Here is a 54925-nt window from a genome sequence, read left to right as displayed (position 1 = left end):
TCACCTTCGGCTTCGACACCGCCCTGACCATCGCCACCGACGCCATCGACCGGCTGCACTCGACCGCCGAATCCCACCAACGCGTCATGATCGTCGAAGTCATGGGCCGCCACGCCGGCTGGATCGCCCTGAACTCCGGCCTGGCCTCCGGCGCCCACACCGTCCTCATCCCCGAAGTCCCCTTCGACGTCGACGAACTGTGCACCATGATCAAACGCCGCTTCCAACGCGGCCACGCCAGCTTCATCGTCGTCGTCGCCGAAGGCGCCAAACCCGCCGAGGGCACCATGGAACTGCGCCTGGGCGGCACCGACGAGTTCGGGCACGAACGCTTCACCGGCGTCGCCCACCAACTCGGCGTCGAGATCGAAAAGCGGATCAACAAGGAGGTCCGCACCACCGTCCTCGGCCACGTCCAACGCGGCGGCACCCCCACCCCCGCCGACCGCGTCCTCGCCACCCGCTTCGGCGTCAACGCCGCCGACGCCGCCCACGCCGGCGCAGTCGGACAGATGGTCGCCCTCCACGGCACCCAGATCACCCTCGTCCCCCTCGCCGACGCCGTGAAACAACTCAAACGCGTCCCCCGCGAGCGCTACGACGACGCCGCCACCTTCTTCGGCTGACCGATGCGCCGGTGCCCCGGCGGATCAACCCACGGTCTTCAGGGCGCTCGCCACCGCGGCGTTGACGGCGACCACGAGCGGCACGTCGAACTGCGGCTGCAGCCGCAGGGCCGACGCGGACAGCGGCCCGCCGCCCATGATCACCGCGCGGGCCCCGTCCGCGTCCACCGACTGCCGTACGGCGTCGCGGAGGGCCGCATCCAGCGCATCCGCGGACCGCACGAGTTCGGTCGCGTCGCCGGGGGTCACGCGCACGCCCCGGTACTGGTCCGCGAGGCCGAGGGACGCGGCCTTCTCGCGGAAGGACTCCACCAGCGCGGGGTCCGACGTGACGGTCGCGATGCCGAAGGCCCGGCCGCCCTGTGCCGCCTCACGGAAAGCCTCCGTGCCGATGCCGAACACCGGCACGGACACCGCGGCGTCCAGTTCCGCCAGACCGGGGTCACTGAACGCCGCGACGACGATCGCGGCGACGCCCGGATCCTTCGCGGCCTCGACGCCGCGGTCGCGCACGCCCCGCGCGGCGGTCGCCATGTCCTGCGGCGTGGTCAGCAGCGCAGGGGCGCCGTCATTCGTGATCCCCACGATCTTCGCGGCGCCGCGGGCGCGGGCGGTCGCGAGCTCCACCATCGAATCCGTCGCGCTCGCGCTGGAGTTCGGGTTGATCACCACGATGGTCTTCAGCGGCGCTGCGGCGCTGGACGAGCTCGCCGCCGCCTCCTCGCCCCCGGTCCCGCACCCCACGACCGCCAGGCCCGCCGCCAGCATCGTCGCCGTGAGTACACCGCCGCGCACCACCATGCCGCACCTCTTTCCGCCGGGCCCCCGCCGACTAGGACTTCCGTTCAGCGGAATTTACACTCCATGTTGTGAGACTCGTGTCGATACGGCGATCACCGCTGTGATCGCACATCCGACAGCACGTGCGCGCCACGGCCCGGGCGGACCGTGGCGACGGAGGGCGCGGGGTGACCGGCACCGGCGACCCGCTCCGGCAGCGCCTCCGCGATACGCCGGGCCGCGGCCGCGGGCGCGAGCGCGATGACGGTGCCGCCGAAGCCGCCGCCCGTCATCCGGGCGCCGTACGCGCCGAGCGCGACCGCCGTGTCGGCGATGAGATCGATGGCGGGAACGGTGATCGCGAAGTCGTCGCGCATCGACGCCTGCGAGGCGTTCATGAGCGCGCCGAACTCCCGGTGATCGGCGCGGCGCAGCGCGGCGGCGGCGTCGAGCACGCGGCGGTTCTCGGTGAGCACGTGCCGGGCGCGGCGCCGGGTCTCCCCGTCCGCCAGTGCTTCCCAGGCGTCGTCCGGTGCATCGCGCAGGGCCGCCACGCCGAGCTGTGCGGCTGCGGCCTCACACACCTCGCGCCGGCGCCGGTACTCCCCCGCCGCGTGCTGGTGCGGGGTGCGCGAGTCGATGGCGATCAGCACGTCCTCTCCGAGGCGCAGCGGAACGGGATCGACCGCCAGCGTGCGGAAGTCGAGTAGCAGCGCCGTGTCCTCCGCGCCGTACAGACTGCTCATCTGGTCGAGGAGCCCCGTCGGTGCACCGACGTAGTCGTTCTCGGCGCGCTGCGCCAGCCGCGCGAGCAGGGTGCGATCTACTCCGCGGGGCGCCAGGGCCAGGAGCACCGCGCACTCCAGCGCCGCGGACGAGGAGAGACCCGCTCCCACCGGCACATCCGAGGTCAGGCGGAGCGCCCCGGCGGGCACGGCGAAGCCCTGCTCGCGCAGTGCCCACACGCACCCCGCGACGTACGCGGCCCAGCCGCGCACCTCTCCCGGGGCGGTGTCGAGGGGGATCGTTGCTGTCCCGTCCTCCTGGGACGAGGACACCTCGATCACGGAACCTCCGGCGACGGTGTCGAACTCGGCGGTGGTACCCACCTGCAGGGCGATGGGCAGCGCGAAGCCGTCGTTGTAGTCGGTGTGCTCCCCGATGAGGTTCACCCGTCCCGGGGCGTAGGCGCGCACGGTCATCCGATCACCTTCCGCAACTCGCCGGCGATGGCCTCGGGCGTCTTGTCGGTGACGAAGGCGTCGCGTCCGGACTCCGACCCCGCGAGGTACTTCAGCTTGTCGGCGCTGCGGCGGATGGAGAAGAGCTCCGCGTGCAGGTACCCCTCGGCGGCGCCGGTGCGGTACTGGTGCCACGATGCGATGTAAGGCAGCGGGGCGTCGTAGAGCGCGTCGAAGGCCCGCAGCAGCACCAGGTAGACCGCAGCCAGGTCGTCGGCCTCGGCGTCGGTGAGCTCGGACAGGTTGTGCACATGTCGATTCGGGTAGACGTGCGCCTCGACCGGCCACTTGGCCGCGTACGGCACGAAGGCGGTCACGTGCTCGGTGCGCACGAGGATCCGCCTGCCGTCGGCGATCTCGTCGGCGAGCACGGCGTCGAACAGGTCGCCGCCGTGGTCCGCGCGGTACTGCGCGGCGGTCCGCAGGAGCGCGGCGGTGCGGCGGGTGCGGTAGGGGTAACCGTAGATCTGGCCGTGCGGGTGTGGAAGGGTCACCCCGATCTCCTCGCCGCGGTTCTCGAAGCAGTACACCTCCTCGATATCGTCGCGCGCCAGCAACTCCGCGGTGCGGTGGCTCCACGCGTCGACCACCAGCCGGGCGTGCCGCTGCGACAGACGGGCGAAGGATCCGTCGTGGTCGCTCGCGAAGCAGACGACCTCGCACCGGCCGAGGCCGGGACTCTCCCTGCGCAGCCCGTCCGCGTCGTCGGCGGGCGCGGGGACGTACCCCGCGGGCGTCGCGAGGGAGGGGAACCGGTTCTCGAAGACCACGACCTCGTAGTCCTCGGCGGCGATCTCGCTCGAGAGCCCCGACGGATCCGGGCACAGCGGGCACATCGTCCGCGGCGGCTTGTAGGTCCGCTCCTGCCGGGCCGGGGCGATGATCACGTTGTCACCCGTCGTGGGGTCGCGACGCACGGTGGTCACGGGCACCGTCGGCCGCGGGGGCAGGTCCCGGTGGTCCACACCGAGGGCGGGTGGACCGTCGGAGGAGAAGAACAGGATCTCGCGACCGTCGGCGAGACGGGACGCGGTGGGAGCCGCGATCTCGCGGGTCATGAGACGCCTCCCGCCGCAATGGTGAGCGGGACGGCCGCGGACAGGGCCTCCCGGGCGGTGCGGCCCAGGCCGTCGTCCGCGATCAGCGCGTCCACGTCGACGAACCGGGCGAACAGGTGCGCGCCGATCTCGCCGTACTTCGTGTGATCGGCGAGCAGGACCGTGGACCGGGTGCTGCCGATGAGCCGCCGGTTCGTCTCGGCCTCACCGATGTTGGGCGAGGTGAAGCCCGCGGACGGGTCGATGCCGTGGCAGCCCAGGAAGGCCAGATCGCAGCGCACCCGCTCGAGCATCGCGTTCGCCACGGGTCCCACCAGGGCGTCCGACGGGGTGCGCTGCCCACCGGTCAACTGCACGTCCGCGGCGCCGGTCGGATCGGCGCCGGTGTCATCGGGATCGGTCAGCACGTGGAAGATCGAGATCGAGTTCGTCACCACGGCGACGCGGCGGCCCCGCAGCAGGCGGGCGAGCTCCAGGGTGGTGGTGCCGGCGCCAACCGCCACCGTCATCCCGTCGTCGACGAGCCCCGCGGCCGCGGCGGCGATGGCGCGTTTCTCCGCGGTGTCGCGCACGGCCTTCTGCGCGGACCGCGGCTCGACGCCCCGCCCGGTTCCGGCGCCCGGGAGGACGGCCCCGCCGTGCACCTTGGCGAGCTCGCCGGCGTCGGCGAGCCGGTCGAGATCGCGACGGATGGTCATCTCGGAGACACCGAGCTCGGCCGCGAGATCGATCACCCGGACGGAGCCGTGGGCGGTCGCCGCCTCGAGGATGATGCGGCGCCGGTCAGCTGCCAGCACGCTTGACGCCCATCACGGCCCACGTCTCGAAAGCGACGGCGACGAGCACGAGGGCGCCGCCCACCCAGAGGTTGCCGGCGCTGCCCGCCGCCATGTCGACGCGGTCGGGGGTGTGCTCGAATTCGCGAGCGCCCAGTTCCGCGAACGACGGCACGAGGCCTGCGACCAGCAGGAGGACGCCGTAGATCCCGAGCAGCGCGGCGATGACGGTGCGAATGTCGGACAGGAGCGCCAGCGTCGTGGACTTCGTCACCGGCGCGGGCGCGGTCGCGTTGTCGTTGTTCATGGTTCAGCTCCTCGTCAGTGGAAGATCACGCCGAGTACGACGGTCGTGGTGAGCACCGCCGCACCGAGGGGCACGGGGCGGGAGTACCAGGGCGAGGCGCTGTCGTCCTCGCCCCGCAGGGTGGCCTTGTCGGTGAGCGAGTAGACGTAGCCCGCCAGCTCGGACTCGGGCTTCGGTTTGGTGACGGCGGAGACCAGCACGGAGACCACGATATCGACCACGAACGCCGCGGACGCGGCGACGAAGGCCATGCCCTGGCCGGGCAGGTCGATGACGCCGGTCTTCTGCATCACGAAGACGCCGATCGCGGCCAGGGTGCCGGAGACCAGGCCGACCCAGCCCGCCGTCGGTGTCATCCGTTTCCAGAACATGCCCAGCAGGAAGGTCGCGAAGAGCGGCGCGTTGAAGAAGCCGAACAGCGTCTGCAGATAGTCCATGAGATTGGAGTAGCCCGCGGCGATCGTCGCCGTACCGATCGCGAGGAGCACCGCGGCGACGGTCGCGACCTGCCCGACCCGGATGTAGTACGCGTCCTCGCGGTCCTTGACCACGTACTGCTGCCAGAGGTCGTAGCTGAAGACGGTGTTGAACGCGGAGACGTTCGCCGCCATGCCCGCCATGAAGGAGGCGATGAGGCCGGCGACGGCCACGCCGAGCAGGCCGTTGGGCAGGATGTCGCGCATCATGAGCAGGAGCGCATCGTTGTAGGTGACACCGTCCGGTGCGCCGTTGTTCTTGAGGTTGATCATGTCGCCGATCGCCGCGGCGCAGATCATGCCGGGCACGACCACCACGAACGGGATGAACATCTTCGGGATCGCGCCGATGATGGGCGCACGCCGCGCCGCCGACATCGAATCCGACGCCATGGCGCGCTGCACCTCGACGAAGTTGGTGGTCCAGTAGCCGAAGGAGAGTACGAAGCCGAGTCCGAAGACGATGCCGACGACCGACCAGACCGGGGACTCGAACCCGCTGAGCGCCTGGCCCGGCCAGGTGTGCAGCTGGTCCGCCACGGTGGCGGTGACGCCCTTGTCGGAGCGGGTCTCGATGACCCGCTCCTTGAGGCCGCTCCAGCCGCCGACCTTGATCAGGCCGATCACGGTGAGCGGCACCAGCGCGGCGAGGATGACGAAGAACTGCAGGACCTCGTTGTAGATCGCGGCGGAGAGGCCGCCGAGCACCGTGTAGGTGAGCACCACCGCGGCCGCGACGAGCAGCGAGACCCAGTGCGGCCAGCCGAGGACCACGTTGATCACGGTGCCCAACAGGAACAGGTTGACGCCGGCGATGAGCACCTGGGCCACCGCGAAGCTCAGCGAGTTCACGAGGTGCGCACCGGTGCCGAACCGCTTGCGCATGAACTCGGGGACGCTGCGCACCTTCGAGCCGTAGTAGAACGGCATCATCACGATGCCGAGGAAGACCATCGCCGGCACGGCGCCGATCCAGTAGTAGTGGAACGTCGACATGCCGATCTGGGCGCCGGTGGCCGACATGCCCATGATCTCGACGGCGCCGAGGTTCGCGGACACGAAGGCGACACCGGTCACCCAGGCCGGGAGCCGCCTGCCCGACAGGAAGAAGTCGAGGCTGGACGAGACCTGTGTGCGGGCGAGGTACCCGATCCCCAGGACGAACACGAAATAGATCGCGACCAGCGTGTAGTCGAGCAGTCCGACGTTGAGTCGGAGTGCGTTGTCAGCGAGGAGCATCGCGCCTCCAGGGGCTCAGGGAAACGAATTCTCACGAAACTTAACAGAGTCGAACACGAAACTTGAATGATTCTGTGATCTATCGTGCGGAATCGTCCGGCTGACCCGCTCCCCGGCCACGGCTCAGGCGAAGAACCTCCTCGCGGCGATCTCCGCATCCTGGCCGGGAAGCAGAGTCGCGTCCTGCAGGTGCGCACCGAAGTAGGTGGCCTCCGGATCCCGCACGACGGGGCGCGGGTCGCCCGCGTCCGCGAGGGCCCGGCGCACCAACTCGTCGAGCGCGAAGACGTCCGGTCCCGCGATCTCGGTGTATCCGCCGACCGGGTCGGCGAGTGCCGCGCGCACGACCGCCGCGGCAACGTCGTCGGACGAGATGGGCTGGATGTTCGCGCCCGGCAGCCGCACTTCCCCGTCGACCTCCGAGGCGGCGGCGATGCCCGGCACGAACTCGAAGAACTGCGTGGCGCGGACGATCGTGTAGGGCACTTCGCCGGCCTCGATCAGCTCCTCCTGCGCGATCTTCCCGCGGAAGTAGCCGCTCTCGGCCAGTCGGTCCGTGCCCACCACCGACAGCGCGATGTAGCGCCCGACGCCGGCGGACCGGGCGGCGCTGAGCAGGTTGGTCGTGGCGGAGGTGAAGAAGGCCAGGACCGCGGCGTCCTCGAAGGACGGCGAGTTCGCGACGTCCACGACCGCGTCCGCGCCCGCGAGCGCGTCCGCCAGCCCCTCGCCGGTCACCGCGTTCACGCCCGTGCTGGGAGCGCCCGCGACGGCCTCGTGTCCGGCCGCCGTCAGTCCCGCGACCACCTTCGATCCGATCAGCCCGGTGCCGCCGATCACCACGAACTTCGCCATCTCATGTCCTCTCGGTCGGGCCCGAACCGTTCGGGCCTCCACACCAAGGACCGAACGGCGCCCCCGGTTGTGACCGTCAGGCGAAGTCCGCCAGCTTCTCGGGGTTCATCACCCACATCAATCGGGTGAAGCCGCCGTCCGCGGCGGTCGGGCACAGCAGCGCCACGGGTGCGCCGTCGTGCGTGAACACCGCCCCGGGAAGCCCGTTGACCTCGACGATCCGCACGGTGGCGTCCGCCATGAAGCGGACGGAGAACCCGGCGACGAACCGGGCGACGGCGTTGCCGCCGACGACGGGGCGACGACCGGCCCGCCGCGCGCCGCCGCCGTCGGTCTCGCTCACCACGTCGGCGACCAGCACCGCCTCCAGCCCGGCGACGTCGCCGGCGTGCGCTGCGGCGAGGAAGGCGTCGAGCAGCGTGCGGACCCGGGCGCGGGTCGCCGTCGTCCGACGCTCCCCCGCCACCTGGGTGCGGGCCCGGCTGACGAGCTTGCGCACGGCCGGCTCCCGCATCTGCAGGATCTCCGCGATCCGGGCGTACGGGTGGTCGAAGGCCTCGCGCAGCACGTACGCGGCGCGCGCCTCGGGGGAGAGACGCTGCAACACGTGCACGACGGCCAGCTCGAGCGCGGCCGCGCGCTCGGCGCCCAGCGCCGGATCGGCGGCGGTGTCCACGGGCGTGGGGAACCACTCGCCCACGTACTGCTCGCGGCGCGCCCGCGCGGACTGCGCCAGGTTCAGGGCGAGCCGCGTCACCGTCACCACGAGGAAGGCATCGGGGTCGCGCACCGCCGCGGGGTCGGCCGCGCGCCAGCGCAGCCACGCGTCCTGGACCACGTCCTCGGCGTCGGGCGCGCAGGCGAGGACGCGGTAGGCCACGCCGAACAGGCGGGGGCGCAGCGCCTCGAAGACGGCGTCGGGGTCGCGTCGGGCGGCGCCGCCGTGCTCGGTCACCGGCCGGCTACGCCAGATCGTCCTGGCGCATCAGCTGCCGCGCGGCCTCGGTCACCGAGCCCGCGAGCGACGGATAGACGGAGAAGGTCTGCGCCACGTCGTCCACGGTGAGCCCGTTCTGCACCGCGACGGTGAGGGGCAGGATCAGCTCGGAGGCGTTGGGCGCCACCACGACCCCGCCGATCACGAGGCCTGTGTTGGGGCGACAGAAGACCTTGACGAAGCCGCGCCGCAGGCCGGACATCTTGGCGCGCGGGTTGGTCGCCAACGGCAGCATCACGGTGCGTGCCTGATAGGTCCCGTCGTCGATCGCGGCCTGCGAGACGCCGACGGTGGCGATCTCCGGGCGGGTGAAGATGGCCGAGGAGACGGTCTTGAGCTTCACGGGCGAGACGCCCTCGCCCAGGGCGTGGTACATCGCGACGCGGCCCTGCATCGCCGCGACGGAGGCGAGCGGCAGCAGGCCCGTGCAGTCGCCGGCGGCGTAGATGCCGGGCACCTTGGTGCGGGAGACGCGGTCGACCGGGATGTAACCGCCCTTGTCCAGCTCGATCCCCACGTCCTCGAGCCCGATGCCCGCGGTGTTCGGGATGGAGCCGACGGTCATCAGGCAGTGCGAGCCCTCCACGGTGCGGCCGTCGGTGAGCCGGACGACGATGCCGTCGTCGGTGCGCTCGACCTTGTCGGCGTAGGCGCGCTTGACGAGGGAGACACCGCGGTCGACCAGCGCGTCCTCGAGCACGAGCGCCGCGTCCTCGTCCTCGTGCGGCAGCACGCGATCGCGCGAGCTGACCAGTGTGACCTTGATCCCGAGCTCGGTGTAGGCGTGCACGAACTCGGCGCCGGTAACGCCGGAGCCGACCACGACCAGGTGGGAGGGCAGCTCCTCGAGGTCGTACAGCTGGCGCCAGGTGACGATCCGCTCGCCGTCGGGCTTCGCGGACTCCAGCACGCGCGGCGACGCGCCGGTGGCGACGAGCACCACATCGGCCTCGAGGGTCTGCTCGCCGCCGGTCGGGGTGACGACGTTCACGACGTGCTGCGCCATGCCCGGGTTGCTCGGCGCGAGCGATGCGCTGCCGCGGATGATCCGCACGCCCTCGCCGACGAGGCGGGCCCGGATGTCGGCGGACTGGGCCGTCGCGAGGTCCTTGACGCGGGTGTTGATGCGCTCGACGTCGATCTCCACGCGCTCGAAGTGCAGCTCGATGCCCAGGTCGACGGCGCGCCGGGTCTCGGTGCGGATACCGGTCGAGGCGATGAAGGTCTTCGACGGGACGCAGTCGTACAGGACGCAGGCGCCGCCGATGCCGTCGGACTCGATCACCGTGACGTCGCCGCCGTGCGCCACCGCCACCAGTGCTGCTTCGTACCCCGCCGGACCGCCGCCGATGATCACGATGTTCGTCATGGCTGCCACGCTATCGCCCGGGGCGGCGGCGCGTGCGGGCACCGTCGGGCAGAGCCGTCCGGGCGGACGGGCGCGGTAAAGTCCACATGTGCCGATCTACGCCGCCTACGGCTCCAACATGCACCCCGACCAGATGGCCGAGCGCGCCCCGCACTCGCCGATGGCAGGTACGGGGTGGCTGCACGGGTGGCGCCTGACCTTCTCCGGCGAGGACATCGGCTGGGAGGGTGCCCTCGCTACCGTCACCGAGGACCCGTCGGACCCGGACGCCAAGGTCTTCGTGGTGCTCTACGACGTGACGCCGGACGACGAGCTCTCCCTGGACCGGTGGGAGGGCTCCGAGCTCGGCATCCACGTCAAGCTCAAGGTCCGCGTCGACCTCATCGGCGGCGGTTCCACACTGGCCTGGCTGTACGTGGTCGACGCCTTCGAGGGCGGCCTGCCCTCCGCCCGCTACCTGGGTGTCATGGCCGACGCGGCGTACATCGCCGGCGCCCCCGAGGAGTACGTCCTCGACATCCGCACCCGCGAGTCCCGCAACGTCGGCCCCGGCCCGGGCGCCTCCGCGGACGGCGCGGAGTAGCGACTCACGCCGCGTCGGGCCCGCAGGTCGTCGGTGCGGGCTCGATCGCCGTCGCCAGCCGGCGCAAAGCCCGGGCCAGCCCGGGACGCAGGCCTCGCCGTCCGGGTGCGACGGTGCGCCCCACCCGGGTCCGGTGCGCCCGGCCCAGCGCCGAACGGTCGTGCACGTCCGCCATGCGGGCGTAGACTGCTGCCGTCGGAGGATCCGCCGTCAGGTTCCAGTGCTCTCGGTATTCGCTCATATCCCGAGCACACACGAACCTCGTCGCGGGTTCCAATGAATTAGGTGGCGCCTACATGTTGACCTACCTGTTGGACGTCGGCGATCTGGCCGACGCCCGGTTCGTGGTGTCGCCGCTCAACGAGACGGCGCTCAGCCTCTTCCACCTCAACCACGTGCACGGCACGGCCTCTCACCTCACCGCCTGGAGGCGGGACGCCGACGCCCGGCGCGATCGGTACGACCGGGATCTCGTGGACGCTCTCGTCTCCCCGTCCGGCAGGCAGATCCCGGACTTCCTCACCCCGATCACCGCTCCGAGCGCGGGACGCTCGTCGTTCGAGTCCCACCTCGCGGCGGTCGCCGCCACCGATCCGGCGACGGCGCGCGACGGGCTGACCGAGCTCACCGTGGACGGGCCGCCATCGCCGGCGCTCGCGGCGCTCCTGTCACTCGACGATCCCGCCCCGGTCATCGCCGAGGCGCTCGCCGCCTACCACGATGCCGTGATCGCACCGATCTGGCCGGCGGTGCAGCGAATCCTGGAATCCGATGTGACGCATCGCGGCCGCGAGCTGGCGCAGGGCGGCCCCGCACGGCTCTTCGAGTCACTGAGCCCGCGCGTCGAGTGGACGCGGAAGGGCGAGCTCAGCGTCGACCTGGCGTGCTCGAGCATCTCCGGCCGGTTCTCCTCGGACGGACGTGGGCTGACCATGATGCCCAGCGTGTTCGTCGGTCAGATCACCGTCGCCCACGACCCCACCCGGACCTCGCCGCACATCGGCTATCCGGCGCGCGGCTCGGCGACCCTCGCGGAGTCGACTCCCCCGGTCGCCGACGATGCGTTGCGCAAACTCGTCGGAGCTGCCAAGGCGGACCTCCTCGCCGCGCTGGCGGAGCCGGCCGCGGTCGTGGACCTGGCTGCCGCGCTCTGCATCTCACCGTCGGCCGTATCGCAGAGCTTGAAGGTGCTGAGCGAGAGCGGCATCGTCGAGAACTCGCGGTACGGGCGCCGGGTCCTGTACCGGCGCACCGCGCTCGGCGACGCCCTGGTCGATCGGAAGGGGGACGGACCGCATCGACCTTGATCTGCGCGATCGGTCCTTCGTCGTCTCCGGCGCGAACAGCGGGATCGGTCTCGCCGCGGCACAGCGGCTCCTGCGCGAGGGCGCGCGCGTCTGCTGTTTCGCACGGGACCTCGATCGCCTCACCGCCGCCTTCGCGGACACGGCGACCCAGCACGATCAGCTGCTCCTCCTGGCGGGCGACGCCCGCCGACCCGAGGCCTGTTGTCCGACCGGTCCTCGTACACGAACGGCACGTCCATCGACATCTCCGGAGGCCTGGGCGCGCGCATCTGACACCGTGCTCGCAGGCGGACCGATCACCCCGTCGCGACGAGCGACATGTACATGATGGCGAGGATCACGATGACGGGCACGATCAGAACCAGGCCGAGCACTCCGAGGGTCACGTACATCCACGTCCAGCTCGAATGGGTCTGCGCAGTGAAGCCCAGCGTGCCGCTCGCGTAGGGCACCGCCGGAGGCGAGAAGTACACCGTGACGACCTGACCCGGCGCCACGGAAACAGCCATCGACGTCCACTTCGACGGCGCCGGCATGTTCTCCGACACGGAGATCGTCCGCATCCCGGGCAGGACCGGGATCAGAGCATCGTCATCGTTGACCGGATACATCCGCCCGTCCACGATGACCGTCGGAGGGACCCAACTTCGAGTGAGGGGCGAGCCGTGCCGGATCAGACGAATGGCGGTCATGGCACCACCATCGGCTCCGACGCTGAACTCGCTCTTGTAGCTCGCTTGGGCACGCCGCTAGACGGAGGCGAAGACCACGTTCGTGAAGACCTTCACGCCCATCTCGAGTGCGCGCTCGTCGAGCACGAAGTCCGGCTGGTGCAAGTCGTACTGACGGCCCTCGCCGGACCACACGCCGAGCCGCGCCATCGCGCCGGGCGCCTCCTCGAGGTACCAGGAGAAGTCCTCGCCGCCGCCGGACTGCGGGGTGTCGACGACCCCGTCGGGCGAGACGGCGCGCGCGGCCTCGGCGAGCCGGGTCGCGGCCAGGTGGTCGTTGATGACGGGCGGGACGCCCCGGGTGTAGTTCACCTCGTGCTTGATGCGCAACGGCGCGAGCAGCTCGGCGATGATCTCGCGCACGAGCGGCTCCAGCGCCTCCCAGATCTGGTGTTCGCCGGTGCGCACGGTGCCGTGCAGCGCACCGATCTGCGGGATCGCGTTCGGTGCCGAGCCGGCGTTCGCCGCACCCCACACCATGATCGTGCCGGAGCGCGGATCGACCCGGCGCGACAGGACGCCGGGCAGGCCGGTGATGACGGTGCCCATGGCGTAGATGAGATCGCTGGTCAGATGGGGCCGCGACGTGTGCCCGCCGGGCGAGTGCAGGATCACCTCGACATGGTCGGCCGCGGAGGTGATGGCACCTGACCGCACGCCGATCTTCCCGACCTCGACGCGCGGGTCGCAGTGCAGCGCGTAGATGCGCGAGACGCCTTGCATCACCTCGTCGCGCACCGCCGACAGAGCGCCCCCGGGCATGACCTCCTCGGCGGGCTGGAAGACCAGTCGCACGCCCACCGGCAGCCGGCCGGCGCGGTCCAGCTCGGCGAGCGCGAGGCCGGTGCCGAGGAGGATCGAGGTGTGCGCGTCGTGGCCGCAGGCGTGCGAAACCCCCGGCGTCAGGGACTGGAAGTCGAGCCCGGTGGCCTCGTGGATCGGGAGCGCGTCCATGTCGGCGCGGAGCGCGACGCGGTCGCCGCCGGCCGGCCCGAGGTCGCACACGAGACCGGTGGTGGACAGCTTGCGCGGGTGCAGGCCTGCGGCGGTGAGCGCCTCGTAGACGACGTTGGTGGTGCGCTGCTCGCGCCAGGAGAGTTCGGGGTGGGCGTGCAGATCGCGCCGGAACTCCCGGAGCCAGTCGCCCTTGCGCCGCAACCACTGATCGACGTACGCGGCCCTCGAGAGATCCTCGCCCGCAGTCCCGCTCGCCGTGCCCGTCACCGTCCGCCTCCATCACTACCGCGACGCGCGGCCCCGGTCAGCAGGCGCACGCGCTCGTCCTCGTCCTCCGCGACCGCAGCGAACGCTGCGGCCAGGGCCAGCGCACCGTCGCGCACGGCCCGATCGGCTGACTCACCAGCGGCGACGGCCGTGAACTCAGGCTGATGGGTCACGGCCCCGTCGGTCTCCAGGCCGATCAGCGGATGGATCGACGGTACAGCGTGGCTCACATTGCCCATGTCGGTACTCCCCAGCGGGATCGATCGCTCGAACTCCGGCGCCACCGGTTCGCGGCCGATCGCGACCGCCGCGGCGCGGTACGCGGCGGCGAGCCCGTCGTCGCTGCGCAGCTCGGTGTATGCGGGCGAGACCTCGGTGACCGCGTGGGTGCAGCCGGCCGCCAGGGCACCCGCGGCGAAGCAGTCGCCCGCACGAGCGGCGAGCCGCTCCAGCGAGCCGGCGTCGTCCGCGCGCAGGTAGTAGAGCAATTCGGCCCCCGCGGGGACCACGTTGGGGGCGGCCCCGCCGTCGCTGACGATGCCGTGCAGTTGCTGCCCCGGCTCGAGGTGCTGGCGCAGCAGGCCGAGCGCGACCTGCGCGACGGTCGCGGCGTCACCCGCGTTGCGGCCCGCCCACGGCGCCGCCGAGGCGTGCGCCTCGCGCCCCGTGTACCGGATAGCGAGATCGGCCAGGGCCAGCGTCCGCGTACGCACCACGTCGAACGGAGCGGGGTGCACCATGCCGGCGCAGGCGACACCGTCGAACGCGCCGCGGTGCAGCATGAGCACCTTGCCGCCCCCGGACTCCTCCGCCGGGGTGCCGTAGACCTCGACGGTCAGGCCCAGTTCGTCCGCGACGGAGGCGAGGGCGACGCCCGCGCCGAGCGCGGTCGCGGCGATGATGTTGTGCCCGCACGCGTGCCCGATGCCCGGCAGGGCGTCGTACTCGGCGAACACCGCCACGCGCAGCGGCCCGGTCCCCGACCGGCCCACGAAGGCGGTCTCGAGATCGGCGACGCGGCGCTCCACGGCGAAGCCGTGCCCCGCGAGGGCGTCCGTCAGCAGCGCGGCCGCGAACCGCTCCTCGAAGGCCAGTTCCGGCCGGGCATGGATCTCGTGGCTGACCGCGACCAGCTCGCCCCACACGCGGTCGACGGTGCCGGTGAGCGCCTCCAGGACGGAGGTGACGCGACCGGTCACCGTCAGCCGAACTTGACTTCGGTCGTCGGGACGGCGAGGTCCGCGATGAGCGGCGCGTGCAGATCGTTCTTGATCTTGTTGAGCGTGGGACCGTCGGCGGCCGCGTTCGCGGCGGCGAGGGCGGTCGCCGCGGGGATCAGCTCGGCCTCCGACGCGGTGGACTGCACGATGCCCGCGGCCACGGCGTCCGCGCCGCCGTAGCGGCGTCCGGTGGTCATGGCCTCGACGGCGCTCTGGTAGGGAAGGCGCGAGCGCAGCAGGGTGGCCATGCCGACGGTGAAGCCCATCTTGAGACTGACCTCGGGCAGGCAGAAGAAGCCGCGGTCGTCGCGCATCACGGCGAAGTCGCACGAGAGGGCCAGCATCGCGCCGGCGCCGAAGGCGTGGCCGTTGATCGCGGCGACGGTGGTCATCGGGAAGGTCAGCAGACGGCTGAAGACCGTGTGCACACGGTCCAGGTACGCGGGCAGCTCGCCGACGTTCGCCAGGATGTACATCACGTCGAGGCCGTTGGAGAAGAACTTGCCGGTGGCGGTGACCACCAGCGCGGCGGGGGCTCCGGCCGCCGCCGCCTCGATCTCGTCGAGGCGAGCGTGGACCGCGTCGACCCAGGCCGGGGAGAAGCGGTTCTCCGGGTTGGACTCCGAGAGCTCGACGCCCTCCTCGCCCAGGAAGAGTGTGAAGACGTCGTCGGTCCGCGTGACGTAAGGCATGCGCATCACGATAGCGGCTAGCATCTGGGGCCATGGCGCAACTGCACGCGGCACGTGACTCCGGTATCGACGATCCCTCCGCTGCGGCCAGTGAGGCGGCCGCCGCGCTGACCACCGCGACGGGCGGGGAGCCCTTCGACGTGGCGGTCGTGCTCGGCTCCGGCTGGGCGCCCGCGGCCGACGCCCTCGCGGCGCGCGGCACCGCCGTCGGGTCGATCCCGATGGCCGATCTGCCGCACTTCGCACCGCCCAGCGCCGCCGGCCACAAGGGCACCGCCTCGGCGGTCGTCGTCGGCGGCAAGCGGGTTCTGGTGCTGCTCGGCCGCACCCACGCCTACGAGGGCCACGACCTCTCCCGCGTCGTCCACCCGGTGCGCACCGCCTGCGCGGCCGGGGCGTCGACGGTGATCCTCACCAACGCGGCGGGCGGCCTGCGCGAGGGCATGTTCGTGGGCGAGCCGGTGCTGATCTCCGACCACCTCAACCTCACGGCCCGCTCGCCGCTGGTCGGCGCGCAGTTCGTGAACCTCGTCGACGCCTACTCGCCGGCGCTGCGCGCGCTGGCGCAGCAGGTCGACCCCTCGCTGAACGAGGGCGTCTACGCCGGGCTCCCCGGCCCGCACTACGAGACCCCGGCCGAGATCCGCATGCTCCGCACGCTCGGCGCCGACCTCGTCGGCATGTCCACGGTGCACGAGGCCATCGCCGCCCGCGCGGAGGACGCCGCGGTCCTCGGCATCTCCCTGGTGACCAACCTGGCCGCGGGCATCACCGGCGAGCCCCTGAACCACGAGGAGGTCCTCGAGGCGGGGCGCGCAGCGGCGGCGCGCATGGGCGGCCTGCTCGCCGACGTGATCGAGGCGATGGACGCGTGAGCGCCGAGCTCGCGGCCGAGGCCCTCGCCTGGATCGAGGGCGATCCCGACCCCGTGACCCGCGCCGAGCTGGAGGCCCTCAGTGGCCCCGAACTCGCCGAGCGCTTCGCGGCGCCGCTGTCCTTCGGCACCGCGGGGCTCCGGGGCCCGGTGCGCGGCGGACCGTCGGGCATGAACGTCGCGGTGGTGACCCGCACGACGTGGGCGCTCGGCGAGTGGCTGCAGGGCAAGTGCCTGGGCGGCGGCACCGTCGTCGTGGGGCGCGACGCGCGGCGCGGCTCCGAGGCATTCTTCGCCGCCGCGACCGAGGTGCTCACGGCCCAGGGTTTCGCCGTGGTGGCGCTGCCCGAACCCGGTCCCACGCCGTGGGTGTCGTTCGCCACCAGGGCGCTCGGCGCCGTCGCCGGCGTGCAGATCACCGCCTCGCACAATCCGCCCGCGGACAACGGTTACAAGGTCTACCTGGACGGCGGCGCCCAGTTGGTGTCCCCCGCCGACGCCGAGATCGAGAAGCTCATCGCCGGCGCGCCGGCGGCGACGGCGATCGACCGGGCGCCGGTCCCCGCCGATCCCCGCGCGACCGAGGTGGTCGCGGCGTACCTGGACCGCGTCTCCTCGCTGCGCCCGGCACCCGCCGGGGCGCTGCGGATCGCGCTGACCCCGATGCACGGCGTCGGCGGGCGGGTCGCGGTCGAAGCCCTGCGCCGCAGCGGTTTCGGGGATGTGCACGTCGTGGAGGAGCAGTTCCTCCCCGACGGGGAGTTCCCGACGGTGACCTTCCCCAACCCGGAGGAGCCGGGCGCCTCCGACCTGCTGCTCGCGCTCGCCGAGAGCGTGGACGCCGACCTGGCGATCGCGCTCGACCCCGACGCCGATCGGTGCGCGCTCGGCGCCCGGTTCCCCGACGGCTGGCGGATGCTCACGGGCGACGAATCCGGTTCATTGCTCGGCGCGCACCTGCTCGACGAGCCGCTCGCCGGACCGGCGACCACCGCCGCACCGTCGGATCCGCTGGTCGCCACCACGATCGTGAGCTCGGAGTTGCTCGGCGCCATCGCCGAGAGCCGCGGCGCCCGGTACGCGCGCACCCTGACCGGCTTCAAGAACCTCGTCCGGGCGGGCGACGGCCTCGTCTTCGCCTACGAGGAGGCCCTCGGCCTCTGCGTCGACCCGGCGACGGTGCGTGACAAGGACGGGATCTCCGCCGCAGTCGTCGCCGCCGGGTACGCCGCGGCGCTGAAAGCCCGGGGCCAGGGCCTGCCGGACGCGCTCGACGCCCTGTACCGCCGGCACGGCGTGTACCTGTCGGGTCAGTACGCGCTGCGGGTGGACGACGTCGCGCGGATCGCCGCGATCATGGAGGCGCTGCGCGACGACCCGCCCGTTGAGGTTGCAAACACCGCGGTCGGCTGTGAGGATCTTCTGACGGCACGCCCCGCGACGGACGCGCTGGTGTTCCGCGGCGACGGTGTCCGGGTCACCGTGCGGCCCTCCGGAACCGAGCCGAAGGCGAAGTTCTACCTGGAGGTGATCGAGCCCGTGACGGCCGACAGCGACACGCACGGCGCTGAGGCGCGCGCACGACAGCGGCTCACCGCGGTGACCGACACGGTGCGTAAGTGGGCGGCCTTCGGGTGACCCGCCCAGCGCGCCCGGCCGACCCCGCACGCGGTCGGGTCATCGCCGCGTCCGTGCTCGTGGGCGTGCTCATCGTGGTCGCGGCGGCCGCGGCGGCCACGGCGTACGTCAGCGGCAAGCGGCCCGCCGAGCCGGCAGCTGCGGCCGCGCCATCGCCCTCCGGTCGATCGAGTTCGTCCCCGAACGCCCCGACGTCCTCGCCGGACGGTGCCGGTACCCCCGCGCCCGCACCGTCGATCCCCGGGACGGATGCGCTGGGCTTCCTCGGCACGCAGGCGCGCTGCGCCGACGGCGACTCCGCGCGGATGATGGTGCTCACCGCCACCTCGCAGGCGGTCGTGTGCGACCGCGCGGGTGCCCTGTACTACGCCGGCTGGCGCATCGACACCGGTACCGGCACGCGCATCGAGGGCGTGTTGCCCGCGGGCCCGGGCTGGGTCGCCCGCGCCCCGGACGCGACGATCAACATCACGCCCGCCGGACTGGTGATCAGCGCTGCGAACGGCGAGTTCACCGAGCCGGCAACGGGCTTCTGGGCGGCCCCGTAGATCACCCGCCGCCCCGGATCAGGTCCAGCGGGGGCCGAACTGGCGGTCACCCGCGTCACCGAGGCCGGGCACGATGTAGGCGTTCTCGTTCAGTCCCCGGTCGACGGTGGCCGTGACGAGGCGGACGGGGTGGCCGCAGTCGGCGAGCGCCTGCACGCCCTCCGGCGCGGCGACGACGCACACCGCGGTCACGTCGGTCGCGCCGCGCTGCGCGAGCAGGCTCAGGGTCTCGACCATCGAGCCGCCGGTCGCGAGCATCGGGTCGAGGACGAAGACGGGACGTCCGGCGAGGTCGGCGGGCAGCGACTGGAAGTACGGCTCGGGGACGTGGGTCTCCTCGTTGCGTCCCATGCCGACGAAGCCCACCTGCGACTCGGGCAGCATCGCATGCGCCTGGTCGACCATGCCGAGGCCGGCACGGAGTACGGGCACCAGCAGCGGCGGCGCGGCGAGCGCGGCGCCATCGGTGTCCTCGAGCGGGGTGGTCACCGTCACGGGTGCGACGGCGGCCTCGCGCATGGCCTCGTAGACCAGCATCTGGGTGAGCTCCTTGAGCGCGGCGCGGAAGGAGGCGTTGTCGGTGGACACGGCGCGGAGCGCGGTGAGCCGGACGGCGGCCAGGGGGTGGTCGACCACGGTGATCTGCATGCGGTCAGCGTATCGGGAACCGCGCGGGGTCCTGAGGCGTCCAATCAATGAGGGGGTATTGCGATGGAACCGTTTCTGATGACGACGGGCGCGGTGACGGCGGCGGGGAGCGAACTGGGGGCTCTCGCCGCGTCGGTGGCGGGCACCGCGGGGGCGGGCGCCGTCTCGGCGGCGGCGCTGGCGCCGGTGTTCGGACTGGTCGGCGGCGACTACCTGGCCGAGCTGCTGGGCGCCGTGACCGCCGCCGACGCCGAGATGGCGCGCCTCGCCGCGTTCTACGCGTCGGCCTCCGTCGGAGCCGCGCGGACGGTGGCCGCCGCGGTCGCCACGGACGCGGGCGGCGCAGGGGCGCTGCTCGGGCTTGCGGGTGCGCCGTGAGCGGCATCGTCGCGGCCCTGGCGGCGCCACTGCGGGCCCTGCTCGACACGTTCGGCACGGGCGACCTCTCCGTCGCCGGCGTCGACCGGGCGATCCGGGCCGTCGAGGCCGAACTCGCGCGGGTCAGCGCGCAGACCGACTCCACCGCGGTCACCGTCGGGCGGGCGTGGACGGGCGCCGATGCGACGTCCGCGCAACGCACCATCGGCGACGGGGGCACCGCCGCGGGCGCGCTGTCGCAGCACACCGGCTCGATCTGCGCGTCCGTGACCACGGCCGCCGACGTCGTGAGCAAGGGCCGCACGCGGCTGCAGGCGATCCTCGACTCCTTCGTCAGCAAGGCCGAGGCCGCCGATCCGACGTTGCTCAACCCCGCCGGCCTGATCGCCGTTCTCGCACTGGCGGCCGACCACCTGCAACAGGCGCTGGATGTACTGCGGTCCATCCGTGAGGAGCTCGACGGCGAGACCGACACCGTCGCCGGACTCGCGGGGAGCACGCCGACCGCCCCGGGCACCGTCGACGGGGGCGCGGCGACCACGCCCGCCTCCACCACCGCGACCTCGTCGCCCGCCACCGCCTCCCCGACCGGAACGGGTTCGGGTTCCGGGTCGGGCTCCGCGGGCGGTGGATCCGGGTCTCCCGTCAGCGGACTCGCCTCCGCCCTCACCGGCGGCTCCCGTGGGAGTTCGACGAAGGGCTCCGGGAAGGGCTCGGCGGCGCAGACGGTCGCCGCCTCGCGCCGCTCCGGGAGGACGACCGTGTCCGCCGACGGCAAGGGCGGCTATGACGTGCGCCTGCCCGACGGCACGGTCGTGAAGGCGCCGAACGCCAAGGCGGCCGCCGCGGTGCAGGCCGCGCTCACCCAGCTCGGCGTGCCCTACGCGTGGGGCGGGACCACACCCGGCGTCGGGCTGGACTGCAGCGGTTTCACCCAGTGGGCGTACCGGCAGGCGGGGATCGAGCTGCCCCGGCTGGCCGATCAACAGACCGTGGGAGCGTCCGTGAGTTACTCCGATCTCCGGCCGGGTGACCTCGCGGTGTGGAGCGGCCACGTGGCCCTGGTCCTCGGCGACGGCCGGATGATCGAAGCGGGCGATCCCGTGCAGATCTCGGCCGTCCGCACGGACAACATCGGACAGCAGTTCCACGGCTTCTTCCGCCCGACCGGGTGAGCCCGGGGCGGTCCGATCCTCCAGCCGACGCCGACCCGGTCCGGTGCACTACGCTGGGCGCCATGGCGTCTGACATCGTCCCGATCGAACTCGGCCTCACCGACGGCCCGGTGTACACCCTGTGGGCACCGCGGTGGCGTGACGGGGAGGACGAATGGGAGGCCTTCCTGGGCCTCGACGAGGACCTGTACGGCTTCTCCTCGGTGGCCGAACTGGTCGCCTTCGCCCGCAGCGGCAAGGCGAACGACCTGGACGATCACCCCGCCTGGGAGGCGCTGACCACCCTGCCCGCGGAGGCCTTCGTCCCGCGCGACGACCGCCGCTTCGATCTGATCTCGGTGCCCGAGCTCGCCGCCGAGGAGCCCACGCCCGAGGTCATCGCCGAGCTCGAGGACACCCTCGAGATCGTCGGCCTCATCGGCGAGGTGTGCGAGCTGATCGACGTCACGAAGTTCTTCAACGGCAACCCCGTGCTCGGGACCGTGCGCATCGGCACCCGCAACTTCGAGGGCCGCGAGGGCGCCGAGATGTGGCACAAGGTGGGCCAGATCATCAGCCGCAAGTGGGACGACGTGATCGACGCGATCGAGGGCGTCGTCAGCGCCCCGAAGGTCGCCGCTGCCGCCACCGCCACGGCGGAGGAGGAGCTCGCGGCCGCCGCGGAGCGGGCCGCCGCGCTGGCCGCGGACGAGGACGACGAGGACGAGCTCGACGCCGATCTCGACGACATCGACGACGACCTGGACGAGGACGACGCGGACGCCGACGACGAGGCGGACGACGCGGGCGAGGAGGCCGCGGCGGAGGACGACGAGTACGAGGAGGACGACTCCTTCTGGGGCCAGGTCGGCATCGACCCGATCAAGATCATCACGTCCACGGGCGAGTACTACACCCTGCGCTGCTACCTCGACGACAACCCCGTCTTCCTGGGGCGCAAGGGCAAGATCTTCGTCTTCGACTCCGAAGGTGCACTCGCCCGCTACCTCGCGGACGACGACGACACCGATCTGTCGTCGGTGTCGACCTACGACGAGGTCCGGGTGGCGGCGACGGACGGCTCGCTCGAGATCGAGGTCTACGACGACAACGTCTACGTCCTGCCCGGCATCGGTGAGGACATCGCCGACGGCCCGCGGCGCATCGACCGCGACCAGCTGGACCTCGCCGTGGAGCTGCTGCTGGACTCGGCGGACTTCGCCGACGACGGCTCGGTGCGGGACGCGCTGCGCCCCACCACCCCGCTGGGCTTCTTCGTCTCCTACGCGCTCGACCCGCAGCCGCGCCGGCTGGCGCCGTCGGGCCCGTTCGACAACGAGGCCGAGGCGTGGCGCGCGCTCGAGCACGACTTCGAGGACCGCCTCACCTCCAAGTAGACGAACACCCCGCGGCGCACCGGCCGCGGGGCGCTCGCTCGGGCGTCAGCCGATCAGCACCGCGAACCCGGGCTTGATCACGTCGTCGATGATCGCGAGCCGCTCGTCGAAGGGCAGGAACGCCGACTTCATCGCGTTGATGGTGAAGCGCTGCAGATCGGTCCAGCCGTAGCCGAAGGTCTCCACCAGCCTGAGCATCTCGGCGCTCATCGTGGTGTCGCTCATCAACCGGTTATCCGTGTTCACCGTGACGCGGAAGCGCAACTGCGCCAACAGGTTGAACGGATGCTCCGCCATCGAGGCGACCGCGCCGGTCTGAATGTTGGAGCTGGGGCACAGCTCCAGCGGGATCCGGGCGTCCCGCACCCGTGCCGCGACGCGACCGAGCTGCGCGCCGGAGACGTCGGAGGAGCCCGGCTCGACGCCCGTGATGTCGTCGACGATCCGCACGCCGTGCCCCAGCCGGTCGCAGCCGCAGAACGCCAGCGCCTCGTGGATCGACGGCAATCCGAAGGCCTCGCCGGCATGAATGGTGAAGGGCGCGGAGTGATCCCGCATGTACTCGAAGGCGTCGAGGTGACGACTGGGCGGGAAACCGGCCTCCGCGCCGGCGATGTCGAAGCCGACGGCGCCGCGGTCGCGCCAGCGCACCGTGAGTTCCGCGATCTCCCGCGATCGGGCGGCGTGCCGCATGGCGGTCACCAGGCACCGGACCACGATCGGCCGGCCGGCGCTCCGCGCCGCGGACTCGCCCGAGGCGAATCCGGCGAGCACGGCCTCCATCACCTCGTCGAGCGACAGCCCGCCCTGCAGGTGCTGCTCGGGTGCGAACCGGACCTCGGCGTAGACCACCCCGTCGGCCGCCAGATCCTCGGCGCACTCGCGCGCCACCCGGGACAGGGCCTCGGGGGTCTGCATCACCCCGACGGTGTGGTCGAAGGTCTCGAGGTACTTCACGAGCGAGCCCGAATCGGCGGCATCCCGGAACCACGCGGCGAGCTCGGGCTCGGTCGAGGCGGGCAATGCGCCGTATCCGGTCTCGGCGGCCAGCTCGAGCACGGTGGCGGGCCGCAGACCGCCGTCGAGGTGGTCGTGCAGCAGCACCTTGGGCGCGCGGCGCAGGGCCTGCAGGTCGATGGGGGTCGGGCCGATGGGATTCGCCATAGGGTCAACGTACCGGCTACCGGCGCCCAGCACCGCCGGTGCGAGCGTCAGTCGCGCTACCGCTCCGTCAGATACGTGAGGATCGCGCGGACCCGGCGGTTGCCCTCCTCCGGAGGCAGGTCGAGCTTGGCGAAGATGTTCGCCACGTGCTTGGCGACCGCGGCGTCCGAGACCACCAGCGCCGCGGCGATGTCGGCGTTGCTGCGCCCCTCCGCCATGAGCGCGAGCACCTCGCCCTCGCGGGGTGTCAGCCGGTCGAGCACCGTGGGGGTGAACATCTTCGACACCACTTCGGGATCGACGACCACTCCCCCGCCGGCGACGGTGTCGAGAGCGCGGAGGAAGTCGTCGACCCGACCGACCCGCTCCTTGAGCAGATAGCCGACGCCCCCGCCCGACTCCAGCAGGCGGCGCGCGTACGCGGCCGCGACGTACTGCGACAGCACGAGCACCGGCAGGTCCGCACGGCCCGCGCGCAACTCCAGCGCCGCCCGCAGCCCGTCGTCGCCGTGCCCGGGCGGCATCCGCACGTCCGTCACCACGAGGTCGACCGCGGCGGGGTCGACGGCGCGGAGGGCGTCCGCGTCGGCGAGCAGGCCGACCACCTCGTGGCCGGCCCGCTCGACGATCCGCTGCAGCCCTTCGGCCAGCAGGACGGAATCCTCCGCGATCACTATGCGCATCGTCCCCGTGTCACCCTCAGCCCCCACGTTCCCCCTCCTCAGCTCCTGCGATCCGCGTCGGAGGCAGGTTACGACACCGCCTTCGCCCAGTAGAGCGTGGTGGGTCCGCCGGGAGGGCTCAGGATCGTGAGTGTCGCGCCGATCGCCTCGGCCCGCTCGATGAGGCCCGCGAGGCCGGTACCGCGCGCGGGGTCGGCGCCGCCGGCACCGTCGTCCATCACGGTCATGGACACCCCGAGCACGCCCGCCGCGAAGGTGATCCACACCTGCTGCGCGCCGCCGTGCTTGATCGCGTTGGTGACGGCCTCGCTGGCCGTGTAGTACATGGCCTGCTCGACGTCGGCGGACAGGCGCCGGCCGGGCTCCCACCCCTCGCCGGCCATCACGTCGACCCGGATCGCACCACCGAGCTCGGCGCACGCGGCCTCGACCCCGGCGTCGTCGAGCACCTGCGGGTGCACGCCGCGGACGGTGTCCCGTAGACCGGCCATGGCGCGCTCGAGCCGGGCCTGCGCCGAGATGACCTGGGCGCGTACCGCGTCGTCGGTCTCGGTGGACAGGCTCTGCTGCAATTCGCCGAGCTGCAAGGAGAGGCTCGCGAGATCCTGCTGCGGCCCGTCGTGCAGATTCCGCTCGATGCGGCGGCGCTCGCCCTCGAAGGAGTGCACCAGCACGCCGCGCGAGGTCTCCAGCGTGCTGACCCGGCGGCGCAGTTCCTCCTCCGTGGGACTGAGCAGCAGCCGCGCGCCCGCGGCCTGCATGACCGAGACGGCGTAGGTCACGTACAGGGCCACGGCGCAGAGCACCGCGCCGATGGCACCGAAGAAGGCCTCGCTGATGATGCCCTGCACCGGCGCACCCAGGACGTTCACGTCGTCGGAGACGAAGGGCGCCACGAGGAGCCCCGCGCCGACGATCCAGCCGAGCGCCGCGCCGGTGAAGACGATGGGCGTCAGCACGGCCAGGAGCAGCGAGTACGCCACCTCACGCCACGTGGCGCGCTCACCGAGACGTGCGCCCGCCCGCGTCGAGAGATCGCCGGCGACGGGCGGGTGGGGGTCGCCGATCACCGGCGCGCCGAGCCAGGCGACGCGACGGCGCTCGAGCTTCGCCAGCGCGAAGGACCACGCCGGCGCGAAGGGCAGCAGCACCACCATCGCGTAGAGGAAGAACACCACCCACCCGAGGACCATCGAGACGGTGAGGTACGCCAGTCCGCGCCACGGCGCGGAGGTGGTGAGGAAGCGCAGGGGCTCGCGCAGCGGCGCGGCGAGGGCGCCGGCCTCGGATTCGGGCTCGCGCAGCGCCGGGGGCGGGGTCACGGTATCGATCATGCCGTAGACGCTAGGCCCGCGGCAGCCGCGAGTCCCTGGCCCCAGCGGGAGAATCCTCGGTGGTGCCAGCACTACCCCCGTGCCGCTAGCGTGGTCGGTATGCGCATCGCCATCCTCGACGACTTCCAGGGCGTCTCGCGTGGGTTCGGGGACTTCTCCGGGCTGGACGTCACCGTCTTCACCGAGCCGCTCACCGACGTCGCCGCCCAGCTCGCCGACTTCGACGGAGTGATCGCGATGCGGGAGCGCACTCGCTTCCCCGCGGAGGTGCTGCAGTCCCTGCCGCGCCTGCGCCTGCTCGTGTCGACGGGCCGCCGCAACGCGGCGATCGACCTGGCGGCGGCGGCGACGCTGGGGATCACCGTGTGCCACACGGGATACCGTCCCGCCGCGGCCGCCGAGCACACCTGGGCACTGATCCTCGCGGCACTGCGGCACGTCCCGGAGGAGGACGCGAACATCCGCGCCGGGCGGTGGCAGAGCACCGTCGGCACTGAGCTCGACGGCGCCGTCCTGGGGCTGGTCGGCCTCGGGAACCTGGGCCGCCGGGTCGCACGGGTGGGCGCGGCGTTCGGCATGGAGACGATCGCCTGGTCCACCAACCTCGACGCGACCCGAGCGGCCGAGGCGGGAGTGACCGCGGTGCCGAAGGAGGAACTGTTCGAGCGCGCGGACGTGATGACGATCCACTACGTGCTCTCGGCGCGCTCGCGCGGCATCGTCGGCGCCGCGGACATCGCGCGGATGAAGCCCGGTGCGCTCCTGGTGAACACCTCGCGCGCGGGCGTGCTGGACACCCCGGCCGCCGCGGACGCCGCCCGCCGCGGTGACATCCGCCTGGCCCTCGACGTCTTCGACACCGAGCCACTGCCCGCCGGCGACCCGCTGCGGGACCTGCCGAATTCGGTGCTCACCGGCCACATCGGGTACGTCACCGAGCAGCAGTACCGGACCTTCTACGCCGACGCGGCCGAGGACGTCCGCGCCTACCTCGCGGGCGCCCCCGTCCGTGTCATGAAGCCTTAGACCGTCACTCGGTCGAGCACCAGCGAGCCGCGCGGCGCGGCGGATTCGCCGATGACCGCGGCCCCCTCGAGCGCGGCGACGGCACCGTCGAACTTCTCCGGGGTATCGGTGTGCAGCGTGAACAGCGGCTCGCCCGCCGTCACGGAGTCGCCGACGGTCGCGTGCCAGGTGACGCCGGCACCGGCCTGCACCGGCTCGCCCTGCCGCTCACGGCCGGCACCGAGGCGCCAGGCGGCGATGCCGACACCCATCGCGTCGAGCTCGGTGAGCACGCCGGAGGCGGGCGCCGCGACGGTGCGGGTGTGCTGTGCGACGGGCAGCGGCGCATCGGGGTCGCCGCCCTGGGCCGCGATCATCGCCTTCCAACTGTCCATCGCGCGGCCGTTGGCCAGGTGCTCGGCAGGGTCCGCGTCGACCCCCGCGAGGGCGAGCATCTCCCGGGCGAGCGCGAGCGTCAGCTCCACCACGTCCGACGGTCCGCCGCCTGCCAGGACCTCGAGCGACTCGGCGACCTCGAGGCCGTTGCCGGCGGTGCGGCCGAGCGGGGTCGACATGTCGGTGAGCAGCGCGACGGTATCGACTCCCGAGTCGTGGCCGAGCGCGACCATGGTCTCGGCGAGCTCGCGCGCCTGCTCGGCGGTCTTCATGAAGGCGCCCTTCCCGACCTTGACGTCGAGCACGAGCGACGCGGTGCCCTCGGCGATCTTCTTGCTCATGATCGAGCTGGCGATCAGCGGGATGGCCTCGACGGTGCTGGTCACATCGCGCAGCGCGTAGAGCTTCTTGTCGGCGGGGGCCAGCCCGGAGCCGGCGGCGCAGATCACGCCGCCGACCTTCTCGAGCTGGTCGAACATCTGCTCGTTGGTCAGGTCGGCCCGCCAGCCGGGGATGGCCTCCAGCTTGTCGAGGGTGCCGCCGGTGTGGCCGAGGCCACGGCCGGAGAGCTGCGGCACCGCGACGCCGTAGGACGCGACGAGCGGGGTCAGCGGCAGGGTGATCTTGTCGCCCACGCCGCCGGTGGAGTGCTTGTCGGTGGTGGCGAGGGCGCGGCCGTCGCGGCGGAGCCCCGAGAAGTCCATCCGCTCGCCGCTGGCGATCATGGCAGCGGTCCAACGGGCGATCTCGCGGCGGTCCATCCCGTTGAGGAAGATCGCCATGGCCAGCGCGGACATCTGGTAGTCGGCGACCTCGCCGTTGGTGAACCTGTCGATCACCCAGTCGATCTGGCCGTCGGACAGGGCTTTTCCGTCGCGCTTGGTGGCGATGACGGAGACGGCGTCGAAGACGTCGGTCATGCGGTCTACCTCTTCTCGTCGTGGGTGACCTCGTCGAGGTCCGTAATCATCTGACCTCGTCGAGGTCGTCGGGCCCGAAGGCGTCGGGCAGGAGCCGGCTCAGCGGCATCGGACCGGACCGGTGGTCGATCAGGAGCTCGCCGCCGCCGTGCTCGTGGAGCAGTTGCCGGCAGCGTCCGCACGGCAGCAGGACGTCGCCGTTGGCGTTCGTGCACGTGAACGCGAGGAGGCGTCCGCCGCCCGTGGAATGGAGGGCGCTCACGAGTCCGCATTCGGCACAGAGGGTCAGGCCGTATGAGACATTCTCCACATTGCAACCGGACACCACACGACCATCGTCGGTGAGTGCGGCCGCCCCTACGGGGTACTTCGAATAGGGCGCGTAGGCGTGCCCCATGGCGTCGACGGCGGTGCGCCGCAATGCCTCCCAGTCGATGTCGGGCACAGCCGATCACTCCTTTCCGGAGGCTTGTTGATTCCGGGTCAATTTCGGTCAGGCAAACCTAACTAAATCTGTTCGGCCCCAATGGATCGGGACCGTGGTTTCGATTCCACATTCCGGTGGGTTTAAGGTCAAGGCGTGGGTTCAGGTATACGTCGCGATCGACGCCGGCGCGAGGGCTCAGCCTTCCCGTCGACCGAGTTCCGGCCGTATCCAAGAAACGATGTCGAAGGCAGGACTCGATGAGCAGTAGTACCGAGGTGGCGGCCGCCGAGGAGCCGCGCCGCGTCTCCCTCTACAAGGGCGATCCGGGCATGTTGAACTGGGTGCTGCACCGCATCAGCGGCGTCACCATCTTCTTCTTCCTGTTCGTCCACGTCCTCGACACCGCGGTGATCCGCATCGATCCCGAGGCGTACGACGCGATCATCAAGACGTACAAGACGCCGATCATCGGCCTGCTCGAGATCGGCCTCGTGATGGCCATCCTGTTCCACGCCCTCAACGGCGTCCGCGTGATCCTCGTGGACTTCTGGAGCAAGGGCGTGCAGTACCAGAAGGCGATGTCGATCGCGGTCTGGGCGGTCTTCCTCATCACCGGCGCGGGCATGGCAGCGCGTCTCCTCTACATCATGATCTCGCACGCCTAGGGGGACGAAGAGATATGACTACCGCGAACGAACCCAAGCTCGCCAAGACGCTGCTCAAGCAGTACGACCGCCCCGCGTCGCTCGACAACCCGCGCTCGCCGCACCGTCCGGCGTCCGGCAACTTCGAGAAGTACGCGTGGCTGTTCATGCGCTTCTCCGGCATCGCGCTCCTCGTGCTCGTCTTCGGGCACGTCTTCATCATGCTCGCGCTGGACAGCCAGGGCGTGCACCGGATCAGCGCCGCCTTCGTCGCGCAGCGCTGGGCCAGCCCCTTCTGGCAGATCTGGGACATCACGATGCTGTGGCTCGCGCAGCTGCACGGCGGCAACGGCCTGCGCGTGATCATCGACGACTACGCCCGCAAGGACCGCACGCGGTTCTGGCTCAAGACCCTGCTCGTGCTGTCGATGATCCTCGTGGTCGGCCTCGGCTCGTACGCGCTCCTCTCGTTCGAACCGGCCTCCGTGCCCACCGCCCAGTAACGGCCAGGAAGGACTCACCCGCATCATGCAGGAACATCGTTACGACGTGGTGATCATCGGCGCCGGCGGCGCCGGAATGCGCGCGGCCATCGAGGCCGGGCCGCGCGCCCGCACCGCGGTGCTCACCAAGCTCTACCCCACGCGTTCGCACACCGGCGCGGCACAGGGCGGCATGTGCGCCTCCCTCGCCAACGTCGAGGAGGACAACTGGGAGTGGCACACCTTCGACACGGTCAAGGGCGGCGACTACATCGTCGACCAGGACGCCGCGGAGATCATGGCCAAGGAGGCCATCGACGCCGTTCTCGACCTGGAAAAGATGGGCCTGCCCTTCAACCGCACCCCGGAGGGCAAGATCGACCAGCGCCGCTTCGGCGGCCACACCCGTGACCACGGCAAGGCGCCCGTGCGCCGCGCCTGCTACGCCGCGGACCGCACCGGCCACATGATCCTGCAGACGCTGTACCAGAACTGCGTCAAGCACGACGTGGAGTTCTTCAACGAGTTCTACGTCCTCGACATCGCGCTGACCGAGACCGAGGACGGTCCCGTCGCGACCGGTGCCGTCGCCTACGAGCTGGCCACCGGCGAACTGCACGTCTTCCACGCCAAGGCCATCATCTTCGCCACCGGCGGGTCGGGCCGGATGTACAAGACCACCTCCAACGCCCACACCCTCACCGGTGACGGCATGGGCATCGTCTTCCGCAAGGGCCTGCCCCTGGAGGACATGGAGTTCCACCAGTTCCACCCGACGGGCCTCGCGGGCCTGGGCATCCTCATCACCGAGGGCGTCCGCGGCGAGGGCGGCATCCTCCGCAACGTCGACGGCGAGCGCTTCATGGAGCGCTACGCCCCCACCATCAAGGACCTCGCGCCCCGCGACATCGTCGCCCGCTCGATGGTGCTCGAGGTGCTCGAGGGCCGCGGCGCCGGCCCGAACAAGGACTACGTCCTCCTGGATGTCACGCACATCCCCGAGGAGACGCTGATGGCCAAGCTGCCGGACATCATGGAGTTCTCGCGCACGTACCTCGGCGTCGACCCCGTCACCGAGCTCGTGCCCGTGTACCCGACGTGCCACTACGTCATGGGCGGCATCCCCACCAACATCCACGGCGAGGTGCTGCGCGACAACGAGCACGTCGTCCCCGGCCTGTACGCCGCGGGCGAGTGCGCCTGCGTGTCGGTGCACGGCGCCAACCGCCTGGGCACCAACTCCCTGCTGGACATCAACGTCTTCGGCCGCCGCTCCGGCATCGCCGCCGCGGAGTACGCCAAGACGCACGACTTCGTGCCGCTGCCGGAGAACCCGGCGGAGATGGTGGAGAACTGGGTCGCCGCGATGCTCAGCGATCACGGCAACGAGAACGTGATGGCCATCCGCACCGAGCTGCAGCAGACGATGGACAACAACGCCGCCGTCTTCCGCACCGAGAAGACCCTCACCCAGGCTCTCGATGACGTCCGCGCCCTCAAGAAGCGGTACGAGCACGTCACCGTCACCGACAAGGGCAAGCGCTTCAACAGCGACCTGCTCGAGGCGATCGAGCTCGGCTTCCTGCTCGAGCTGGCCGAGGTCACCGTCGTCGGCGCCCTCAACCGCAAGGAGACCCGCGGCGGCCACGCCCGCGAGGACTACCCGAACCGGGACGACGAGAACTTCATGGTGCACACCATGGCGTACAAGGAGGGCGAGGGCCTGGAGTCCGGGATCCGTCTCGACACCAAGCCCGTCGTGCAGACCCGCTACGAGCCGATGGAGCGTAAGTACTGATGACCGCCGCAGTTGACACCCCCGCGTCCGTGCAGCCGCCGGTTCCCCCCGGCTCCACGATGGTCACGATCAAGGTCTACCGGTTCAACCCGGAGGACCCCGACGCGGCCGGTTGGCAGAGCTACCGCGTCCCCGCACTCCCCTCGGACCGGTTCCTGAACCTGCTCCTGTACATCAAGGGCTACCTCGACGGCACGCTGACCTTCCGTCGCTCGTGCGCCCACGGCGTGTGCGGCTCGGACGCCATGCGCATCAACGGCGTCAACCGCCTCGCCTGCAAGATGCTGATGAAGGACTTCCTGCAGGAGGGCAAGGACATCACCATCACCGTCGAGCCGATCCGCGGCCTGCCCGTGGAGAAGGACCTCGTGGTGGACATGGAGCCCTTCTTCGACGCCTTCCGCGCCGTGAAGCCCTTCCTGATGACCTCCGGCAACGAGCCGACCCGCGAGCGCATCCAGTCCCCCACGGACCGTGAGCGCTTCGACGACACCACCAAGTGCATCCTCTGCGCCTGCTGCACCACCAGCTGCCCGGTGTACTGGATGGACGGCTCGTACTTCGGCCCCGCGGCCATCGTGAACGCGCACCGCTTCATCTTCGACAGCCGCGACGAGGGTGCCGCCGAGCGCCTTGAGATCCTCAACGGCGTCGACGGTGTGTGGCGCTGCCGCACCACCTTCAACTGCACCGACGCGTGCCCCCGCGGCATCCAGGTGACGAAGGCCATCCAGGAGGTCAAGCGCGCCCTCCTGTTCAGCCGCTAGACCCTTACTGCAGCCCGGAACGCCCCGGACCTCACCCGAGGTCCGGGGCGTTCCTCATTCGACGAGAGGCCGACCGTGGACCTGATCGACACCCCGATCGACGAGGCCCTGCTGCGCGGCCATCTCGACCTCGAGCGGACGGCGCGCGGCCTCCTCCCCCACCGGCTCCCCGCCGCGGCCCGCCGCCGCATCCCGGACGCGCGACTCGCCTCCGCCGAGGCGCAGCCCTCGGGCGTGCGCCTGGTCCTCCGGACGGCCGCCACCGTCATCGAGCTCGAGGCGCTGCCGACCAAGCGCGCGTACGCCGGCCTCCCCGCGCTGCCCGACGGTGCCTACGACCTCCTCGTCGACGGCCTCCCCGCCGGGCGCACGACGGTGCCGGAGGGCAACGTCGACACCGTCGTCGACATGGTCACGCAAGAGGCGGAATTCACGGAAGGGCCGTCGGGCGTCGCTCGCTTCACCGGCCTGCCCGCGGGCCGGAAGGACGTCGAGATCTGGCTCCCCCATAACGAGATCACCGAGCTGATCGCGCTGCGCACGGACGCCCCGGTGGCGCCGCAGGCGCCGCGCGAGCGCCGCTGGCTGCATCACGGCAGCTCGATCAGCCACGGCTCGGGCGCCGCTCACCCGACAGGCACCTGGCCCGCGATCGCCGCGCAAGCGGGCGGGGTCGACCTCGTGAACCTCGGCTTCGGCGGCAGCGCCCTGCTGGACCCGTTCGTCGCCCGCGCCATCCGCGACACCGTCGCCGACCTGATCAGCCTCAAGATCGGCATCAACCTCGCCAACGCCGATGTGATGCGCCTGCGCGCCTTCACCCCGGCGGTCCACGGATTCCTCGACACGATCCGCGACGGGCATCCCACCACTCCGCTGCTCGTGGTCTCGCCCATTCTGTGCCCGATCCAGGAGGAGACGCCCGGCCCGGTCATGCCCGTCCCGGCCGACGGCGGCGGCGTGCGGTTCGAGGCCACCGGCGATCCCGCAGAGGTCCGCGCCGGAAAGCTGACGCTGGCGGTCATCCGCGACGAGCTCGCGCGGATCGTCGAGGACCGGTCGGGCGAGGATCCGAACCTGCACCTCCTCGACGGACGCGCCCTGTACGGCCCGGATGACAACGCGCGCCTGCCGCTGCCCGACGGGCTGCATCCCGACGCCACCACCCACCGCCTGATCGGCACCCGCTTCGGCGAGGTCGCCTTCGCTCCGGGCGGCGCCTTCGCCCGGTGAGCGCGGAAAGAGCACCATTGTGACACCATTCTTGAACAGCGTTTTTCCATAAATCCCGCCTGGCAGTGTTGACGTGACACCATAGTGGTGTCATAGTTGACGCCATGGACATCACGCCCTTCGTCACCGACCTCCAGCGCCAGCTGATCACGGCCGCCGAGCGCGACTTCGCCGACGCCGGCGACAACGGCGTGGACGACGCCCGCGCCTCGGCCGAGCGGCTCGCATCGGGCCTCGACGCCACCACCCGGCTGGTGCTGCTGGACGCCCTGTCCGCCGCGGCCGCCGAGATCACCCGCGACCTCGTACCCGGCTCGGTCGACCTCCGCCTGCGGGGCCGCGACATCGAGTTCGTCGTCGCCGCACCCCGGCCGGAGCCCGAGGACGAGGCGACGACCGCACCGGGGGTCGACTTCGACGACAGCAGCACCTCGCGCACCACCCTCCGCCTGCCCGACGCCCTCAAGTCCCAGGTCGACGAGGCCGCAGCGGCGGAGGGCGTCTCCGTCAACACCTGGCTGGTGCGGGCCGTCGCGGCGGCCCTCGCCCCGCGCAAGCGCCGGACCGCGCAGCGCGCGCTCCGCACCGGCGACGACTTCGCAGGCTGGGCGCGCTGATCCGCTCCTGACACCCCCACTCGACGACCACAACCGAACACCCACCGAAAACCCCGCGCCCCGCGGGGTCGGCCGAGCACACCCTCGAAAGGTCCCCGTCATGCCCGTCTTCCCCACCCCCGAGCCCATCGACCTCGCCATCAACCTGCAGGTCGGCGACATCGACGTCATCGCCACCGACCGCACCGACACCGTCGTCACCGTCACTCCCAGCTCCCCGAACAAGGCAGCGGACCTCCGCGGCGCGGAGGCCACCCGGGTGGAGTTCGACGGCGCCCGGCTCACCGTGATCGGCCCCAAGCCGAAGTTCGGCCTCATGAGCCTCATCGGACCGAGCGAGTCGGTGGACGTCACCGTCGAGCTGCCCGCCGGATCCCGGTTCACGGCCGAGAGCGCCGTCGGCGGCGTCCGCACCGAGGGCCGCCTCGCCGCCACCCGGATCAAGGCGACGACGGGCACCGTCGACCTGGACACCACGGGCGACCTGTGGCTGCGCGCCGGGCACGGCAACGCCACCGCCCGCTCGATCGACGGCTCGGCCGAGATCACGGCCGACCACGGCCGGATCCGCATCGAGTCGGTCGCCGGCGACGCCGTGCTCAAGGCCTCGCACGGGAGCATCGGCGTCGGCGAGACGCTCGGCGGCGTCGAGGCGAACCTCTCCTACGGCGATCTCGACATCGACCGCGCGGTCGGATCCGTCGCGGCGAAGACCGCCTACGGCGCCATCACCCTCGGCGAGGTCTCCGGCGGCGTCATCGACCTCGAGAGCAGCTACGGCAAGCTCACCGTCGGTGTGGCGGAAGGGGTTCCGGCCTGGCTCGACCTGTCCTCCAAGGAGGGCCGCGTCCGCAACCACCTCGACGAGCGGCTCCCCGAGGCCGCCACCGGCGACCACGTCGCGGAGCCGATCGGCGACCACGTCACCGTCCGCGCCCGGGCCAAGTTCGGCGACATCGACATCCGGCGCGCCCGCTGAGCGCGCACCAGACGACCGAGGAGACACCATGACCATCACCACCACCGCGGCCATCGAGGTCCGCGGTATCGAGAAGTCCTTTCGTGACCTGCCCGTACTCCGCGGCGTCGACTTCGACGTCGTCCCCGGCAGCATCTTCGCCCTGCTCGGGGCGAACGGCGCGGGCAAGACCACCCTGGTCCGCATCCTGTCCACGCTGCTGCGCCCCGATGCGGGTACCGCGGTCGTGCACGGCTACGACGTGACTGCGGAGGCGCAGCAGGTGCGCGAATCCATCAGCCTCACCGGACAGTTCGCGGCCGTCGACGAGATCCTCACGGGGCGCGAGAACCTGGTGCTGGTGGCACGGCTGCGGCACCAGGACGACCCCGGCGCCGTCGCCGACGAGCTCCTGAACCGGTTCCGCCTCACGGACGCCGGTGGCCGCAAGGTCGCGACCTACTCGGGCGGCATGCGCCGGCGCCTCGACATCGCGATGAGCCTCATCGGCGATCCCGCGGTCATCTTCCTCGACGAGCCCACCACCGGTCTCGATCCCGAGGCGCGGATCGACGTCTGGCAGGTCGTCCAGGAGCTCGCACAGCGCGGGACCACCGTGCTGCTGACCACGCAGTACCTGGAGGAGGCCGAGCAACTCGCCGACCGGATCGCGATCCTGCGCGACGGGCGGATCATCGCGAACGGGACGCTCGCCGAACTCAAGCGGATGCTGCCCGCGGCGAAGGTCGAGTACGTGGAGAAGCAGCCCACCCTCGAGGAGATCTTCCTCGCCCTCACCGGCACCCGTTCCGATGCCCCCACCACGGAGGACCGATCATGACCACCTACCCCGTCTCCGACACCGGCGCCCTGCTGGGTCGTTCGCTCAAGCACATCACCCGCAGCGTCGACACCATCGTCACCACCGCGATCACACCGATCGCCATGATGCTCCTGTTCGTCTACGTCTTCGGCGGCGCGATCAAGGGCAGCACCGGCGACGCGAACTACGTGAACTACCTGCTTCCCGGAATCCTGTTGATGGCCATCGCCTCCGGCATCGCGTACACGGCGCTGCGGCTGTTCAACGACATGCAGGGCGGCATCTTCGAGCGCTTCCAGTCGATGCCCATCGCGCGGTCGTCGGTGCTGTGGGCGCACGTCCTCACATCGATGGTGGCGAACGCGATCACGGTGGTCATCATCATCGGGGTGGGGCTGATCATGGGCTTCCGCAGCTCCGCCGGACCGCTCGCATGGCTCGGCGTCACCGGGATCCTCATGCTGTTCACGATGGCGCTCACGTGGATCGCGGTGGCGGTCGGGCTGACGGCGAAGTCGGTCGACGGCGCGACGGGCTTCTCCTACCCGCTGATCTTCCTGCCCTTCATCAGCTCCGCCTTCGTCCCCACCGACACCATGCCCGGTCCGGTGCGCGCCTTCGCGGAGAACCAACCGGTGACCTCGATCGTGAACACGATCTCGGCGCTACTGGCGGAGCGTCCCGTCGACAGCGGCGATCTCGTCTCCGCGCTCGCCTGGTGCGCGGGCATCCTGGTGCTCGCCTACGGCGGCGCGGTGCTCGCCTACCGGCGCCGGATCGGCTGAGCCGCCGCACGACCGCGGCCGGCGCCCCGTCTCGGAGTGCCGGCCGCGGCGTCGGTGTCCGCGGGTCAGTCCGTCGTCTTCTGGTGCGTGGGCGTCGCGAAGAACTGCACCACCACGAAGGCGATCACGAGCGCCGCGGCGGGGAGCAGGATCGTCGAGCCCATCGCGTCGGCGAACGGGCCGCGCAGGATCCCCGGCAGAGCGCCCGTCGTCATCGCTCCCCCGCCGCTCGCCGCATGACCGGTCGCGGCGGTGAACTTCTCCTCGATCTGGTGCTGCATGAGCACGCCGACGGCCGCGCTGCCCAGCACGGCGCCGACCTGGCGAGTCATGTTGTAGACGCCCGATCCCGCGCCGGCGAGCTGCAGCGGCAGGTTCCGGTTCGCGGTCGCCGCGAGCGGTCCCCAGATGAAGGCGTTGCCCACACCCATGAGCGCGATCGGGGCGAGGATGCCGATGACCGGGGTGGTGTCGTGCGCGACGAAGGCCAGCCAGAACAGGGCCGCGGCGTTGGCCGCGAAGCCGAATCCGGTGAGGTACTTGGGGTGCACCTTGTCGGCGAGCTTGCCCGACGGTGCCGCCAGCGCACCGGAGATCACCGCGAGCGGGATCAGCAGCAGCGCCGAGCGGGTGGGCGTGAGCCCCATCGACTTCTGCGCGAAGAGCATGAGCGGGATCGACATGCCCGTGACGGAGAAGCCCATGCACGCGATCGCGGCGTTGGCGAGCGAGAAGTTGCGGTCCTTGAACAGCGTGAGCGACATGAGCGGCTCGGCCGCCTTCGACTGCCACCACACGAAGACGACGAGCAGGATCAGGCCGCCGAGGATCATCGTCCAGATCCCGGCCGACCAGTCCTCCTTCTGCCCCTCCTGCAGGCCGAAGGTCAGCAGGAAGAGGCCGAGGGCGCTGAGCACGATGCCGGGGATGTCCAGCTTGTGCTTGTGGGTGGGCAGGTTCGGCACGAGGATCACCGCGGCGATGAAGGCCGCGATGCCGACGGGGACGTTGACGAAGAAGACCCATTCCCAGCCGAGCCGGTCCACGAGCACACCGCCGGCCAGCGGGCCGACGAGGATCGCCACGCCGGCGACCGAGCCCCACAGCGCCATCGCGGTGCCGCGCTTGTTCGCCGGGAAGGTGCGGGTGATGACGGCCATCGTCTGCGGCGTCATCAGCGCAGCGCCGAGTCCCTGCACGACGCGGGCGGCGATCAGCATGCCGATGGATCCGGAGAGGCCGCACCACGCCGACGAGAGCGTGAAGATCGTCAGGCCCACGAGGTAGAGCCGCTTCGGCCCGTACATGTCGCCGAGGCGCCCGGCGAGCAGCAGGGGCACCACGTAGGCCAGCAGGTATCCGCTCGTCACCCAGATGACACCGTTGAGGTCGGAGCCCTTGGTGAGGTCGATCCAGATCGCGTCGGTGGCGACCGAGACGATCGTCGAGTCCACGAGGATCATGAAGAAGCCCACGACCAGCGCCCACAGCGCGGGCCAGGGCCGGTAGCCCGAGGGCAGGCCGGGCAGGGCACCCGGATCGTACGGCTTCGCGCCGGTGGTGGCGTCATTCGTCATGACAGGTCGCCTTCCATTTCAGGGTCTCGTCGTCGAGTCGTTCGACGGTGCGCCGGAGCCAGTCGGCCTCGGCGGTGCGCATCGCGATGAGGTAGTCCAGGTCGAGCAGGTGCATCTCGGCGGCGTGGCCCAGCGCGCGGGCGTGTCCCGCCCGCATCGCCGCGACCTGCCCCTCGAGCCGCTCCAGCCGGGCGGCGAACAGCTCCCGCACGCGGTCGCGGTCCAGGTTGTGCGCCTCGGAGACCGCGAACGGGAAGCTCGGGTACTCCTCGGCCGGTTCGGCGAGCAGGTCCGCGACGGTGGCCTGCAGCCGCTCCCGGCCCGAGTCGGTGATCGCGTAGGTGGTGCGTTCGGGCCGATTGCCGTCGCGCTCCGTGCCCACGCCGACGACCATGCCGTCCTCCGCCAGCCGGTTCACCGCGTGGTAGAGCGAGCCGGCGCGGAGCTTGACCACGAGGTCCTCGCGCCGCTCGGTCATCGTCGTGAACATCTCGTAGGGGTGCATGTCCCGCTCGGTGAGCAGCGCCAGCGCGGCGATCGCCAGCGGGGTCAGCGCCCGTTCTCGGGCCATGGTCCACCTCCGATCGTGCGCTCGCCGGACACGCTACTCCACGATTACTCCAGATGGAATATTCGATGTGGATGAAACGGGCGAACCGGGGCGAACCGCACCACGGGTCAGCGCGGGGTGATGGTCATGAGCGGAATCGGACGATCGATCGTGGCCTGGAACGCCGCGAGATCGGGGTTGTCCGCGAGCGCCCACCGGGCGAACTCGGCGTACTCCTCCCCCTCGAGCACCCGGGCGGTCGCGGGCACCGTCCGGTCCCCGATCTCGATGACGACCGAGGGCTCCTTCCGGGCGTTGTGCCACCACGCCGGGTACGCCGTCTCGATGAACGAGCTGACGTACATCTGTTCGCCCCGGTACAGCGGTCCGAGCGGCACGGTGTGCGGGCGACCGGACCGGGCGCCCGCGGTGGTGAGTAGGACGAGCGAGCCGCCCTGGTAGGCGCCGCCGACCACGCCGGCGTTGGCCCGGAACTCGTCGATCACGTTCCGGTTCCAGTCGCCGATGGTCTCCTCGGTCAGCGTGTTCCAGGGCATCTCCGGGTCGTCGTAGGAGCCCGGTTCCGGTGTCTTCTCAGTCATACCCACGAGTCTCGGGGGTATTGGTGTCAGTTCCCGTCCGCTATGAGATCGGTGACGCGCCAGGCCCGCGCGGGGGAGGGCTTCTTGCCGCACGACATCATCCGCGGCGGCAGCTCCTCGGAGGTCACCGCCATCCGCCACGTTCGCCCGTCCTCATGCCGGACGGTGACGGCGCCGCCACCGTCGGACCCGGTGCGCAGCACGTCGGGACCGACGGGGCCGAGGAGCTCGCGGACGGCGACTTCGGCGGCCTGTTCGGCCGGCGGGATGGACGAGCGGCCGCGGAGGCCCGCTGTGGCGACGACGCCGGCGCGCGCCGCGTCCAGGGCGCCCTGCGCCTGCCCTTCCGTCACCCGGCCGTAGGTGTGGCCGGCGGGCAGCACGATGAGCACCGGCGCGAAGCGGTGGCCACCCGTGTGCGAGCACTCCCACACCACCGGGTCGGTGTAGCGGTCGGCGAGCGCCGCGGCGATGGGCCGCCCGAGCACGGCGCAGCAGACGTCGCGTTTGCCGTTCGTGCACACCAGGGCGATGGGCCCCGCGGGTTCTCCGGCGGCGGGGTCGTCCAGGGGCAGGCCCGGGATCTCCGCGTAGTCGGCGACGGTGAACTCGCGCAGCGCGGTCCTCCCCGGCACCGAGTCGGCGACGAAGACCCGCATCCGCCCGCGCGGGGCCCCGATCCGGCCCGGACGCCGGATCAGCAGCACCCGCAGGCCGCGGGACTCCGCGAACCGCTCCACGGCCCCACCCACCTCCGGCGCGAAGGTCTCGCCCGAGAACGGGTCGCGGCCCCAGCCCGACTCGTTCTCGATGCACAGCCAGCCGGTCTCGGTGGTCGCGGTACCGGGGAGCGGCTCGTCGGTGAAACTCGAACAACGCTCCGTCATTCCGCCACCGTAGCCGACTACGATGAGCGCGATGATCGCGCGCACTCCCTCCACCGCGGGCCGGGTCCTCGCCGTCGTCGGCCTGCTCGGCGCGCTCGCCGCCCCGGCCGCCGCGACGCCCGGTCCGCCGCCGTCCCCCACGCCCGGCCCGGCGGCGAAGACCCTCGTCACCGATGCCTGCCCGCACAAGCGGGTGCCGCCACCGGCGGTCGACGAATCCGAGGTACCGAAGCCCGGCCAGCCGACGCCCACGCCGCTCGCGGTGCCGGACCCGCCCGTCGGGGGCGGGAAGCTGGCCGGTTGCGGTGTCGTCGTGCCCGACGGTGCGCCGCCCGTCCCGGCCGGCATCGACTCCGCGGGGTGGCTCGTCGCGGACGTCACGGACGGCACCGTCGTCGCGGCGAAGGATCCGCACGGGCGATACCGGCCGGCCAGCACGATCAAAGTACTGCTCGCGCAGGTCGCACTGCGCGATCTCGACCTCGGCACGGTGGTCGTGGGCACCGCGGAGGACGCGGCTCAGGAGGGCAACGGCGCGGGCGTGAACGTCGGCGGCCGCTACACCGTCGAACAGCTCCTCGAGGGCCTCCTCCTGGCCTCCGGCAACGACGCGGCGCACGCCCTCGCCCGGCAGCTCGGCGGCGTCGACGCCACGCTGACCAAGATGAACGCGCTGGCGGCGTCGCTCGGCGCACGCGATACGCGCACTGCGTCGCCGTCCGGCCTGGACGGGCCCGGCATGAGCTCGAGCCCGTACGACATGGCCCTCATCCTGCGGGCGGCCCTGCAGGACAAGCGGTTCGTGGAGATCGCCGCCAAGCCCCAGGTCACCTTCCCCGGCCACCCTCCGGTGCCGACCACCGCGCCGTCGACGCCGCCCCCGCCGGGGCAGAGCTCGCCGCCGGCGCCGACCTCCGTGGCCCCGTACCCGATCGTCAACGAGAACCGGCTGCTCACCGACTTCCCCGGGGCGGTCGCGGGCAAGAACGGCTACACCGACGACGCCAAGAAGACCTTCGTCGGCGCGGTCGACCGGGACGGTCACCGCTACGTGATCGTCCAGATGTTCGGCCTCTCGCAGACCGGCAACACCTACTGGGATCAGTACCGCCGGCTCCTCGACTACGGGGTCGCGTTGCGCGGCAAGTCCGTCGGCACGCTGGTCGAGGCCGACGGTTCCGCGCAGCGGCCCGAGCGCGGCAGCCAGGACCCGGTCGTCGAGAGCGGCCCGTCGGGGATGGGCAACGGCACCCGGCTGCTGATCGGTCTGGGCGGCCTCGCCCTCATCGCCGTCCTGGTGGGCGCCGCCATGCGCACCAGCCGGGGTCGCTGACGTGGTGACCGCGCCGCTCGGGACGGCCGCGGTCCCCGACAAGGGACTCCGCTCGAACTCCCTGGGCCTGCTGAGCAACATGGCGATCGGCCTGTCCTCGACGGCCCCCGCGTACAGCCTCGCGGCCACGCTCGGCGGCGTCGTCGGGCACGTGCAGGGCAAGGCCCCGGCGATGTTCGTCGTCGCCTTCCTCCCGATGCTCATGGTCGCCGTCGCCTACAAGGAGCTGGCCGCCGACACCCCCGACGCGGGTACGACGTTCACCTGGGGCAGTCGGGCGTTCGGCCCGTGGATCGGGTGGATGGGCGGCTGGGGTCTCGCGGTCTCGGCGATCATCTGCCTCGCGAACGTCGCGGAGATCTCGGCGGCCTACCTCCTGCGTTTCGTGGGATTGGACTCGCTCGCCGACGACCGGGCGGCGGTGGTGGGCTTCGGATGCGCGCTGATCGTGGCGATGACCTGGGTGTCGTACCGCGGGATCGTGGTCTCGGAACGGATGCAGAACGTCCTCATGTCGATCCAGTTCGCGGTGCTCGGCGTGGCCGCCGTCGCCGCGCTGTGGGCCGTGTACCGGGGTACCGCGGGGCCGCAGGCCGTGCGGCCGACCTGGGACTGGCTCGACCCGACCGGGCTCAGCGCCTCGCAGATCGCCGCTGCGGTGATCCTGTGCATCTTCCTCTACTGGGGCTGGGACGCCTGCCTCGCCGTGGGTGAGGAGACGAAGGACTCCTCGTCCACTCCCGGCCGGGCGGCGGTCCTCGCGACGGTCGTGCTCATGGGCACGTACGTGCTCGTCGCCGTCGCCGTGCAGTCCTATTCGGGCTTCGGCTCGACGGGGCTGGGGCTGGGCAACACCGACAACCACGACGACGTGCTCACCGTGCTGGGGCATCCCGTCGGGGGCGCGCTCCTCGCGGGCCTCCTGGTGCTGACGGTCGCGTTGTCGGCGCTGTCGTCGACGCAGTCGACGGTGCTGCCCACGGCGCGCGGCACCCTCGCCATGGCCGTCTACAAAGCCGTTCCCGAACGTTTCGCGAGGGTGCACCCGAAGTACCTGACGCCCTCCTTCGGCACGGTCGTGATGGGCGCATCCGCCCTCGTCTTCTACCTCACCCTGGCACTGCTGAGCCGCAACACCCTGGAGGACTCGATCAGCTCCCTCGGATTGGCCGTGGCCTTCTACTACGCGATCACGGCGTTCGCGTGCGCGTGGTACTTCCGGCGCACGCTCCGGGCGTCGCTGCGGAACCTGGTGCTGCGCCTGGTCTTCCCCGTGATCGGCGGGGTCGCGATGATCTGGGCCTTCGCGCAGAGCGCGATCGACATGATCGCACCCGACTACGGGCAGACGGTGATCGGCGGCATCGGCGGCGTCTTCGTGATCGGCATCGGCATGCTGGTTCTCGGTGTGCCGCTGATGATCGCGTGCGCCGTCACCCGCCCCGCCTTCTTCCGCGGCCGCACATTGCCGCGGGCGACCGCACCCGAGGACGCCTGAGCCGCGCCCGGCCCGGTCAGCGCTTGCGGCGCAGCAGCGAGCCGAGTCCGAGACCCGCGACGAGGCCCGCCGCGCCCGCGAGCGCGGTCCGGCCCCCGTCGGGCTCCGCGCGGATGACCGGCGAGATCACCACGGGCTCCGGGGCGGCGGGGATCACGTAGCGCTGGTTCCGCGGATCCGTGGCGGCCCACGCCGTCGCGAACAGGATGATCCGCGCGGTGAAGTAGATGAACAGCATGATGCCGAGGATCGGGCCGAAGGTGGCGCCGGCCGGTCCCTTCATGGCGCTCCCGATGAGCAGGGTCGCGAGCTGCGTGAGGATCATGAACGCGACGGCAGCCATGAGGCCGGCGCGGGTGGCGTTGCGCCACGGGAACTGCACGCGGGGCAGGCGCGCGATGACGAAGGTCCACAGGACCCACAGGGCGAGGAGCGTGACCAGCAGCGTCGCGCCCGAGATCACGAAGTGCAGGCCGGGCATGTCGTCGAGCCCGGCGGCGTCGAGGAGCTTGCTCGTGAGCGGGCTGCTTCCCGCCGCCATCAGCGCGATGCACGCCACGAGCGCGACGAACAGGCCCGCGAGCGCGCCGAGGTCTGCCAGCTTGGTCTTCACGAAGTTCTGCTCGGGCACCTCGCTGTCCCACATCTCGGTGAGGCCGGCGCGGACGTTCGCCATCCAGCCGAGTCCGGCCCAGAGGGCGCCCGCGAGACCCACGACGCCGACGGTGCCGCGCGAGGCGATGGCCTGGTCCACCAGGTCGCTCACCGACTTGCGCAGGCTCTCCTCGCTGATCACGGAGTTGACCTGATTCTTGATCTCCGCGAGCAACTCGGCGTCGTTGATGAGGATGTAGCCACCGATGGCGAAGGCCACCATGATCAGCGGGAACAGGGCGAAAACGCTGAAGTAGGTGATCCCGGCGCCGAAGTAGTCGCCCTTCTTGTCCTGGTACCGCGTGGCCGCGGCCACGATGTGGTCGAACCACGGCCATTTGTCGCGGTACTTCTGGAGCATGGGTGAACGTCCTCCTGCAACTGCACAGTTGTCTAGGGCGCCAGGAACCCTACCCTGTCGTAGACGTCGGCGAGGGTGCGGGACGCGATCTCGCGCGCACGCTCGCGGCCCGAGGTCAGGACCTTGTCGAGCTCGGCGCGGTCGTCGAGGTAGACCTTGACGCGGTCACGCAGGGGCGTGGCGAACTCGACGAGGACGTCCGCGACCTGGGTCTTCAGGTCGCCGTAGCCCTTGCCCTCGTAGGCGCGTTCCAGTTCTGGGATGGGCGTGCCGGTGAACGCCGACTCGATGGTGAGCAGATTCGACACGCCGGGCTTGTTCTCACGGTCGAAGCGGATCTCGCGCTCGGTGTCGGTGACGGCGGACTTGACCCGCTTCGCGATGATCTTGGGATCGTCGAGGATGCTGATCAGCCCCGCGTCGGACTCGGCCGACTTGCTCATCTTCGCGGTGGGGTTCTGCAGGTCGTAGATCTTGGCGGTGTCGGAGACGATGTACGCCTCGGGCACCACGAAGGTCTTCTTGAAGCGGGTGTTGAAGCGCTGCGCCAGATTCCGGGTGAGCTCGAGGTGCTGCCGCTGGTCCTCGCCCACCGGCACCAGCTGGGGGCGGTAGAGCAGGATGTCGGCCGCCATGAGGATCGGGTAGGTGAACAGGCCCACCGACGAGCTGTCGGTGCCGTTCTTGGCCGACTTGTCCTTGAACTGCGTCATCCGGCTGGCCTCGCCGAATCCGGTGATGCAGCTGAGCACCCAGGTCAGTTCCGCGTGCTCGGGGATCTGCGACTGGACGAACATCGTGGAACGGGCCGGGTCCACGCCGAGCGCCAGCAGCTGCGCCGCGGCGAAGACGGTGCGCTCACGCAGCGCCTTCGGGTCGTGCGGCGTCGTGATGCCGTGCATGTTCGGGATGAAGTAGAAGGTCTCGAACTCGTCCTGCAGCTGCACCCACTGCCGAACCGCGCCCAGGTAGTTGCCGAGGTGGAACGAGTCCGAGGTCGGCTGGATGCCCGACAGCGCACGCTGTCGCTTCGCGGGGGTGGTGGGTGCGGGTTCGGTCACGGTTGTCGAGTCTATCGACCGTCCTCCGGCGCGTCGCCTCAGTATCCGGCCCGACCGCACCGGCCGGGTCTTTCGTTCCCGAGCCCGCCGCCGGGCCTACTCCGCGTACTCGACGGTGACCGGCGCGTGGTCGGACCAGCGCAGGTTGTACGCGGCGGCGCGTTCGACGCGGGCGGACACCGCCCGCTTGGCCAGCGCGTTGTTGGCGATCTGCAGGTCGATGCGCCAGCCGGAGTCGTTGTCGAAGGCCTTGCCGCGCCAGGACCACCAGGCGTACGGGCCGGGGACGCCGGGATGCAGCTCCCGCACGACGTCCTTGAACGCGCGGCCCTCGCCGATGTACTCGCTCATCCAGGCGCGCTCCTCGGGCAGGAAGCCCGAGTTCTTGACGTTGCCCTTCCAGTTCTTGATGTCCAGCTCGGTGTGGCCGATGTTCCAGTCGCCGCACACCAGGACCTCACGGCGCTTGCGGCCCAGCTTCGCCAGGTAGGCGCCGAATTCGGCGCGGAAGCGGTCCTTCTCGTCCTGCCGCTCGGTGCCGACGTCGCCCGACGGGAGGTACAGCGAGCCGACGGTCAGCCCGTCGAAGTCCGCCTCGAGGTATCGGCCGGCGTCGTCGAACTCCGTGCTGCCGAAGCCGATGCGCACCGCATCCGGCTCGCGCCGCGAGAGCACGGCGACGCCGTTGCGGCCGGCGGTCGAGGACTCGGCGGCCGCGAGGTGCCAGCCCTCCTCCAGCGCGGGCGCGAGCGCCGTCAGCGTCTGCTTGTGGGTGGCGCGCACCTCCTGTAGGAGCACCACCTCGGCCCGGGTCTCGCGGAGCCACGGCAGCATGCCGAGGTTCTCCTCGGAGCGCTGCTTCACCGCCGCGCGGATGCCGTTGACGTTGATCGAAGTGATGATCATGCGAGCGCCTCCACGGTGAGGCCGGCCCCGGCCCAGGCGGACCGCACCGCGGGACCGTCCGCAGCGTCGGACACGGACAGGAGCACCTGCACCTCCCGGTCGGCGAGCACGGCGACGAAGGTCGCGAGGGCGCCCGTCTCGTCCGCCAGTACCTGCTCGGCCTCGGCGATGCCGAGCACCACGAGCGCGGGACCGCCGAGCCAGTCGAGGTCGCCCAGGCTGTCCGCGAGGGCGTCCCAGTTGGCGCCGAAGTCGAGCGGGAACTGGAGCACGGCCGAGACCTCGTCGAGGAGCGCGGCCTTGGTGCGCATGCGGCTGCCGCGGGCGACGAGCACGCGCGGCCGCTCGCGCCGCTTGAGCGTGTCGAGATCGGTACCGGTCAGCGCGGCGCCGGCGCCGGCGCTGAGGAACTGCGGGAGGGTGCTCATCGGATCCTCGTGAAGGTCTCGTAGTGGTCCAGGGTGTACCAGGCGCCGCCGTCGGCCCCGGTGATGATGCGCTCGGCGTCCCGGCCGCGGCCGGACTTCTTCACGTTGACGTCCCACTCCGTGTACTTCGCGCGCTTGCCCTGCTTGTCGGTCGCGGGCAGGCGCCGCTCGAAGTTGCCGAAGTTGCGGCCGCCCTGGGTGCCCGAGCCGTCCTTCGGCGGCCAGGTGCCGGCGTCGATCCGGGCGAGCGTCGCGAGAACGCGCTCCGGCACCGCGGAGTTCGACGGTCGCGCGGCCCCCGACACGCCACCGGCCGTGGCTGCGGCGCCAGACGTCGACGCGGCGGCGGGTTTCGCGGTGGCCGTGGGTTCAGCGGGCGACGTGCCGCACGCCACCAGCCCGAAGACGGTGAGCAGCGCGATCGCGCACAGGGCGAGAATCCTTCGCATAGCCCAAGACCCTACCGAGGGGCACCGACGGGTTCCGCGGTCCGCCGGGCGAGCAGCATCCCGATCCCGAAGACCACCAGGCCCGCCAGCGCCAGCGCGCTGCCCGCCAGTGCGGGCGCGGTGTACCCGCCGCCGGCGCTGATGACGGCGCCGCCGAGCAGGGCGCCGAGCGCGTTGGCGATGTTGAGCGCGGAGTGGTTGAGCGTGGCGGCCAGGGTCTGCGCCTCGCCCGCGACGTCCATCAGGCGGGTCTGCAGGGCGGGCACGAGCGCCGAGGCGGTGAGGCCGATGAGGAAGAAGAGGGTGACCGCGGCGAAGGGCTGCGGCGCGAAGAGCGAGAACAGCGCCTGCAGCACGACCAGCGCCGCGAGCGCCACCGCGATCGACCGGGTCACCGAGCCGTCGGCCGCGCGGCCGCCCACCGCATTGCCGATCACCATGCCCACGCCGTACGCGGCGAGGACGGCGGGCACCGACGCCGCGCTCAGGCCCGACACGGAGGTCAGTGTGGTGGAGATGTACGTGTAGACCGCGAACATGCCGCCGAAGCCGACCACGCCGGTGAGCAGCGCGAACCACACCTGCGGGCGCGCCAGTGCCCCGAGCTCGGTGAGCGGGTTGGTCACCGGGATCTGGACGGACGGGAGGTAGGCCAGGAGCGCCGCCACCGTGACGGCGCCGATCACCACCACGACACCCATCGCGTACCGCCAGCTCAGGGCGGTTCCGAGCCAGGTCACCAGCGGCACGCCGATCACGTTCGCGACCGACAGCCCCATCAGCACCTGGCCCACGGCCCGGCCGCGCTCGGCCGGACCGGCGAGGTGCGCCGCGACCAGGGCGGCGACCCCGAAGAAGGCGCCGTGCGGCAGACCCGCGACGAAGCGCGCCGCCATGAGTGTGCCGTACGTCGGCGCGAAGACCGACAGCGCGTTGCCGACGGTGAAGGCGACCATCAGCGCGATGAGCAGGACGCGGCGGGGTACGCGCGCGAAGGCCGCGGCGATGAGCGGTGCGCCCACCACGACGCCCAGGGCGTAGGCCGAGATCACGTGGCCCGCCACCGGCTCGGTGACCTCGAGATCGGCGGCGATGTCGGGCAGCAGCCCCATCGCGGCGAACTCGGTGGTGCCGATGCCGAAGCCGCCGAGTGCCATGGCGCCGATGGCGAGTCTGGTCCGGGCAGAAGATTCCACGTAACGGTGTAACACCGCGGCGTCATCCGCGCTTCCCGCCGCGCCTGTGACCTCGTTCACGACGATTCCCGTCGGTTATGCTGCAGACAGTGGTCATGAGTGTCAGCGCGCAGCCCCGGCTTGCTGACCGGCAACCCTCCACCGCGGTGGGGTGCCCCGGGTGATGACCCGGTTCCCCGGCGGTCGCCGCCGGGTGACAAGCGCGAGGAGAGGTTCGGTGACCATCAGCACCCGCACAGGCCGGTCCGTCGACAGCCCCCTGGGCGACTGGGCCCGGGTTCCCGACGGGGCGATGCAGCGGGTCTCGCTCGGTCCGCTCGTCCTCGAATCGGGCGAGGTCCTCGAGGACGTGACGATGGCCTTCCAGCGGTGGGGTGCCCCCACGGCGGCCCGCGACAACGTGGTGATGGCGCTGCACGCCCTCACGGGGGACTCGCACGTCACCGGCCCGGCGGACGCGGAGCACCGGTCCGCCGGCTGGTGGGACGGGCTGGTCGGCCCCGGCGCCGCGGTCGATACCGACGAGTGGTGCGTCGTCTCGGCGAACGTCCTGGGAGGGTGCTCGGGGTCGACGGGGCCGTCGTCGATCGCACCGGACGGCCGGCCCTACGGCTCCCGGTTCCCGGTGATCACCGTCCGCGACCAGGTGGAGGCGGAGGCCGCCCTGCTGCGGGCGCTCGACGTGCACGACATCGCTTCCGTCGTCGGCGGATCCATGGGTGGCGCAAGGGCTCTCGAGTGGACCCTGATGTACGGCGACTTCCTCCGTTCGGCGCTGGTGCTCGCCGTCGGCGCCCGCGCGACGGCCGATCAGATCGGCACGCAGACCACGCAGATCGCCGCCATCAAGGCCGACCCGCACTGGCAGGGCGGCGACTACCACGACAGCGGTGTCCATCCCGACGCCGGGCTCGGCGTCGCGCGGCGGATCGCGCACCTGACCTACCGCACCGAGATCGAACTGGACAGCCGGTTCGCGAACCTCCCTCAGGGCGAGGAGGATCCGCGCGCCGGCGGCCGCTACGCCGTGACCTCGTACCTCGACCACCAGGCGGCGAAGCTGGTGAACCGGTTCGACGCAGGCAGTTACGTGGTGCTCACCGATGTGCTCAACCATCACGACGTGGGCCGCGGCCGCGGTGGAGTCGAGGCCGCGCTCCGCGGCTGCCGGGTCCCGGTCGTCGTCGGCGGCATCGATTCCGATCGCCTCTACCCGCTGCGTCTGCAGCGTGAGCTCGCCGAGTTCCTGCCCGGCAGTGGCGATCCGGTGATCGTGCACTCCCGCGACGGACACGACGGCTTCCTCACCGAGCGGGACGCGGTGGACGCATTACTCCGCCGGACGCTGGAGTTCGCGCGCCGCTGACGCGCGGCCCGTCAGAGCGCCGGTTCGGTGACCGTCGGCGCAGCGGCGTCGCCGGTGGTCGCCCCCGGCGCCAGCTCGGTCGACGTCGGGTCGGACCGTGCCGGTCCGGTGTTCACCGGATTCGAGCTCGACGTCCCCGTGCTCTGCGCGCCCCCCGCGCCGGGGGCGACGAGGCCGTTCTCGGCCGTGGGCCGCGGTGTCTCCGGAGTGGGCGGGTGGGCGCCCGCCCCGTCCGCCGGCGTGCCGGGAGCGGTGGTCCCGGACGGTGATCCCGTCGGCGTGCCGGTGGGGATGCTCGGGAGGATCGTGGTCGGCAGCGTGCCGGTCGGCGACGTCGGCGGGGCGGTCGGCGTCGGGGTCACCGGGGGCCTCGTCGTCGTGGGCACCACCGGCGGCGGCGCGAAGGTCGTCATCGTCGGCGTGACCCCGTCCCCGTCCCCCGGTTCGGGTGCCACGGTCGGGGGCGCGATCGGCTTCTCCGGCGGCAGCGTCGACGTCACCGTCGAGATCCGCTCCCGGGACGTCGACGTCGCGTCGTCGGAGGTCACCGAGTCGGAGGAGGTCGGGACCACGTCCTCGGTGCTGCGGGCGGCCGGGCCGATGATCCCGGTCGCGTACCCCGTCGCCAGCACCGCGCCGGTGAGCGCGGCGACCACGAGGAGCGGCAGGATCGCCGCGGTGAGCCGGACACTGTGCCCACCGAGGACGCCGATGCCGCTGTCGACCAGCGTGGACGGTGCGGTCCCCGCGGCCCGACGATCGGCCGCGATCAGCGCGGCACCGGACGCCGTGATCGTCTCGGGCTCGTCCACGAGGACGGGTTCGATACCCGCGTCCCGGGCGACGACGGAGACCGCTTCGCGCACAGCGGCGTTCAGGGCACCGGTACCGAGGACGGCGAGCGCCTCCGGGGCGACGGGCGCGCCGGCCACGGCCGACCGCACCAACGCGGCCACGTGATCGGCCGGGGCGGTGCCGTCACCGCCGACGACGACGGCGCGGGTGCGCCGCTCGGCCGTGATCGCACCGTCGCGGACGGTGTAGAGGCGAGTGCCGTCGACGCCGAGATCGGCGATGAGGGCGGTGTCGTACCGGGCGATGGAACCCCGTTCGCCGAGGCCGCGCAGGACGGCGTCCGTATCGCGGACGATGCCGGCGGCGCGGACGCCGCCTCGCGCGCCCAGGCGCACGGACAGCAGGTCGCGGCGCGAGCGGACGGTGACGGCCGAGGCGTCGACATCGCGTTCCGCATGGCTCGCGAGCAGGTCGAAGCCCGAGGAGAGCAGGTTGCCGCGACGCCCCAGCCGGTACGGTCCGGGGTCGATGGTGCGGGCCTGTCGACCGACGACGTGGCCGTCCTCGATGTCGAGGAGCACGCAGTGCACGGGCCCCGCACCCACGGACGCGCCGAAGGACGAGATCCTCATGGCACCTCCGATCGGATCGCTCATCGAGCCGTTATCTGACCACATCGTACCCGATGCCGAAACGTTACATACAAGAACTGAAACTCCAGGTTTCAAGTATGTCGATCACGTATCGAGCGGACTGATGCCCCACGAGACGACGAGGATCGCGGCGGCGGCGAGCGCGAGCACCGTCACGTCGAACCACCGGCTGCGCACCCGCAGCAGGCCCTGCCTGCGATCGGGGAGGAAGGCGCGGAGGAACGCGGCGAAGCCGGTTCCCGCGCCGAAGACGAACAGCCCACGACGCCAGTACTCGAGTCCGATCAGCACCATGCCGGTCGCGAGCACGCCGACGACCGCCACGTACCCCGCGTTCGCGATCACCGCGCGCACCACCCTGGCGCGCCGGTACTGCTCGGCCGCGGGTTCCGTCACTACGCTCCGCCCGAACGCGCGAGATCGCGCTCCGCGGCGTCGATCACGTTCCCCAGCAGGAAGGCGCGGGTCAGGGGGCCGACGCCGCCCGGGTTGGGCGAGAGGTGACCCGCGACCTCGGCGACGCCGGGGTCCACGTCGCCGCGCAGGCCGTCGGCGGTGCGGCTGACGCCCACGTCGAGCACGGCGGCGCCGGGCTTGACCATGTCGGCGGTGATGAGTCCGGGGACGCCGGCGGCGGCCACCACGATGTCCGCGCGCCGAACCTCCGCGCCCAGGTCCCGGGTGCCGGTGTGGCACAGGGTGACCGTGGCGTTCTCGGAGCGGCGGGTGAGGAGCAGGCCGATCGGGCGACCGACGGTGACGCCGCGGCCGACGACCACGACGTGCGCGCCGTCGAGCGGCACGTCGTAGCGGCGCAGCAGGTGGACGATGCCGTGCGGCGTGCAGGGCAGCGGCCCGTCCGCGCCGAGCACGAGGCGGCCGAGGTTGGTCGGATGCAGACCGTCGGCGTCCTTGGCCGGGTCGATCCGCTCGAGGATCGCGTTCTCGTCGATGTGCTTCGGGAGCGGCAACTGCACGATGTAGCCGGTGCACGCGGGGTCCGCGTTGAGCTCGTCGATCACGGCCTCGAGCTCGGCCTGCGTGATGTCCGCCGACAGGTCGCGCCGGATCGACTCGATGCCGACCTTCGCGCAATCCGCGTGCTTGCCCTTGACGTACGAGTGCGAGCCCGGGTCGTCGCCCACGAGAACGGTACCGAGCCCCGGAACGATCCCACGGGCCCGCAGCGCAGTCACGCGGTCTCGGAAGCTCTCGAAGAGTTCGTCGCGGGTCTTCTTACCGTCCAGTACGAGCGCCGTCACGGCCCACATCCTATCGCCCCCGGATCAGCGCGACGATTTCTCCCGGTTCGAGTCGCTTTCGTTCGCGATCCAACAGATACTGAGGCCATGACTCATCAGAATCCCCTTCAGCAGGACATCCAGCGGGACATCCAGCAGGGCGTCAAGTCGACGTGGCAAGCGATCCTGGCGCTGGGCGTCCTGTCCATCGTCCTCGGCGTCATCATCGCGGTGTGGCCCGGCCCCACCACGCTGGTCGTCGGCATCCTGTTCGGCGTCTTCCTGCTCCTCACGGGCGCCTTCCAGGTGATCGCCGGGTTGCTCGGGGAGACGCAGCACCGCGTGCTGACGGTGATCAGCGGCGCGCTCGCCCTCGTCCTCGGCGTCTCCTGCTTCCGCGACGACGTGGTCGACTCGGTGGCGATCCTCGGGATCTGGATCGGCGTCAGCTGGATCTTCTCGGGCGTCACGTCGATCGTCATCGGCATCTCCGACAAGCAGCTCCCGAACCGGGTGTGGGTCGTGATCCTCGGCATCCTCAGCCTCGCGGGTGGCGCGGTCCTCATCGCGTACCCGTTCTCCGTCGAGGTCCTCGTGCTGGTGGCCGGCATCTGGGCCGTCGCCATCGGCATCGTCCAGGTCATCTCGGCCTTCCAGCTGCGCAGCACCGCCAAGCAGGTGCAGCAGCGCGTCTCCGACCTGGTCGGCTGACGCCCCCTCCTCCCCCGAGTGCGGGACACGGGTGACAGGATCGTCACCCGTGTTCCGCATTCTGTTCTTCGAGCCCCGGATCGCCCCGAACACGGGCAACGCGATCCGCATCGCCGCCGTCACCGGATGCGAGCTGCACCTGGTGGAGCCGCTGGGCTTCGACCTGTCCGAGCCCAAGCTCCGCCGCGCCGGCCTGGACTACCACGACCTCGCGCACGTGAGCGTGCACGCCGACCTGGACGCCGCGTGGGCGGCCCTGCAGCCGAGCACCGTCTACGCCTACACCGCGCACGCGACACGGCACCATCACGAGGTCGCGTACGCCCCCGGTGACGTCCTCCTGTTCGGGCCCGAACCCACGGGGCTCCCGCCGGAAGTACTGGCCGACCCGCGCGTCACCGAGGCGCTCCGCATCCCCATGCTGGCGGGCCGCCGCTCGCTCAACCTCGCCAACAGCGCCGCGATCGTCGCCTATGAGGCGTGGCGGCAGAACGGCTTCGACGGGGCCGTCTGACGGCGCCGGGACGCCCCGGCGCCGTGCCGCGGGCTACCCGGCGGGCGGGTTGTAGCCGGTCTGGCTGTTGAGGAGCGGCCGCAGCTTGGCGGTCTTCTCCGGGGTCCACCCGGGCGGCTCCAGGATCGCGGCCCAGGCGTCCGCCGCGGCCTTGACGTAGCTGTGCCCGTGGCCGTCCGGGACGTTGACGGCCACCGCCATGTCCGCCGAGACCTGCAGGAAGGTCACGATCGGCACCCACGACACCGACGAGAGGACGTCGATCCCCCGCTTCTCACGCAACCAGTCCGGCTTGCTGAAGGCGAGCTCGGGAGTCCACCGGCCGATCGGGTCCGAGGCGTGCTGCAGGTAGACGACGCGCGGGCCGTTCCACGGCCCCGTCGGGCCGGCGAGGTCCTCCGCGCGCGCGGCGAACCGGACGTTGGCGCCCTCCTGGTAGACGGGCAGCCATTCCGGTGAGCCCGGGTCGCGCTGCTCCGTCAGCCGGACCCACATCTCGTTGTTGAAGGTCGGCCCGGAGAACAGGGCACCGTCGGTCCGGGCGAGCAGGTTGTTGAGCGAGAGGAACGGGGCCTCGCCGCCGAAGGAGCCGAGGCTCTCGCCGAAGACCACCAGCTTCGGCCGTTGTCCCTCGGGCAGGGCCTTGACCCGCTTGTCGACGGCCTCGAACAGGGCCTGGCCGGCGTCCAGTGCGTTCTGCTTGTCGACGAGGAAGGACAGCCAGCTCGGCAGGTACGAGTACTGCATGCTCACGATCGCCGTATCGCCGTTGTACATGTACTCGAGCGCGCCGGCCTCGGCCTCGTTCACCCAGCCCGTCCCGGTGGTCATCGCGACCGCGACCACCTTGCGGCGCAGGCCGCCGGTCCGCTCGAGCTCCAGCGCGGTCTTCTCCGCGATGGCCTGGTACCGGTTGGGATCGTCGGAATCCACGGAACCGAGGCCCGCGTAGGTGCGGATCGGCTCCACGGCGGGGGCGCCGTTGAACGCGGTGAGGTGCTCGACGGTCTGCGCGTTCGAGACGAAGACGCGCCCCTGCTTGCCCAGCGACGACCACTCGACGGTCGAACCCGGGCCACCCGAGCGGAGGGCGCTCGTGGGCGCGGGCCGGTCCGTCCCGCCCTCCCGGTTGACCTTGGAGAAGGTGCTGTTCATCGCGTCCATCGCACCGCGCACGACGACGCCGTTGATGACGCCGATCGACAGGACGAGGACGAGCCCGACGGCGACGACCGCCGCGACCCGGGGCGGGCAGTACGCGCCGAGCTTGCCGGCGATCCAGCGCACCAGCGTGCGCACGCCCTTGCCGACCTCCACGAAGACGTAGAGGAGCACGACCGAGAGGACGCCGATCTCCAGGTAGTCGACGAAGCGCAGGTACTCGACCTCCATGAGGTCCCGCAGTCGGGTCTGCCAGACGTCGAAGAACAGCACCACCCCGGTGGTCCCGGCGACGCCGATGCCGAGCAACCACCACCACGCCCAGCGGGGCGCGGGCGGCGTGGAGTCCTGGGAGCGCAGGAACCGGACGAGCCAGACGCCGAAGACCCCGAACATGTAGCCGAGCGCGCCGGAGCCGCCGCTGACCAGACTCTGGAACAGCGGGCCGCGCGGCAGGAGCGACGGGGTCAGCGACAGCCACAGGAAGACCAGACCCACCGCGGTCCCGGTGAAGGTGTAGCGGTGCGACCACCACTCGCGGACCCGGTCGAGAAGCGCGGCCGCTCCGGAGTCGTCGTCGCCGGGTCGCCCGGCCCCCGCCCCGCGCTCCGCCGCTGCGTCGGTCTTCGTATCGACCTCGCCCGCCGTCGCACCGGTCTGTGCGGTCTCCGTACTGGCCTCGGCGGCGGGCTTCGCCTCGTCGTTCATCCGACCTCCCCTGGGATCTCCGTGTTGCGCGTAATCATGCCCCGTCCGCGCCGGATGCGCCTGCAAAGGCGTAGGGAATCGGTTCGGCCCGGTTCTCGTCCACCTCGATCGGCCTACCCG

60 protein-coding genes and 1 riboswitch (1 of these 61 only partly in view) are annotated in these 54925 nt (G+C 71.5%); of the genes, 25 read left to right on the top strand and 35 right to left on the bottom strand.

Going from position 1 to position 54925, the window contains the following annotated elements; genetic code table 11:
- A partial coding sequence (locus FK530_RS03790) for a 6-phosphofructokinase (RefSeq protein WP_193560351.1) occupies positions 1-626 on the top strand: 626 nt, incomplete at its 5' end.
- A gap of 24 nt (positions 627-650) precedes the next feature.
- Here FK530_RS03790 and FK530_RS03785 read toward each other — a convergent pair.
- The 9 genes from FK530_RS03785 to FK530_RS03745 form a co-directional block, all read right to left on the bottom strand.
- Positions 651-1427: an aspartate/glutamate racemase family protein gene (locus tag FK530_RS03785; protein WP_205124166.1), complete on the bottom strand. Its 777-nt coding sequence runs from the start codon at positions 1425-1427 to the stop codon at positions 651-653.
- A 92-nt stretch (positions 1428-1519) separates the two neighbouring features.
- A complete protein-coding gene (gene galK, locus FK530_RS03780) occupies positions 1520-2608 on the bottom strand; it encodes a galactokinase (RefSeq protein ID WP_146485585.1) in 1089 nt (362 codons plus the stop codon).
- Positions 2605-3705 (bottom strand): galactose-1-phosphate uridylyltransferase, encoded by a 1101-nt coding sequence (gene galT / locus FK530_RS03775; protein ID WP_146485584.1) that lies wholly within the window; start codon positions 3703-3705, stop codon positions 2605-2607. Before galT ends, galK begins: the two co-directional genes overlap by 4 nt.
- Positions 3702-4502, bottom strand: coding sequence for a DeoR/GlpR family DNA-binding transcription regulator (locus FK530_RS03770; protein WP_146485583.1), 801 nt, complete (start codon positions 4500-4502; stop codon positions 3702-3704). The genes galT and FK530_RS03770 overlap by 4 nt, the downstream gene beginning before the upstream one ends.
- A complete protein-coding gene (locus FK530_RS03765) occupies positions 4489-4788 on the bottom strand; it encodes a hypothetical protein (RefSeq protein ID WP_146485582.1) in 300 nt (99 codons plus the stop codon). Before FK530_RS03765 ends, FK530_RS03770 begins: the two co-directional genes overlap by 14 nt.
- A gap of 14 nt (positions 4789-4802) precedes the next feature.
- Positions 4803-6503, bottom strand: a complete 1701-nt coding sequence (locus tag FK530_RS03760) for a sodium:solute symporter family protein (protein WP_146485581.1) — start codon at positions 6501-6503, stop codon at positions 4803-4805.
- A 123-nt stretch (positions 6504-6626) separates the two neighbouring features.
- A complete protein-coding gene (locus FK530_RS03755) occupies positions 6627-7358 on the bottom strand; it encodes an SDR family oxidoreductase (RefSeq protein WP_146485580.1) in 732 nt (243 codons plus the stop codon).
- A gap of 76 nt (positions 7359-7434) precedes the next feature.
- On the bottom strand, positions 7435-8313 hold the full coding sequence (locus FK530_RS03750) for a sigma-70 family RNA polymerase sigma factor (RefSeq protein WP_146485579.1): 879 nt from the start codon (positions 8311-8313) through the stop codon (positions 7435-7437).
- Between the two features lie 7 nt (positions 8314-8320).
- On the bottom strand, positions 8321-9724 hold the full coding sequence (locus FK530_RS03745; protein WP_146485578.1) for an NAD(P)H-quinone dehydrogenase: 1404 nt from the start codon (positions 9722-9724) through the stop codon (positions 8321-8323).
- A gap of 88 nt (positions 9725-9812) precedes the next feature.
- Here FK530_RS03745 and FK530_RS03740 point away from each other — a divergent pair, with 88 nt between their 5' ends.
- A complete protein-coding gene (locus FK530_RS03740; protein WP_146485577.1) occupies positions 9813-10307 on the top strand; it encodes a gamma-glutamylcyclotransferase family protein in 495 nt (164 codons plus the stop codon).
- Between the two features lie 4 nt (positions 10308-10311).
- Here the strand turns inward: FK530_RS03740 and FK530_RS03735 are convergent, their stop codons facing one another.
- The gene (locus FK530_RS03735; RefSeq protein ID WP_146485576.1) at positions 10312-10548 is read right to left on the bottom strand and encodes a hypothetical protein; all 237 of its coding nucleotides are present in this window, start codon (positions 10546-10548) and stop codon (positions 10312-10314) included.
- Between the two features lie 55 nt (positions 10549-10603).
- On the opposite strand from FK530_RS03735, the gene FK530_RS03730 reads away from it, so the two are divergent.
- Positions 10604-11614, top strand: a complete 1011-nt coding sequence (locus tag FK530_RS03730) for a DUF5937 family protein (protein ID WP_146485575.1) — start codon at positions 10604-10606, stop codon at positions 11612-11614.
- On the top strand, positions 11583-11942 hold the full coding sequence (locus FK530_RS03725) for an SDR family NAD(P)-dependent oxidoreductase (protein WP_205124171.1): 360 nt from the start codon (positions 11583-11585) through the stop codon (positions 11940-11942). Before FK530_RS03730 ends, FK530_RS03725 begins: the two co-directional genes overlap by 32 nt.
- Here FK530_RS03725 and FK530_RS03720 read toward each other — a convergent pair.
- From FK530_RS03720 to FK530_RS03705, 4 genes are read right to left on the bottom strand one after another with little or no spacing between them, the layout of a single operon-like run.
- Positions 11911-12306: a hypothetical protein gene (locus tag FK530_RS03720; RefSeq protein WP_146485574.1), complete on the bottom strand. Its 396-nt coding sequence runs from the start codon at positions 12304-12306 to the stop codon at positions 11911-11913. The genes FK530_RS03725 and FK530_RS03720 overlap by 32 nt on opposite strands.
- Before the next feature lie 57 nt (positions 12307-12363).
- Positions 12364-13569, bottom strand: a complete 1206-nt coding sequence (locus FK530_RS03715) for an amidohydrolase (RefSeq protein WP_146485573.1) — start codon at positions 13567-13569, stop codon at positions 12364-12366.
- Complete coding sequence (locus tag FK530_RS03710) at positions 13566-14768, bottom strand: amidohydrolase (protein ID WP_410468460.1); 1203 nt, start codon at positions 14766-14768, stop codon at positions 13566-13568. Before FK530_RS03710 ends, FK530_RS03715 begins: the two co-directional genes overlap by 4 nt.
- A 2-nt stretch (positions 14769-14770) precedes the next feature.
- On the bottom strand, positions 14771-15481 hold the full coding sequence (locus FK530_RS03705; protein WP_146485572.1) for an enoyl-CoA hydratase/isomerase family protein: 711 nt from the start codon (positions 15479-15481) through the stop codon (positions 14771-14773).
- Positions 15482-15513: 32 nt separating this feature from the next.
- Here FK530_RS03705 and FK530_RS03700 point away from each other — a divergent pair, with 32 nt between their 5' ends.
- Genes FK530_RS03700 through FK530_RS03690 form a run of 3 tightly spaced genes read left to right on the top strand, consistent with a single transcriptional unit; the run spans position 15514 to position 18541 of the window.
- The gene (locus tag FK530_RS03700) at positions 15514-16356 is read left to right on the top strand and encodes a purine-nucleoside phosphorylase (RefSeq protein ID WP_191834199.1); all 843 of its coding nucleotides are present in this window, start codon (positions 15514-15516) and stop codon (positions 16354-16356) included.
- Positions 16353-17993, top strand: coding sequence for a phospho-sugar mutase (locus FK530_RS03695; protein WP_146485571.1), 1641 nt, complete (start codon positions 16353-16355; stop codon positions 17991-17993). The genes FK530_RS03700 and FK530_RS03695 overlap by 4 nt, the downstream gene beginning before the upstream one ends.
- Positions 17990-18541 (top strand): hypothetical protein, encoded by a 552-nt coding sequence (locus FK530_RS03690; protein WP_146485570.1) that lies wholly within the window; start codon positions 17990-17992, stop codon positions 18539-18541. The genes FK530_RS03695 and FK530_RS03690 overlap by 4 nt, the downstream gene beginning before the upstream one ends.
- An 18-nt stretch (positions 18542-18559) precedes the next feature.
- On the opposite strand, the gene upp is transcribed toward FK530_RS03690, so the two are convergent.
- The gene (gene upp / locus FK530_RS03685) at positions 18560-19189 is read right to left on the bottom strand and encodes a uracil phosphoribosyltransferase (protein ID WP_146485569.1); all 630 of its coding nucleotides are present in this window, start codon (positions 19187-19189) and stop codon (positions 18560-18562) included.
- Between the two features lie 63 nt (positions 19190-19252).
- On the opposite strand from upp, the gene FK530_RS03680 reads away from it, so the two are divergent.
- The 3 genes from FK530_RS03680 to FK530_RS03670 all read left to right on the top strand — a co-directional run bounded on the left by FK530_RS03680 (position 19253) and on the right by FK530_RS03670 (position 22118).
- On the top strand, positions 19253-19567 hold the full coding sequence (locus FK530_RS03680) for a hypothetical protein (protein WP_146485568.1): 315 nt from the start codon (positions 19253-19255) through the stop codon (positions 19565-19567).
- A complete protein-coding gene (locus FK530_RS03675) occupies positions 19564-20742 on the top strand; it encodes a C40 family peptidase (protein WP_146485567.1) in 1179 nt (392 codons plus the stop codon). Before FK530_RS03680 ends, FK530_RS03675 begins: the two co-directional genes overlap by 4 nt.
- 62 nt (positions 20743-20804) lie before the next feature.
- On the top strand, positions 20805-22118 hold the full coding sequence (locus FK530_RS03670; RefSeq protein ID WP_146485566.1) for a SatS C-terminal domain-containing protein: 1314 nt from the start codon (positions 20805-20807) through the stop codon (positions 22116-22118).
- A 45-nt stretch (positions 22119-22163) separates the two neighbouring features.
- Here the strand turns inward: FK530_RS03670 and FK530_RS03665 are convergent, their stop codons facing one another.
- The 3 genes from FK530_RS03665 to FK530_RS03655 all read right to left on the bottom strand — a co-directional run bounded on the left by FK530_RS03665 (position 22164) and on the right by FK530_RS03655 (position 25299).
- Positions 22164-23282, bottom strand: a complete 1119-nt coding sequence (locus FK530_RS03665; RefSeq protein WP_146485565.1) for an adenosine deaminase — start codon at positions 23280-23282, stop codon at positions 22164-22166.
- Between the two features lie 56 nt (positions 23283-23338).
- A complete protein-coding gene (locus FK530_RS03660) occupies positions 23339-23965 on the bottom strand; it encodes a response regulator (protein ID WP_146485654.1) in 627 nt (208 codons plus the stop codon).
- A gap of 68 nt (positions 23966-24033) precedes the next feature.
- On the bottom strand, positions 24034-25299 hold the full coding sequence (locus FK530_RS03655) for a sensor histidine kinase (protein ID WP_146485564.1): 1266 nt from the start codon (positions 25297-25299) through the stop codon (positions 24034-24036).
- A gap of 99 nt (positions 25300-25398) precedes the next feature.
- On the opposite strand from FK530_RS03655, the gene FK530_RS03650 reads away from it, so the two are divergent.
- Positions 25399-26325 (top strand): D-2-hydroxyacid dehydrogenase family protein, encoded by a 927-nt coding sequence (locus tag FK530_RS03650; protein WP_146485563.1) that lies wholly within the window; start codon positions 25399-25401, stop codon positions 26323-26325.
- Here FK530_RS03650 and FK530_RS03645 read toward each other — a convergent pair.
- Together FK530_RS03645 and FK530_RS03640 are read right to left on the bottom strand one after the other, a co-directional pair.
- Complete coding sequence (locus FK530_RS03645; RefSeq protein ID WP_146485562.1) at positions 26322-27620, bottom strand: thymidine phosphorylase; 1299 nt, start codon at positions 27618-27620, stop codon at positions 26322-26324. The two genes, FK530_RS03650 and FK530_RS03645, sit on opposite strands and share 4 nt — an antisense overlap.
- 46 nt (positions 27621-27666) lie before the next feature.
- A complete protein-coding gene (locus tag FK530_RS03640; protein WP_146485561.1) occupies positions 27667-28065 on the bottom strand; it encodes a cytidine deaminase in 399 nt (132 codons plus the stop codon).
- 239 nt (positions 28066-28304) lie between these two features.
- Between FK530_RS03640 and sdhC the strand changes: the two genes are divergently transcribed.
- From sdhC to FK530_RS03595, 9 genes are all read left to right on the top strand, one after another.
- Positions 28305-28712: a succinate dehydrogenase, cytochrome b556 subunit gene (gene sdhC, locus FK530_RS03635; protein WP_146485560.1), complete on the top strand. Its 408-nt coding sequence runs from the start codon at positions 28305-28307 to the stop codon at positions 28710-28712.
- A 14-nt stretch (positions 28713-28726) separates the two neighbouring features.
- On the top strand, positions 28727-29194 hold the full coding sequence (locus tag FK530_RS03630; RefSeq protein ID WP_068522412.1) for a succinate dehydrogenase hydrophobic membrane anchor subunit: 468 nt from the start codon (positions 28727-28729) through the stop codon (positions 29192-29194).
- A gap of 25 nt (positions 29195-29219) precedes the next feature.
- The gene (gene sdhA, locus FK530_RS03625) at positions 29220-30971 is read left to right on the top strand and encodes a succinate dehydrogenase flavoprotein subunit (RefSeq protein ID WP_146485559.1); all 1752 of its coding nucleotides are present in this window, start codon (positions 29220-29222) and stop codon (positions 30969-30971) included.
- The gene (locus FK530_RS03620) at positions 30971-31738 is read left to right on the top strand and encodes a succinate dehydrogenase iron-sulfur subunit (protein ID WP_068528814.1); all 768 of its coding nucleotides are present in this window, start codon (positions 30971-30973) and stop codon (positions 31736-31738) included. Before sdhA ends, FK530_RS03620 begins: the two co-directional genes overlap by 1 nt.
- An 84-nt stretch (positions 31739-31822) precedes the next feature.
- The gene (locus FK530_RS03615; RefSeq protein ID WP_146485653.1) at positions 31823-32971 is read left to right on the top strand and encodes an SGNH/GDSL hydrolase family protein; all 1149 of its coding nucleotides are present in this window, start codon (positions 31823-31825) and stop codon (positions 32969-32971) included.
- A gap of 104 nt (positions 32972-33075) precedes the next feature.
- On the top strand, positions 33076-33588 hold the full coding sequence (locus tag FK530_RS03610) for a toxin-antitoxin system HicB family antitoxin (protein ID WP_146485558.1): 513 nt from the start codon (positions 33076-33078) through the stop codon (positions 33586-33588).
- 100 nt (positions 33589-33688) lie between these two features.
- Positions 33689-34567, top strand: coding sequence for a DUF4097 family beta strand repeat-containing protein (locus tag FK530_RS03605; RefSeq protein ID WP_146485557.1), 879 nt, complete (start codon positions 33689-33691; stop codon positions 34565-34567).
- Between the two features lie 28 nt (positions 34568-34595).
- The gene (locus FK530_RS03600; protein WP_146485556.1) at positions 34596-35387 is read left to right on the top strand and encodes an ABC transporter ATP-binding protein; all 792 of its coding nucleotides are present in this window, start codon (positions 34596-34598) and stop codon (positions 35385-35387) included.
- Positions 35384-36154 (top strand): ABC transporter permease, encoded by a 771-nt coding sequence (locus FK530_RS03595; protein WP_146485555.1) that lies wholly within the window; start codon positions 35384-35386, stop codon positions 36152-36154. The genes FK530_RS03600 and FK530_RS03595 overlap by 4 nt, the downstream gene beginning before the upstream one ends.
- Before the next feature lie 65 nt (positions 36155-36219).
- Here the strand turns inward: FK530_RS03595 and FK530_RS03590 are convergent, their stop codons facing one another.
- The 4 genes from FK530_RS03590 to FK530_RS03575 all read right to left on the bottom strand — a co-directional run bounded on the left by FK530_RS03590 (position 36220) and on the right by FK530_RS03575 (position 39770).
- Positions 36220-37731: a DHA2 family efflux MFS transporter permease subunit gene (locus tag FK530_RS03590; protein ID WP_146485554.1), complete on the bottom strand. Its 1512-nt coding sequence runs from the start codon at positions 37729-37731 to the stop codon at positions 36220-36222.
- Entirely contained in the window at positions 37721-38302 is a 582-nt protein-coding gene (locus FK530_RS03585; protein WP_146485553.1) for a helix-turn-helix transcriptional regulator, read from the bottom strand. The genes FK530_RS03590 and FK530_RS03585 overlap by 11 nt, the downstream gene beginning before the upstream one ends.
- 107 nt (positions 38303-38409) lie before the next feature.
- The gene (locus FK530_RS03580) at positions 38410-38883 is read right to left on the bottom strand and encodes a nitroreductase/quinone reductase family protein (RefSeq protein WP_146485552.1); all 474 of its coding nucleotides are present in this window, start codon (positions 38881-38883) and stop codon (positions 38410-38412) included.
- 26 nt (positions 38884-38909) lie between these two features.
- Entirely contained in the window at positions 38910-39770 is an 861-nt protein-coding gene (locus FK530_RS03575; protein WP_146485551.1) for a ferredoxin family protein, read from the bottom strand.
- Positions 39771-39801: 31 nt separating this feature from the next.
- Here FK530_RS03575 and FK530_RS03570 point away from each other — a divergent pair, with 31 nt between their 5' ends.
- On the top strand, positions 39802-41103 hold the full coding sequence (locus FK530_RS03570; RefSeq protein WP_146485550.1) for a D-alanyl-D-alanine carboxypeptidase family protein: 1302 nt from the start codon (positions 39802-39804) through the stop codon (positions 41101-41103).
- 4 nt (positions 41104-41107) lie between these two features.
- Complete coding sequence (locus FK530_RS03565; RefSeq protein ID WP_146485549.1) at positions 41108-42601, top strand: APC family permease; 1494 nt, start codon at positions 41108-41110, stop codon at positions 42599-42601.
- A gap of 16 nt (positions 42602-42617) precedes the next feature.
- On the opposite strand, the gene yhjD is transcribed toward FK530_RS03565, so the two are convergent.
- The 6 genes from yhjD to FK530_RS03535 form a co-directional block, all read right to left on the bottom strand.
- Positions 42618-43616 (bottom strand): inner membrane protein YhjD, encoded by a 999-nt coding sequence (yhjD, locus tag FK530_RS03560; RefSeq protein ID WP_146485548.1) that lies wholly within the window; start codon positions 43614-43616, stop codon positions 42618-42620.
- Between the two features lie 32 nt (positions 43617-43648).
- Positions 43649-44677, bottom strand: a complete 1029-nt coding sequence (gene trpS / locus FK530_RS03555; protein WP_146485547.1) for a tryptophan--tRNA ligase — start codon at positions 44675-44677, stop codon at positions 43649-43651.
- Positions 44678-44773: 96 nt separating this feature from the next.
- Positions 44774-45583: an exodeoxyribonuclease III gene (locus tag FK530_RS03550; protein ID WP_146485546.1), complete on the bottom strand. Its 810-nt coding sequence runs from the start codon at positions 45581-45583 to the stop codon at positions 44774-44776.
- On the bottom strand, positions 45580-46011 hold the full coding sequence (locus tag FK530_RS03545; RefSeq protein ID WP_205124165.1) for a barstar family protein: 432 nt from the start codon (positions 46009-46011) through the stop codon (positions 45580-45582). Before FK530_RS03545 ends, FK530_RS03550 begins: the two co-directional genes overlap by 4 nt.
- Positions 46008-46460, bottom strand: a complete 453-nt coding sequence (locus FK530_RS03540) for a guanyl-specific ribonuclease (protein ID WP_146485545.1) — start codon at positions 46458-46460, stop codon at positions 46008-46010. Before FK530_RS03540 ends, FK530_RS03545 begins: the two co-directional genes overlap by 4 nt.
- Before the next feature lie 11 nt (positions 46461-46471).
- Positions 46472-47617, bottom strand: coding sequence for an MFS transporter (locus FK530_RS03535; RefSeq protein WP_146485651.1), 1146 nt, complete (start codon positions 47615-47617; stop codon positions 46472-46474).
- 130 nt (positions 47618-47747) lie between these two features.
- Positions 47748-47865: riboswitch (SAM riboswitch) on the top strand.
- Between the two features lie 8 nt (positions 47866-47873).
- Here FK530_RS03535 and metX point away from each other — a divergent pair.
- Entirely contained in the window at positions 47874-49022 is a 1149-nt protein-coding gene (gene metX / locus FK530_RS03530; protein ID WP_410468459.1) for a homoserine O-acetyltransferase MetX, read from the top strand.
- A gap of 11 nt (positions 49023-49033) precedes the next feature.
- On the opposite strand, the gene FK530_RS03525 is transcribed toward metX, so the two are convergent.
- From FK530_RS03525 to FK530_RS03515, 3 genes are all read right to left on the bottom strand, one after another.
- Complete coding sequence (locus FK530_RS03525) at positions 49034-50449, bottom strand: hypothetical protein (protein ID WP_146485544.1); 1416 nt, start codon at positions 50447-50449, stop codon at positions 49034-49036.
- A gap of 105 nt (positions 50450-50554) precedes the next feature.
- Positions 50555-50866, bottom strand: coding sequence for a DUF3017 domain-containing protein (locus FK530_RS03520; protein ID WP_231706479.1), 312 nt, complete (start codon positions 50864-50866; stop codon positions 50555-50557).
- Complete coding sequence (locus FK530_RS03515) at positions 50866-51732, bottom strand: bifunctional methylenetetrahydrofolate dehydrogenase/methenyltetrahydrofolate cyclohydrolase (RefSeq protein ID WP_191834198.1); 867 nt, start codon at positions 51730-51732, stop codon at positions 50866-50868. Before FK530_RS03515 ends, FK530_RS03520 begins: the two co-directional genes overlap by 1 nt.
- Positions 51733-51819: 87 nt before the next feature.
- Here FK530_RS03515 and FK530_RS03510 point away from each other — a divergent pair, with 87 nt between their 5' ends.
- Entirely contained in the window at positions 51820-52422 is a 603-nt protein-coding gene (locus FK530_RS03510; RefSeq protein ID WP_146485542.1) for an HdeD family acid-resistance protein, read from the top strand.
- A gap of 49 nt (positions 52423-52471) precedes the next feature.
- Positions 52472-52936, top strand: coding sequence for a tRNA (cytidine(34)-2'-O)-methyltransferase (locus tag FK530_RS03505; RefSeq protein WP_146485541.1), 465 nt, complete (start codon positions 52472-52474; stop codon positions 52934-52936).
- A 33-nt stretch (positions 52937-52969) separates the two neighbouring features.
- Here FK530_RS03505 and FK530_RS03500 read toward each other — a convergent pair whose 3' ends face one another.
- Complete coding sequence (locus FK530_RS03500; RefSeq protein WP_231706478.1) at positions 52970-54805, bottom strand: alpha/beta hydrolase; 1836 nt, start codon at positions 54803-54805, stop codon at positions 52970-52972.
- A gap of 34 nt (positions 54806-54839) precedes the next feature.
- Positions 54840-54925, bottom strand: the 3' portion of a protein-coding gene (locus FK530_RS03495; protein WP_146485540.1) for a short-chain fatty acyl-CoA regulator family protein. It continues 1354 nt past the right edge of the window; only the last 86 of its 1440 coding nucleotides appear in the window; the start codon falls outside the window, past its right edge; it ends in the stop codon at positions 54840-54842.

The organism is Tsukamurella conjunctivitidis (genome assembly GCF_007858475.1).
Taxonomy (GTDB): Bacteria; Actinomycetota; Actinomycetes; order Mycobacteriales; family Mycobacteriaceae; genus Tsukamurella; species Tsukamurella conjunctivitidis.
This window is presented reverse-complemented; position numbering and strand designations above follow the sequence as displayed.

Bases quoted from the DNA above. Each gene is read 5' to 3' on its own strand.
- FK530_RS03755 (WP_146485580.1), bottom strand. From the start codon at position 7,358: ATGGCGAAGTTCGTGGTGATCGGCGGCACCGGGCTGATCGGATCGAAG.
- FK530_RS03535 (WP_146485651.1), bottom strand. From the start codon at position 47,617: ATGGCACTCGGCGGCTTCGGCATCGGCACCACCGAGTTCGCCGCGATG.
- FK530_RS03765 (WP_146485582.1), bottom strand. From the start codon at position 4,788: ATGAACAACGACAACGCGACCGCGCCCGCGCCGGTGACGAAGTCCACG.
- FK530_RS03665 (WP_146485565.1), bottom strand. From the start codon at position 23,282: ATGGCGAATCCCATCGGCCCGACCCCCATCGACCTGCAGGCCCTGCGC.
- FK530_RS03700 (WP_191834199.1), top strand. From the start codon at position 15,514: ATGGCGCAACTGCACGCGGCACGTGACTCCGGTATCGACGATCCCTCC.
- FK530_RS03760 (WP_146485581.1), bottom strand. From the start codon at position 6,503: ATGCTCCTCGCTGACAACGCACTCCGACTCAACGTCGGACTGCTCGAC.
- yhjD (WP_146485548.1), bottom strand. From the start codon at position 43,616: ATGCTCCAGAAGTACCGCGACAAATGGCCGTGGTTCGACCACATCGTG.
- FK530_RS03720 (WP_146485574.1), bottom strand. From the start codon at position 12,306: ATGACCGCCATTCGTCTGATCCGGCACGGCTCGCCCCTCACTCGAAGT.
- galK (WP_146485585.1), bottom strand. From the start codon at position 2,608: ATGACCGTGCGCGCCTACGCCCCGGGACGGGTGAACCTCATCGGGGAG.
- FK530_RS03605 (WP_146485557.1), top strand. From the start codon at position 33,689: ATGCCCGTCTTCCCCACCCCCGAGCCCATCGACCTCGCCATCAACCTG.
- FK530_RS03580 (WP_146485552.1), bottom strand. From the start codon at position 38,883: ATGACTGAGAAGACACCGGAACCGGGCTCCTACGACGACCCGGAGATG.
- FK530_RS03670 (WP_146485566.1), top strand. From the start codon at position 20,805: ATGGCGTCTGACATCGTCCCGATCGAACTCGGCCTCACCGACGGCCCG.
- sdhC (WP_146485560.1), top strand. From the start codon at position 28,305: ATGAGCAGTAGTACCGAGGTGGCGGCCGCCGAGGAGCCGCGCCGCGTC.
- FK530_RS03595 (WP_146485555.1), top strand. From the start codon at position 35,384: ATGACCACCTACCCCGTCTCCGACACCGGCGCCCTGCTGGGTCGTTCG.
- FK530_RS03550 (WP_146485546.1), bottom strand. From the start codon at position 45,583: ATGATCATCACTTCGATCAACGTCAACGGCATCCGCGCGGCGGTGAAG.
- FK530_RS03650 (WP_146485563.1), top strand. From the start codon at position 25,399: ATGCGCATCGCCATCCTCGACGACTTCCAGGGCGTCTCGCGTGGGTTC.
- FK530_RS03730 (WP_146485575.1), top strand. From the start codon at position 10,604: ATGTTGACCTACCTGTTGGACGTCGGCGATCTGGCCGACGCCCGGTTC.
- FK530_RS03735 (WP_146485576.1), bottom strand. From the start codon at position 10,548: ATGAGCGAATACCGAGAGCACTGGAACCTGACGGCGGATCCTCCGACG.
- FK530_RS03600 (WP_146485556.1), top strand. From the start codon at position 34,596: ATGACCATCACCACCACCGCGGCCATCGAGGTCCGCGGTATCGAGAAG.
- sdhA (WP_146485559.1), top strand. From the start codon at position 29,220: ATGCAGGAACATCGTTACGACGTGGTGATCATCGGCGCCGGCGGCGCC.
- FK530_RS03655 (WP_146485564.1), bottom strand. From the start codon at position 25,299: ATGATCGATACCGTGACCCCGCCCCCGGCGCTGCGCGAGCCCGAATCC.
- upp (WP_146485569.1), bottom strand. From the start codon at position 19,189: ATGCAGATCACCGTGGTCGACCACCCCCTGGCCGCCGTCCGGCTCACC.
- FK530_RS03620 (WP_068528814.1), top strand. From the start codon at position 30,971: ATGACCGCCGCAGTTGACACCCCCGCGTCCGTGCAGCCGCCGGTTCCC.
- FK530_RS03705 (WP_146485572.1), bottom strand. From the start codon at position 15,481: ATGCCTTACGTCACGCGGACCGACGACGTCTTCACACTCTTCCTGGGC.
- FK530_RS03590 (WP_146485554.1), bottom strand. From the start codon at position 37,731: ATGACGAATGACGCCACCACCGGCGCGAAGCCGTACGATCCGGGTGCC.
- FK530_RS03630 (WP_068522412.1), top strand. From the start codon at position 28,727: ATGACTACCGCGAACGAACCCAAGCTCGCCAAGACGCTGCTCAAGCAG.
- FK530_RS03660 (WP_146485654.1), bottom strand. From the start codon at position 23,965: ATGCGCATAGTGATCGCGGAGGATTCCGTCCTGCTGGCCGAAGGGCTG.
- FK530_RS03785 (WP_205124166.1), bottom strand. From the start codon at position 1,427: ATGGTGGTGCGCGGCGGTGTACTCACGGCGACGATGCTGGCGGCGGGC.
- FK530_RS03575 (WP_146485551.1), bottom strand. From the start codon at position 39,770: ATGACGGAGCGTTGTTCGAGTTTCACCGACGAGCCGCTCCCCGGTACC.
- FK530_RS03585 (WP_146485553.1), bottom strand. From the start codon at position 38,302: ATGGCCCGAGAACGGGCGCTGACCCCGCTGGCGATCGCCGCGCTGGCG.
- FK530_RS03540 (WP_146485545.1), bottom strand. From the start codon at position 46,460: ATGCGAAGGATTCTCGCCCTGTGCGCGATCGCGCTGCTCACCGTCTTC.
- FK530_RS03645 (WP_146485562.1), bottom strand. From the start codon at position 27,620: ATGACCGACGTCTTCGACGCCGTCTCCGTCATCGCCACCAAGCGCGAC.
- FK530_RS03500 (WP_231706478.1), bottom strand. From the start codon at position 54,805: ATGAACGACGAGGCGAAGCCCGCCGCCGAGGCCAGTACGGAGACCGCA.
- FK530_RS03745 (WP_146485578.1), bottom strand. From the start codon at position 9,724: ATGACGAACATCGTGATCATCGGCGGCGGTCCGGCGGGGTACGAAGCA.
- FK530_RS03570 (WP_146485550.1), top strand. From the start codon at position 39,802: ATGATCGCGCGCACTCCCTCCACCGCGGGCCGGGTCCTCGCCGTCGTC.
- FK530_RS03610 (WP_146485558.1), top strand. From the start codon at position 33,076: ATGGACATCACGCCCTTCGTCACCGACCTCCAGCGCCAGCTGATCACG.
- FK530_RS03680 (WP_146485568.1), top strand. From the start codon at position 19,253: ATGGAACCGTTTCTGATGACGACGGGCGCGGTGACGGCGGCGGGGAGC.
- FK530_RS03545 (WP_205124165.1), bottom strand. From the start codon at position 46,011: ATGAGCACCCTCCCGCAGTTCCTCAGCGCCGGCGCCGGCGCCGCGCTG.
- FK530_RS03525 (WP_146485544.1), bottom strand. From the start codon at position 50,449: ATGAGGATCTCGTCCTTCGGCGCGTCCGTGGGTGCGGGGCCCGTGCAC.
- FK530_RS03510 (WP_146485542.1), top strand. From the start codon at position 51,820: ATGACTCATCAGAATCCCCTTCAGCAGGACATCCAGCGGGACATCCAG.
- galT (WP_146485584.1), bottom strand. From the start codon at position 3,705: ATGACCCGCGAGATCGCGGCTCCCACCGCGTCCCGTCTCGCCGACGGT.